The organism is Desulforamulus ruminis DSM 2154, assembly GCF_000215085.1.
Taxonomy (GTDB): domain Bacteria; phylum Bacillota; class Desulfotomaculia; order Desulfotomaculales; family Desulfotomaculaceae; genus Desulfotomaculum; species Desulfotomaculum ruminis.
The window spans coordinates 2,710,352-2,768,022 of sequence record NC_015589.1 but is presented as its reverse complement, the minus strand read 5'-3'; the positions used below and the strand labels follow the sequence as shown (position 1 = coordinate 2,768,022).

The window sequence follows — 57,671 nt, the reverse complement described above, 5'->3', positions numbered from 1 at the left end:
TCTTATGGCGCCAGAACCATGAATGAAATCACCAATGTGGCTGAAGTGCTTGATGTGCTTTGTCAGGGCTGCGGCGCCTGTGTGGCGGCCTGCCCCAGCGGCGCCTGCCAGCAAAAAGGCTTTGAAAAACAACAAATTGTTGCCATGCTGGACGCTTGTAACGGCTAGGCTAAAAAGGAGGGGTATTCATGAGTGTTCCTGAAGAAAAAATACAAACGGAATTTGAACCGAAGATCATTGCCATTGTTTGTAACTGGTGTACTTATACCGGTGCAGACCTGGCGGGTACATCCCGTATCCAATATCCCCCGAATGTACGAATTATCCGGGTCATGTGCAGCGGTGCGGTTGACCCGCTGTATATGATTAAACCGATCTTAGACGGCGGGGACGCCGTTCTCGTCGGTGGCTGACACGAGGGCGACTGCCACTATGGTAGTGGCAATTACAAAGCCAGACGTAAGGTGGCCATTGCTAGAAACGTACTGCAGCAGTTGGGTATACCTGAAGAACGTTTATGGCTGCGGTTTATCAGTGCTTCCCAAGGTGCTTACTTTGGTGAAGTGATTACTGAAATGACGCAAAAACTAAAACAATTAGGACCGAACCCCCTGCGCAAGAACTGGGAAATCTAGGTGGGAGGCGTTGTAGCATGAAAACATATACGTTAAAGTCGGATGGCGACACCCTCGGTGCCGTCCAGGGTTTTTTAAAATCCTTGCTTACCTCGGGTAAAGTAGCTGCCCTTTTGGTGCCTCAGGAAGTTGCTGCCAAAACCAATGTGGTGCCCGCCTTGATCCGAGATCCGGAGATGCTTAACAAAGCAAATCCCTTTGCCCCGGTTAACGGGTTGAATGCCGCCCGGTTAGTGGCTAATCTTTCCCGGAGTTTACCCGAAAAGGTGGCGGTGGTGCTTCGCTCCTGTGAAGTTCGTGCTTTAGTGGAATTGGTGAAATTGCAGCAGGCCAAACTGGAAAATCTGCTGATCATTGGGGTGGATTGTTTGGGAACTTTTGCCCCCAAGGATTACGGGCAGATGGTGAAGCAAAAAAAGGTGGATGCCGCCCAATGGGTCAAGGGAGCTGCTGGTGGAGAAAATCCCAGCGGAATGGATTTCCGTCGGGCCTGCACCCTTTGTACTTATCCCGAGGCCAGTCATGCCGACATCATCCTGGGCTGGCTGGGACTGGACGGCAAAGTACTGGTGACTGCCGGAGACGATGAAGACCTGTCTGCTGTGGCTGGTTTGGAACCTGTTTCCGTGCCGGACTCCCGGGTGAAACTTCTGGAAAAACTGGCGGAAGAAAGAGGGCAGGCAAAAGCCAAGGCGGTGGATGAATTTAAGCATTCCGTCAGCAGCATCGATGATCTGGCCGAAATACTGGCCGCCTGCATCAAATGCCAGAATTGCCGTCAGGCTTGTCCCATCTGTTTCTGCAGAGAGTGCGTCTCCGCCGGACCTATTTTTGACCACAACGGGACCAAATACATGGAATATGCCGGCAGGAAAGGGGCCATCGAGCTGCCCACGGATACCGCCCTGTTCCATCTGACCCGGGTCAATCATATGGGGCTGTCCTGTGTGGGCTGCGGCCAGTGTGAAAACGCCTGCCCCATGGATATCCCTGTTGGCTTGATGTTCCAGGCGCTGGCCCTGCCGGTTCAGGAACGTTTTGAATATGAACCCGGGCGCGACCTGGAAGAAACGTTGCCGTTAACTACTTATCAAGAACATGAACTGCCGGAATTAAACACAGGTAAACACTAACCATTTAATCATTCAGTTAAAGGTCACCTCAATAGGTGGCCTTGTTTTTTTGTATAAAAAAGATTTAAAATGCCATGATAAACAAAGGAAGAAAGGAGGGGTTTCTGTGCAAAAAGATATCTATGTGGTGGGTTTGATGGTCGATGAAAGGAGCACCAAAGCGCCGGATGTGCAGCAGGTGATTACCCGGTACGGCAGCAATATTCTGTGCCGAAACGGCATTCCCAGCCCCAGCAGAGAGCGGGGAATTATCACTCTGACCATGGAGGCGGCTCCCAATGAATATGAAAAAATGGAGCAGGAATTAAAAAACTTGCATGGCGTTACCGTGGACTGCATTCATTTCAGTCAACAGGAATCTTTTCAGGTTTGTCAAAAATAAAATCCTATTATTAAGGATAAAAGATTTTGGAACTGCCCAATGGCGGTTCTTTTTCTTATTATTGGCTGGATTAACAAAAATTGTAGGTTTACGCGCATACCTAGGTATGTTAGTCTAATACTCGTGCCCTGCACGTGACTTTTGTGGCAATAAAATCCTGGTATAAACGTGCATCTCCCCACGAAGCAAAAGCATGGAAGTACCGGCTTTTCTAGAGAGGAGTGAATTGCATTGTATAAAAAGCAAATAACCATGTTAAAACAAAAGCTGGAGAACGGTTCCTTAGAAACCGTAATCAAAAAATCCGTTGTGTCAATCTTGATTGTGTCTTTTATGACATTATCCGTCATGCCGGTTTTTAAACCGTTCATGACAACCAATACCAAACCAGAAGTTAAAAAGGCACCAGAATCTCATACCCAACAGGAAGCTAGAAGCATCGAGCAAAGACCGGAAGGTAATCAAAAGTCGAGAACTTCCGGACAAAAGCAGGTTTCCAGGGGCGGTTTGAATCGCAATGAGGTTCGCCTGCTGGCCATGGTCATTGAGGGTGAAGCAGCCGATGAGCCCTATAAAGGGAAAGTGGCTGTGGGAGCGGTTATTCTAAACCGGATGGAAAGCAAACAGTTTCCGAAAACTTTATCCGGTGTAGTTTATGAGGACCTGGCCTTTGAATCGGTTATGAACGACCAGTATAAACGGCCCTTGACCCAAGAGTCCATTCGTGCCGCTCAAGATGCCATCAATGGGCATGATCCTACCGATGGGGCTTTATATTTCTGGAACCCTGTAACCGCTAAAAGTAAATGGGTTTGGTCCAGACCGGTAACCGACCAAATTGGTCGCCATGTTTTTGCCAAGTAGAAATCGGGAGAACCAAAGTCCCCGCTGGTTATGATACCAGCGGGGACTTTTTATTGCTCTTTTTTATTCCTGAAAAACTTACATAGCAAAGGCTACTTCCAGGTGACCGATTTCGTCACCCCGGTGATTGCGCAGGATGGGACGATATAAGTGCTGCATTTGATGAAACTCCTGCTCTGTAAGATAACCCAGCCTTTTTAAAACATGAATCACCACCGGACCAATGGCCCGGGAATGGCCATCCTGAATTTTTAGTGTCAGACCCGTTCCTTCAGCAACCATGCCGATACAATAGACTCCTTCGGCACCCAGTTTCGCCACCAGCCTGCCTTTGGTGGTCTCCATTAAAAGGGTATCCAGACGATCGGTACCTGCCACAAAATAAGGGTGGGAAGTCATGGCCTGACGGATGATCTGCAAGGTCTTCGCCCGGGCCGGGGAAAAACATCCTTCCGGAAGGGAAAAGCGAGCGTAGGCCATGGCCATGCTCCGGATGGGAAGGGCAAAGACCGGTACACCGCAGCCGTCTACTCCCAGGCTGATTTGTTCAGGCGTCAGAGAACAGACTTCACCAATAACCTTCAGCATTTCCTGCTGAACCGGATGGTCTTTTTTGATATAATCCTCCAGGGAAGCATTCAAAAGCAGGGCCAGGGCAAGCATTCCGGCATGTTTTCCCGAGCAGGCATTATGGGCGGGAGCATATTTTTCTCCGGAGGCTATCAGGTTTTGCGCACTGGCAGTATGCATGGGGAATGCCGGGCCGCACTGCAAACAGGATTCCGCAAGCCCCAGTTTGTCTAAAATATTCCGCAGGGTTTTTAGATGCTCCGGTTCTCCATTATGGGAAGAAGTAATCAAGGCTATTTCCGAACCGGTAAAACCATATTTTTCAATACCGGCCCGTTCCACCAGGGGAATGGCTTGAAAAGGCTTGGCGGCGGACCTCCAGAAGGCCACAACATTCGGGTTGCCCAGACTGAAAAGGGTTTTCCCTTCTCGGTTGGTCACCGCCAGATGGCCCCAATGTTGGGATTCAACCAGATTGCCCCGAATAACATTTACCAGTGGTTGTGCCAATGGATTGACCCCCATGTAAAATGACTTGGAAGTAAATTTCTATAATTCTCCTAAAAATCCTTGGAGTTCTGCATTATTTTATGAGATGAACGCGGAATAGGAGTCATTTTGATAGAAAAAATAGACCAAAAAGCATGGAGGCAACAATAAGTATAATGGGATGCATCTTAAACTGGAACAAGGCGACCATGGCCACCAAAGCAATAATCCAGGTTAGCGGTATGGGAAAGGATTTAACGCCCATCTCCCAGACGGTTTGAATAAGTAAAACCACCACCACCGGTCGAACGGCCTTAATGGCCCCAACCATTTGGGGCGCATCTTTATATTTAAAGTACAGACCGGCCAGACCCAGCATAGCGGCGGCGGTGGGAATCACCGTGCCGATCAGAGCGGAACCGGCTCCCCAGAAACCGGCTATTTTATAACCTACATAGGCAGCCATTTTGGTGGCAATGGGACCGGGCAAAGCATTGCCCATGGCCAGGGCATCGGTAAATTCCTCGGTGCTAAGCCACCTATAATTATCCACCACTTCTTGTTGAATTAAAGGGATAACACTGGGACCGCCGCCAAAGCCAAAAATATTGGCCCTGCCAAAAGCTACAAATAGCTGCCAGAGAGCCAGGGTCAAGGGCACCGAAACGGCAGCGGCAAAGGCGGCTGTACGAAGGGGTTCTTTAGGGTTGGTTTCATAACCAACCTCTTTTTGGTTTTGTTCATTCATCGGCACAACTTCCTTTCTCTACGGTATCACTTTATACTATCTATATGTTAATGGTATACCGGTATACCATTAACGGTTTGTTTCTACAAAATTTTATCATATCCTGCTAAGAAAAAAATTAACGGAAAATTAAATAATTTATATTAAAAGGCATAAAAAAACTCCCTGATTACCAGGGAGTATAAAAGCTCATTAAAAGGAAATCCGGAAAATGATAAACAACTGGATAATGCCCATGGCAGGCAACCCCACGGCAAAGAGGGGTTTTTTGGTTTTGTGACGGGCATAGCGCATGCCTAAATAGCCGCCCGGAGCGCCGCCAAGCAAACAAGTCAGCAAAAGGGTTGACTCGGATACGCGCCATCCGCCTGTGCTGGCGTACCATTTATCCAAATTGAACATGATGAAAGCGATTACGTTGACTGCCAAAAGATACCACAGTAAAACTTCCATCAATATCCCTCCTCATATTGCCATTTATTTGTTATTTAATTATAGTATAAGGGAATATGTTTTATTTTGTCTAATAAATTTTAAAAATCGGCTAAATTTTTATTGGCCGAAAGGGGGCAAAAAAGTTTTGAAAAAACGCTTATTTCGGTCCCGCAGTCAGAGAATGCTGGCCGGTGTTTGCGGAGGAATTGCCGAATATTTAGACATGGACCCCACTGTAATTCGAGTTCTTTACATTATTGCTTCCGTGCTTTCTGCTGCCTTCCCAGGCTTGTTGATATACATTATTTTAATCTTTGTAATCCCTGAAGAATAAAAAATATCCGGAAACAATGCGGAAGTCACAAGGATAAATTGTGAACCTACCCCAACAGTAAACCGAATACGGAAAACAGCAGGAGGAATGCCGATGCATTCCTCCTGCTGTTTTATTGCATAAAGAAAATCATCTGCTATATGAAGGGATATACGCATAGGGTAACCTTTCCCTTTATTCCGTTTGCCTCAGGCGTTCAACGATGGAATACTTGGAAACAGCCCGATAGACCGTGAGCGGCAGAGCAATACCGAGTGCAGCAAAAATCGGCGCAACCAAGAGGATGGGCCAAATCGTAAATCGGTAAGTAAAGAACCAGAACATGCTGTCCAGCACATTGGTCAGCAGGGGGCCGGAAACGATGCTGAGCACCAACGAAACCGCCACGGCACCAAGCGTGTAATACAGTCCCTCCCAAATCAGCATGGTTTTAAGCTGATTGCCGGTCATGCCGATGGACTGGAGTATTGCAAACTCACGGCGGCGGGTCAGAATGCCCGTCAGAATGGCGTTGAGAAAATTGAGCACACCCACAAGTCCGATGATAAAGCTTAGCACGCCGCCCAGTATCAGAAACATATTGCGGAAGGAGTCAAACTCCGCAGCGTAGGTCGATTTGCTCTCATAGTCGAACTGCGGCATCTGCTCATTGGTCAAATGGGAAAGAAATGCTTCCATAGCGGCTGTGTCCTGGTCGCCGACATCGCAAGCGTAATACAAGACGGAATGGGTGCCCGTATCACGGATAAATGTCCGGTCGTTCATGACAAACTCATCGGTGCCGTAATAGCGGTAGCTGAGAGAGTGAGGCACACTGATCAGTGCAACCACTTCGTAATCAATGTCCTGATAAATCTTTGCCCGATAGCGGTAGGGTTGACCGTCGGGAATGTTCTCGGGATTAACAATCTTGCCCGTGCCTGGGTCATAGTATTCGTACTCCTCCACATAACGCAGAGTGACAGTGTCGCCAAGCTTCGCCCAATGGGAATCCATGTTGGCATGGCCATAGTCATCCTCGTTGTATACGGCGGCAACATACCGCCCGCCCGGTTCGTAGAGCTTGGACAAATCGCCCTCCAGCACCCGGAGCTTGTCGATGGCGTAGCGCTCCATACCGTAAAGCTGTGCCGGATTGCTAAGCAGACCGGCTGCATTTTTCTCTATAGACGCAATGGCTCGATCTAAAGCTGCCGTATCGTTCCACCTGGCATTTAACCCACGATAATACTCCTCAGTGATAAATTCCTCCACCGGACTGCATTTGCCATATACTCGTCCTTCGGCTTCAACACCGGGTTGGGATTCCAGCAGCGAGATAATGTCCTCGGACAGGGCGGTATTGCTGTCCCAAAGACTTTCCGTCTGAAAGTAACCTGCATCCGCTACAATAAAGTCTGAAACCATATTGGACAGGTATTTATCCATATCAAAGCCGCGCGTAAAGGTGACCGTCATATTAAGCAGCAGCACTGCCAGGGACAGAGAAATCACTGTTACCGTTACCTTGCTGCGGTTGCGCCCCAGATTCGCCCATGCCATTTTGGGCAGCGATGCACCGGATTGTGCCTTGCGTATGGTTTTCTTATTATCCGTTCCCTCGGTGTAGCGGACAGCCTCCACCGGTGACACCCTTGCTGCCATCCGCCCCGGCCTGTGGCAGGAGATCACCACCGTGACCAGAGCAAAGACTGCCGAGCCAATGAAAATCAGCGGACTTGCCGATACGGCGTTCTGTATAACGCCGTTGAGCCGGGACAGGATCACAGGGGTCAGTTTAATGCCGACGCCATAGCCGATCAGCAGTCCAAGGGGAATACCAACCAATGATAACAGCAGCGCCTGCTGTCGGATAATACGCCGCAACTGCCTTCCCGTAGTGCCGATGGTCTTGAGCAGCCCGTAAAAACGAATGTCGTTTGAAACGGAAATTTGGAATACGTTATAGATAATAAGATAGCCTGTAAAGATAATAATTAGCAGCAGACCTGCAATAGCAATAACGGTTATAGGGTCGATGCTATCCGAAAGCTGCGAGCCGGTGTAGCCCCAGTTGACACCAATTGAAATGTAGTTGTTTTCCACGGAACGGCTTTTATTTTGGTAGCCGTGATTTTCCAGAATTTTATTCATATCCCGCTCAATGTGCAGCGAGCTGCCCAACATGACGGACATGTTCCATGAACCGGTCATGCCGTCCTCACCGATACCGCGCCCGATGCCCACTTCATCATAGATGGCCTGGGCGCGGCTGTCGGGAATCAGCACATGGTTGGCAACAATTGCCCCGTCATAGTTCCACCAGCCGCTCAGGGTAAAGGTTTTCGTTATTTCCGTTCCGTCCACGTCAAAGGTCAGGGTAAACCGGTTTCCCAGTACAGGCTCGACGCCCAAGAGCTCCAGTACCCGGGTATCGGTGGCGGCTTCGTTGGTGCCTTCAGCGGGCAGGCGACCTTCAACGGGGTCACAGTACATCCAATGCGCCTCGTTTGGGTCGCTGTAGCCGATCTCCACATGGGATTTTTGAAACGGCGTTCCAACTGCCATGCCTACAAAATGCCGCAAACCGTACTGCTTGATGAGCGGGTCGGCTTTTAATGTGTTAAACTGTTCTTCGGTCAGATATTTAAACGCACCGTGGTTCCAGCCACCGGCCTGCCGGAAGTTGGATTGCTGAATGGAATGGTTGATGGACAGCACCACCGTGAACAAGGAAGTAAACAGCACGGTGGTCAGCGCAATGGCAAGAACGGCGATGAGATTTCTTGTCTTCGCCGCTTTCATGCTTTTCATACTCAGCCGGCGAATGCATTTTTGGTTGGCTACATTCATGCTTTGCACCTCCTTATTGAGTGACGATCAAACCGTCCTCAATACGGACGATACGGTCAGCCAACTGAGCAATTTCCTCATTGTGAGTAATCATCACAATGGTTTGGGCAAATTTCTGACTGGTGATCTTTAACAGCCCCAACACATCCTGACTGGTCTTGGAATCCAGGTTGCCAGTAGGCTCATCTGCCAAAATGATGGCGGGCTTTGCAGCCAAAGCCCGTGCGATGGCAACCCGTTGCTGCTGTCCGCCGGAGAGGTTATTGGGCAGGTTTTGCAGCTTGGACTGCAAGCCCAGTGTTTCGATGATGCTGTCTATATAGGCGGCATCCGGCGCGTTGCCGTCCAACTGGATAGGCAGCACAATATTTTCATAGACGTTAAGTACGGGAACCAGGTTATAATTCTGGAACACAAAGCCGATCTTGCGGCGGCGGAAGATGGTCAACTCTTGGTCCTTCAGGGAGAAGATGTCCTTGCCGTCCACTATGACTGTGCCGCCGGTGGGACGATCCAGCCCGCCCAGCATGTGCAGGAGCGTGCTCTTGCCGCTGCCGGAGGTGCCCACAATAGCGACAAATTCGCCTTTTTTCACCTGCAGGTTGATGCCTGCGAGAGCATGAACGGTGTTTGCCCCAGCGCCGTAAATTTTTTTTAAATCCTGAGTCTGTAAAATTATCATGATAGGTACCTCCAAAGGTAGAGTCTGTACTGCATCACTGCAATACAGACTCTATCATAGGTTTCTTTCCAGAATCTTTCCGGTGGGCAAACAATTCTAACGGTTTTGTAAGAATTTAATTCTTTCGGGGAAGAAACATCGAAAATACCGCCCCATCACCTAAAGAGGTCGCTACTTTGATATAGCCGCTCTGACCGGCTAAAATCTGGCGGGTCAGGTACAGGCCAATCCCTACGCCTTCCTGTTCGCAGACGGACTGGGAACGGTAAAAGCGCGCAAATATTTTTGCCTGTTCGGCTTCTGAAATCCCGATTCCGGTATCCGCCACATCAATGCGGCAAAACAGATCGTAAACCTTTACTTTGATGCGTATGCTACCCCCCGAGGACGTATATTTAATGGCGTTATCCACCAGATTACACAACGCTTCTGTGGTCCATTTGAAGTCAAATACCGCATCAGCATCTGTGGAATCCACTGTCAGCCGAATTTCTTTTTGCGCTGCCTTGGGCATGAACTGTGCGGCTACCTCATCCAGCATAGGCGCAATGGTATTTGAGACCGGATGCAGTGTTAAAACCCCGGTTTCCAGCCGGGATAATTTCACTAACGCGGTAATCAAGAAGCTCAGCTTTTCTGCTTGCCCCCTCAGCGCAGCGATACAATCCCTGCTTTCTTCCGGTATAGCCTGTTCCTCAAGCAGTTGTGCATAGAGCAGAATATTGGCAATGGGAGTTTTGGTCTGATGGGAGATATCGGCCAGCAGTTCTTTAATTTTTTCTTTCTCTGTTGTTAAATTGCGTGCCGATACCGCCGAAGCAGTCAGATATCGGTTCAATCTGCTCTCCACCGAAGAAAGCAGGCTTTCATCAAAGCTATGTTCTGTAAAGCTGCCGTCTATGGCGCTATCCAGCATTTGGTTGAGCGTTTTCATGATTTTTTTAGTATTACGGCGTTGAAAGAGCACGATTATACAGCATAGCAGAATAGCTGCTAAGGCAATGATGGGCAGGCCAAGGTTCCACTCAGTCATCCTGTTTTACCGCCCATACATAGCCCAGCCCGTACACTGTTTTGATATACCGCGCCGCGTCCAGCTTGTCCCTCAGACGCTTAACGGTCACCGAAAGCGCATTTTCATCCACAAAATCGGCGCCATCCGTCCAAATGCGCTCAAGGAGAACCGCTCGGCTTATGGTTACGCCCTGATTTTCCACCAACAATCGAAGGAGCTTTTGTTCCGTTTTGCTTAACTCCACCGCAGTATCCGACTTAAAGAATGTCATCTGCTCAAAATCAAACCGATAGCTGCCAATGACAAACACCTTTGAGGCTTGGGCTATGCCGCGGCGTAGTTGAGCCTTTACTCTCGCCCGAAGAATTGCAAGGCTAAAGGGCTTTGTGATGTAATCATCCGCACCGTGCTCCAACCCCATAACCACATCCATTTCAGTGTCATTGGCAGTTAACAGGATCACTGGAACAGGATTGCTCACGGTTTTAATTTCCCGAAGCAGTTCCAATCCGCTGCCATCGGGAAGATTAATGTCCAGCAAAACCAGCCCCGTCATACCGCAGGCAAGCTGTTCACGAGCGGATTTTAAATCAAAACACGGAACAATTTGAAGCTCTTGATTCTTTAAAGCAAGGCACAAGCCTCGACTAAGATTGCGGTCATCTTCAACGATTAATACTTGTTTCATAACTTATCTTCCTTCGCCTTTAATCAACCCTTACTCTTGCGAGCATTCCTCACCGGAGATTTGCCCTCCACATAATCCCGCAGGACTGACTGGCGGCGGCAGGCAAGGCCTTGAATGCTCCCCAGTCAAGTCCTTGCCGCCAATTTCCTCCCCAAACTTTCCCGTTGCCCGGGAATAGACCTTGTTGTACTCGGTGAAGTACTGCTGCAAAAATGTATTGGCCTCAATCTCTTTTTCAAAGAACACCTTCGCGCCTGCCTGCTTGCAAGTCCGTTTGCTTCCCTGTGGACTTACAGATTCTGTCTGTACGATAATCATACCACAAGAATATATAATTTTAATTTGCGATTAATTATTACGCAGGAGGTGAGCAAGAAGCACGGTATGAAAGCCCTCCCGTTGGGAGAGGCAAGCATAGCCTTCGACTACAGGGTAGCTAGATCAATTGGCCATTTACCAACGGGCGGTTTATAAGCTGTGTAAATCCCCGCCCGGCACAGGGGAAATGACGGTCATAGGTATATCCGGATATATTCCGGGCGTCGCGCTGCAAAGGACGCTTATTAAGAATTTGATGTCAGCATTCCACTTGACATGGAAATTCTCTTGACTGATATCTATAAATCTTTTGCAAGGAATCACAAAATATTGATTAAATATTATTTTTAAGCATTGATTAAAATAAACCATGTAAAATTATTGACATTTGTTCAAAATAGGTTTAAGATGGTTATGAGCAAATGTCCAAAATAAAAAGCAGGAAGTGGATTCATGGCGCGACCTCCTAAACGGCGATTGGTAGAGCGTTTACCTGTAATTACATACTTTAAGCCCCAGGGGATTCCCATGAGCCAGTTGTCCGAGGTGGTTCTTACGGTGGAAGAGCTGGAGTCCATTCGTCTGGTGGATTTGGAGGAATTGGACCAAGAGGTATGTGCCGAAAAGATGAATGTATCCCGACCTACTTTTCACAGGATTTTAAACTCAGCCCGTAAAAAAATTTCCCAGGCACTGATTAACGGCCTGGCCATTCGGGTAGACGGCGGTAATTTTCAAATCGCTCTTTCAAGCTTTCTTTGTGGACAGTGCGGCCATAAATGGCAGGGGACTTTCTGCCACCGGCATACCAAATGTCCCCAATGTCAATCAAAGGACTGGAAAGTGGACCAGTAGAAAAATGGATTTATTTAACCGGCTTTTTAAGTTTATTTAGATTTCCAGACAATCTCGCAAAGGACATGAGAATCTATTGATTATGATTGATTTAAAAATAAGGAGGAGAAGTTTGGATGAAAATCGCGATACCCGCAAGAAACGGCAAGGTCAATGAGCATTTTGGAAGCACCGAGGAGTTCGCTATTTTGGAATTGGAAAACGGCAAGGTTATAAATAAGAAGATGATTTCCAATGAGGGTTTGCAGCATGATCACGGCGGCATTGCCAACATGTTGAAAAATGAAAAAATTGAAGCCATTATTTGCGGCGGTATTGGAGGACACATGATGCAGGCCCTGCAGATGATGGGCCTGAAAGTGGTGAACGGGGCCTCCGGTTCCCTGGAAAGTGTCTCTGAAGCCTATGCCAACAATTGTCTGGTTACCCGTCCTGTTCAATGCGGCTGTGGCGGTGATCATCACCATCACCATCATCATCATGGCGGCGGCTGTAATCACTAAGTGCAAAGGGCTTGTTGCAAATAGGAATAGAACGCGGATTCTACGGATTTCCACGGATTCGCGCGGATTTTTAATTATATTTTAAATCCGCGCAAATCTGTATTATCCGTTCAATCCGCGTTCTATTCTTTGTTTTTAATAAGGGGCTGCGCATTAGGACTCTTTTAAGTTCTTTTTGCAATAGCCCCTGCATGATTTAAAGAAGTCCCATCTTTTTGGCGGATTCTCTTAATTCGTCGCGGTGTTCAGGGTGGGCAACATTGATCAGAGCTTCGGCCCGTTGCTTAAAAGTCTTGCCGGATAAATGAGCGGCCCCGTACTCTGTGACTATGTAATCCACGTCGTTTTTGCTGGTGGTGATAACGGTGCCTTCCCGGAACATGGGAACAATTTTGGATTTTCCTTTTACCGTTGAATGCAGAACAATAAAGGCTTTACCCTCGGGAGACTGTACCGCACCCCGGACAAAGTCAACCTGTCCTCCGGTTCCGCTGTATTGAATAGGACCGATGGTTTCCGAAGCACATTGTCCCAAAAGATCCACTTCCACAGTGGCATTAATGGAAACCATTTTTATATTTTTGCCGATAATGTTTGGATTATTGGTATAGGAAACCGGGTGAAACTCGAACATGGGATTGTCATTGATAAAATCATATAATTTTTTTGTTCCCAGGGCAGCACAGGACAGGGCTTTGCCGCGGTGAATGCTTTTGGCGTTGTTGGTTACCGCCCCGGACTCAATTAAGTCCACCATGCCGTCTGTAAGGATTTCCGAGTGGATTCCCAGATGATTTTTATGAAGGAGTGCCTTGGCCACCGCATTGGGAATTTTCCCGATTCCCAGTTGAATGGTGGAGCCGTCTCCAATATGCTCCGCCACATACTGACCGATGGCAATGTCTTCACGACTGAGTTCCTTGGCAGGGATTTCCGGAAGGGAAGCGTCGTCTTCCACCAGAAAATCGGCCTGGGTTACGTGGATAAAGGTATTGCCATGGGTTCGAGGCATGTTGGGGTTGACCACCAGGATGATTTTCTTGGCCTTTTCCGCCACGGTGGTGGTATAGTCAACGGAAGCGCCAAAGCTGAAGAAGCCGTAGCGATCCATGGGTGAAACGGTGGCCATGAGCACGTCTACTTCAATATAATCGGCAAAAAGGCGGGGGGAAAGGGAAAAATAATTGGGCATAATGTCAAAACGGCCGGATTGAACACCGTGCCGGCTGGCACCGCTGGTAAACCAGGATACATGGGTAAAGTGTTTTTCCATACCGGGTTCCAGGTACTTTGCCGGGCGCATGGGTATCATTTGATGAATACGAACATCCTTTAACTCTTCTTTCCGGTCTACCATGGCATCCAGTAAGATGGGTGTTTCCGAAACACCAAAGCCCACCACCACATCATTCCCACTTTGGATGCATTGGACGGCTTCCTGGGGGGAAACCCGCCTTCGATTGTATTGATCCTTTAGTACATCGGGGCTGCTGCTTACAATTCCTCTATTATGCCAGGCCATCGAGAGCCCTCCCTATCAAATAATTTGAAATGATATTTATTTCAAAATTTATAATATTCCATAAAATTTTGTAAATCCTCTCCTTTACAGTTTCTCTGTATAGCTTTACGCAATATTTGTCATAATACTCTGGATAAGCGAGAGAGGAGGAAGTATCCTTGCCCTGGGTGATCGCCGCTATAGTGTCCTGGATCATATTTTATTTTTTGGTAGATGTATGGCAGTTAAAAAGAACCATTTTTGGAGGATTGTTTACACTGGCCTTGGGCTCAATGGTAGACTGGGGAGGACAGCAGCTTGACTTGTACCGATTCTATGACGTTATCATCCCCTGGGCCGGATGCTCCATGTTTTATAAATTTGGTCCTATATTCACCATGGGTATCCTTTTTACACAATATTTACCCAGAAAACCAATCCTGCAAGTCATTAATATTTTGGTTGTTTCCCTGCTGTATCTAGCCATGGAAGCATTAATTTTGCAGACCGGGGTGGCGGAATACAGGAATTGGCATATTTTGGCCAGCTTGGTTGTGGATATGGGTGCCTTTACCTCTCTGACCTGGTTCGCCCAAACCTTTCAATGGTCCCCCGCAAGCCACAGAGAGAACAGAATTTAACCCCCATTTCTCAAGGGAAGTGGGGGCTTTTTATTTAATTCACCGTGGGCAAGGTAACCAGCCAGCGCAGGTATTGCTGATGAAGGCCAAAAAATTGCGCGCCGCTGGACATTTTTTCAAGGTACTGACGGCTGGGCAAAAAGGAACCTTCCGGAACCGTCCGGTAGCTGTCGCAGCAAAGAATGCCGAAGGAGGTCTTTACAGCCATGCGAATTTTACGGTACTGGATTTCCTGATTTTGCTTTTGGTCTAAAATGGACGGTCCATTTTCAGGCAGACAATAAATGACACCCCAGATGGAATCGCCGGAGGATTTTTCTAAACCGGCAATGCCGCCGCCTTTTCCGGAGGATTTATTAAATACCAGCCTGTAGCCTTCTAATTGGGCCCTGCAGAGAAAGTGACTGCCCGGGCAGCGTTCGTGATACATCTGATCGGGGTTTAGATTGGCTCCGTAAGCAAAATACAACCTGCCCTCACCGGCCAGTTCCGCCAGATAATCGGCAACCCGATTATCAACGGTCTGCTTGGATTCCTTGGGGGTTAAAAATCTCCGCAAATTTAACGGCTGTCCCTCATCCCCATCTAGGGAAAAGACCAGCCCCTGGGCTTTCAGGGAGTCTAGAATGTTCAATAATTCATCTTCCACAAAATTGCCTCGATTAAGAATGGTTGAAAAGGAAGGGGCATTGTCGGCTTCTCGAATAATACTTAACACAATAATGGCTTTATCCAGGTCTGTCAAAGAAATCACCCTCAAAATCAATATTTAATATAAAATTCTACCCCAAAGATGTTTTTCCTTTCCTTAAATCCTATGCCGGGATGATAATTATCTTGGCTGCAAAAAATTGACATCCAAGGATCCGGATTGATAGAATAACTGCAGTGACTTTACAGCCTACGGAGGGATTTTATGAATGATTATCTGATTAGGGCGGTTGCTGCCGACGGCAGCTTTCGGATATTTGCGGCCCGAACCACAAAAACGGTGGAAGAGGCAAGAATAAGACATAACTGCTGGCCGGTGGCGGCCGCCGCCTTGGGGCGGACCATGACCGGAGCCCTTCTGCTGGGGGCCAATTTAAAGGGCGAAGATATTCTCACCCTGCGGGTTTTAGGGGAAGGGCCCCTGGGAGCCATCATTGTAACAGCCAATGCCAGGGGAGAAGTTCGGGGTTATGTTCAGGAACCCCAGGTTCATTTGCCCAGTACACCGGAAGGGAAATTGCCCGTGGGAGCGGCGGTGGGCAAAGGACACCTGCACGTTACCAGGGATCTGGGGCTAAAGGAGCCCTTTACAGGGAATGTAGAATTGGTTTCCGGGGAGATTGCCGATGATTTGGCCCATTACCTGACGGTTTCGGAACAGACCCCTTCGGCGGTATCCCTGGGGGTTTTAGTAGAGACCGATAATTCGGTGGTGGCTGCCGGGGGGATGCTTTTACAGCGGATGCCTCAGGCTTCGGAGGATACACTGGAAAAACTGGAACAAAACCTGGCCCAGCTTCCCCCGGTGAGTTCGCTAATTTTTCAGGGGGAAACTCCGGAGGAAATGATTCAACGGGTAACCAGGGGAATGGATGTAAAAATTTTGGAAAGCAGCCCTGTAAGCTTTTGCTGTCACTGTTCCTGGGAAAGGTTGGAAAACCTTTTGGTGGGACTGGGCAAAGAAGAGATCTCTTCTATCCTGGAAGAACAGGGACAGGCAGAGGTTAACTGTCATTTCTGTTCTGAAAAGTATCATTTTAAACGGGAAGATTTAATGAAGATACTGGACCGAATTGAGGGTGAAAGAACCCCCTAGGGACAATTTAGATCTGCGGAACCGGCTGCTGGCCAGTGGAGAGGCCATGAAAAGCTTATTTCTTGGTCGGAGCGAAAATATTAAATTTATTTTTTGCTACGGGTTAAAACGTAGCATTTTTATTCAGGGTCTATTAATAATGTTTTTTAATATCAGTAACCATTGGAAGTTAAGCCAAGGGGTTGGATGGTGAAAAAGAGAGCATTCACTGCTTGTATTGAATTTTTTCATGAGATCACCACCGACGATTAGCAACGAGGATATGCCAGTTTATTACATATATATAATAAAACAGCGTATTACCGGAACCAAATAAAAGGGGTTATCGTCCAATAATATACACAGGCCTTGCAACACAATACATCTAACTGAAAGGAGTAAACAATGAGAATTTCTCACAAAGTTATTATAGGAATTTTATCCGCTGCAATCTTGTCCCTTTCGCCGGTTGGAGCATTTGCTGCTGATACAGCGGGTGTACAACCCGCCAATGAGGTGAGGGCGATACAGCCTATTAGCAACCAGTTAGATACAGAAAGCCGAATCAATTTCCACTCTTTTTCCGGAACCGTTAAGGAGGTAAAACCTTACACAGGTGCAGATGGCACGGCAGTTGAAGGATGGCAATATGTTCTCACGGAAAATGAGCAAGGAGCTCAGACAAACTTTCTTGTAACCACGGATACCTATTGGGTTACAGACACAAAAGCCTCGGTAGGCGATAAGATTACTGGCTTTTATGACGCCAATAGCCCTGCTTTGATGATTTACCCGCCTCAGTATAAGGCGGAAGTGATGGCTGCAAATTTGCCGGAAGGCCAAAACATCAAAGTAGATTGGTTTGATGAGAATTTGATCAGCGAGGATAATGGACTAAAGTTAAATCTTTCAGACAAGACGGAGCTTGTTTGGCAAAACGGGAATTCATTTGACGGTAAGCTTACAGGAGGAAAGCTGGTGGTTCTTTATGATGTAACCACTAAAAGCATACCTGCACAAACGAATCCCATAAAAGTCATTGTATTGTTGGAAAAAGCTCAAGAGCCGACGGAAAAAGAAAAGACTGCACCGGCTGAAAGTGTTCCTACCATGGATATTGTAGTGAATGATCAGATCATTGACGCGCCGGCGCCCTATGTCAAAGAGGACGGGACCGTAATGGTTCCCATGAGAACTATTGCTGAAGCCCTGGGATTTGAGGTGACCTGGAACAGTGAGAAGCAAGGTGTCCTATTGGATAATCACATCACTTTAACGTTAGGCCAGGACTACTACACTTATCTGGAAACTGCACCCGTTAAACTGGGAGCTGCTCCCGAGGTGATTGGCGGAAAAACCTTTGTACCACTGCAATTCTTTAAGAAAGTAGTTCCCATGAATAACGCTTATGTGTTTGAAGGACAGATTGTAATAAATAACGGAGAAATCATGGAATAAAGCAATTGACAAGACAACATACCTGCCTTTCAACCATTTCTACTTTCAATCTTGCGAAATCATATTGTAAGTATACGTTAAGGAGCTATCCCATCAAGATGGGATAGCTCCTTTTAGCAGAAAATCGTACTATGTAGATTCCATGATAAAGAGAGGACTGGGTGTTTTAGGATTCCTCTGATTCATTTTTCTTTTGATAAGGCAGATGGATTTCCACAGGGTCATCTTGATGATATACCACTTGCCACTTTTCGATTGTTTATCAAAATCAGCAATCCGGTCGATGGGTAATTTTAAGTATTTCCCTGCGGCAGAAACAGCCAGAGAGCCATCCGGCAGGTAAATCTCGCCGGTACCCTCAAAAAAACGCCGGTTATTTCGCGTGATACGTCCAATGGCGGTAAGGGGTTGTTCCAGCGGAACCGGTAAATTATATTTTACAGATAACTCTACAGTGACACCCCAAGTTTCCGGTTCATCAATCATGATCACACGCCGCGATGTTTCATCTAAAATGGCGGATGAAATACCGCCATGCATGCGGCCCGGATAGCTCTGGTGCTGCTCGATTGGAGTGAAGGTGACGGCCAATTCGCCGTTTTCCAAACCGTAGAAGGAAGCTTTTAGACCCAATTGGTTATCCAGATCGCCTACAAGACACATTCTGCTGTTGTTCTGCTTGTTTATAATTTTCATAAGAATAAATCTCCTTTAAAAGCAGAGCGTAAATGGAAACAATAATCCCTCTGCTGCTGTACAAGGAAAACATATACAGGCTGCCTGTGTATATTACCTGTAACCCATTCATGTGGAAGAGCAGCTTAAAGGCCAGCATCATGGAACCCATAACCAGAAAAACGCCGATAAAGTGTAAATCGAAAATATCCGATACCACAACGGCCCAAGGTTGACTGCAATTACAGCCATATAAAAGAACCAGTGTTTCACTTTTAGTGGAAGTAAATCTTTAAAATAAAGAAGAAAAAAGACGTCATAGCCAACAGGGAAACAATTGGAACAAGCAGCACCATCACCTCTTTTTAATCGATGCTGTAGATGTTAGAGCGGGATATATACTTAGAGAAAGCTTCCTTGACCTGTTTCAGATAGGTGATGCCGATGGGAATGACCTTGCCGGTCTTTAAAACCAGGCTTTGCCGCTGGAACTTTGCAATATAGGACAGATTAACCAGGTAAGAACGATGTACCCGGATAAAGTCTTTCTCCAGCATTTGTTTTTCAAGCTGTTCCATTGTCCCGTAATATTCAAATTTTTCTTCCGACTTATAATGCACCATGACCACCCGTTTCCAGATCTCAAAATAGGAAATATCCTTCAGCGGTATAACTTTGCGGGTGCTCCCTGATTCGCACACAAATAGCTCGGTCTTTTTTGCCTCTGCCAGTGAAATAGCCCGTAAAAAAATCTGTTCAAACTTCTCGGAAGAGGTTGAGTCTTTAACCAAATAGTGAACCGGTGTAATATCAAAGGCCTCAAACACATAATCTTCGCTGGTTGTAAGAAAGATGATTTCTGAATTGCAGCCAAGTTTTCTTAGCTTTTTAGCGGTTTCCATACCGTTCAAATGTCCCATTAAAATATCCAGATAGATAATATCCGCCTGATTCGGAGAATCGGACAGATGGAATAGCAGTGCTTCCCCGCTGTTAAAAGCGGAAAGGGTGATGGTTATCCTGTTTTTGTTGGCATACTGGGTTATCAGTCTGCTGTATTTATCAATCATTTGCTGATTGTCATCGCACAAAAAGATTGTCACCATATCCTGTTTCTCCATTACTTACAGATTGCCTTTTATCTTCGGCTTATCTGCAGGATTGCTCTTGAAATATAATTATTATCATATAAACTGCCGGATGACACAAGGGCATGATTGTAAAATAATGGGTTTTGACAAAGCGGAGCATGAAAAGCATAGGCCATGAGGGGGGACATTCCGCACCTCATGGCCTATCATGGACGTTACAGTAAGTGTATCTTGTTATTGAATCATCTTATGATTAAACAACCATGATGGGTTGATCATTTATTGGCTTCCAGCTCAAGCACTTTTTTTAAGCTGGCCTCAGCCTTGTACTCTTGCCCCAATGTTTTGTAGACATTACTCAGGTTAAAGTAATAAAGGGGTTGGTTAGGGTCCAGCTCAATGGCCCGGTTTAAATCCGTCTCGGCCAATTCTGCCTGGCCGCTGTGGTAATAGGTGTAGCCCCTGCTGTTATAAGCGTCGGCATAATCCGCATTTAACTCGATGGACTTGCTGCAATCGGCCAATGCCTGCTGATAATTGCCCAATTTGGCATAAGCATAGCCTTTTTTATTATAGGTGGAGGCCAGGTAAGGGAAGTTTGGATCCATTTCGATAACCTTATTTAAATCCCCAATGGCTTTGTCATATTCCCCAATTTCCACATAAACCTTAGCCCGGTTGTTAAAGGGATAGGGGAAGGTGGGGGCCAGTTCACAGGACTTGGTATAGTTGGCGATGGACTCGGTCTGTTGGCCTAGCTTGTTATAAATATAGCCTTTGCCGTTATAGGGATCCGGAAATTCCGGGTTGATTTCAATGGCTTTATCGTAATCTGCCAGGGCCAGTTCATACCGGCCCAAATTATCATAAGCCATCCCTCGGCTCAAATAGGCTTTTTCATCCAGAGGATTAAGGTCCACGGCATTAAAACCCGCGGCCAGATTGTTATCGTATTGGCCCGGCTTAAATCGCAGGATTTGGGCCAAAGATTCCAGACGCATGCCGCCGTAAATATTCACCCGGGGCAGCGTATAGGCATCATCCAGGGGGGAAGAAATGCCTGTGTTTACCGTAACTGCTTCGGTGAAACCGTTTTTTCTGACCTCTTCGATGACCTGATCGTTATAGGCCCCATAAGGGTAAGAAAAAGAAACCACTTTGATATTTAATTTTTGTTCCAGTTTTTCTTTCGCCCCGGCAATCTCCCGTTGTTGATCTTTTTGTTCCAGATTATATAAATAAGGGTGGGTTTCCGTATGACAGCCAATCTCTATTCCATAGCGCTGGAGCTCCTTTAATTGTTCCCAGGTGACATGGTTGGGCGTATCCACCATCTCCGTAATAATAAAAGCAGTGGCTGTAAAACCGTATTTCTTCAAAATGGGAAAGGCGTTATCATAAAGGGAGACGTAGCCGTCATCCAGGGTCAGGATGACCCATTTATCGCCGGGCTTTCCCTTGGCACCCTTTAAAATTTCAGGAAGTTGGGACAGGGTCGCACTTTTATAGCCCTGTTCAGAAAGTAGTTTAATTTGTTCCTCAAAGTCTGTTTCCGGAACATAGAGGCCGTTGGGTCCTTCGTCAATGACGTGGTACATAAAGATATGGACCATGGGAGGATTACTTTCTTTTCCTGCCGCAGTATTTTTGTTTCCCTCACCGGCCTGAACCGGAACCGGTTGAATAAAAAGTAGGAATAAAAATAACCCCAAAAACCAATTCCTCACGCGATACACATCCTTGCTGACAGATTATAAATTTCAACACATCCTAGTAATATTTTACAAAAAAGTCTAAAACCCTGCTAAATCTTATGAAGAAAAAGGAATAACCTTTTGCATGGAGAAATTTTCAAAGGAATAGAAGTGGCAGGAGGAACACAAACATGTTGAGCGCTTTTCGTTTATGCACCTTTTTAGCAGTTCTGGTACTGGGGATGGGGATCTGTTCATTTCCGGCCCTGGCGTCCGATGAAGTGGTTTTCCCCATAGGGCAAAAAGTTTACTATGCCGATGGCCAGGCCAAAATCATGGACACCCCCGGGTTCGTTAAAGACGGCCTGATTTATTTACCGACTGCCTCCCTGGGGGAGGCCCTGGGAGCCGAGGTGAAGTGGTCCGATCAGCTAGAGTACCAAAGTATCGCCCTAACCAAAGGGAAAGATACGGTGGTGTACCTTTTAAACCATGAGAACTTTTTGGTGCAACACCGGGACTATTATAGTGATCTGGCCCGGATGGAGGCGGTTCCGGTATTAATAAACGGACAATCCTACCTTCCTCTCCGGTATACGGCGGAAAACCTGGGTTATGAGGTAAGCTTTGATGAGGCCAATGGCGCCGTCCGGCTGACAGCGAGGGATTTTTTCACCCGGGAGGGTTATACCATTCCCCTGGCCGCCTCCATTACGGCCATCCGCTTTTATCCGGCGGATATTGAAATGGAACTGCTGGTGGATCTCCAAAAACCCGCACCGGCTCAACCCCTTGAGGAGGCCCGGAATATTCTGGCTTCAAAGTTTGGTGAGACGGCCGCCGAAGAGGTTATTCAATATTTAAAAGCGAATCTTTCTCACGGAGATTCGATTCCCATGAAAGGATTTATGAGAGGTAAAATTTCCGCAGGCTCCTTCCAGGGAGATTCCCTGGCGGTCATCCGGGTTTGGCGGAACAGCGGCAGCTAAAGGCTTGATTATGCAGGAGTTTTAACTGCATAAGAATCCGTTGTATTGAAAAAATAGTGAAAGGTTTTGCGACAGGCAATGACAAGGACCAATACGTTGAAATGGAGTGAGGGTTATGGTTACACACATTGTGTTCTTCAAGTTTAAAGATCGAGAAAATATTGCCAAGGCCAGGGAGATGTTGTTAAATTTAAAGGGGAAGATTCCCCAACTGCTTCACCTGGAAGTAGGTGTAGATGTGCTTCATACGGAGCGCTCCTATGATCTGGCACTGGTGAGCAAATTCAATTCTTTGGAAGACCTTCAGGCTTATCAAATTCACCCGCTGCATGTGGAAGTAGCTGAATATCTTGCCACCGTAAGGGAAGCCGTGGCGGCAGTGGATTATGAAGTAGAAGCATAGGAAGGGCGGGAACCTCTCCGGAGGTTGCCGCCCTAACTTTTTATTCAAAGTTTACAAATGGATTTAGATGGAATCACAAATTCTGATTGGATGAAGGAAAGGATTTATGATATAAACTGCTTGAGGAAAGCAATGCTTCTATTTCTTCCCCGGGGAGGGGTTTACTGAATAAATAGCCCTGTATTTCATCACATCCCTGCTGCCTGAGATAATTCAATTGTTCCTGGGTTTCAACGCCTTCGGCGGTAACCTTCATTTTTAAATTATGGGCCAGAATGATAATGGTTTTCACGATGGAGGCATCGTCCGGATCGGAGATAATGTCCCGGATAAAGGAACGGTCAATTTTTAAAATATCGATGGGCAGGCGTTTAAGGTAACTTAAGGAAGAATAGCCGGTGCCGAAATCGTCAATGGCAATGGTGATGCCCATCTTTTGCAGCTCAAAGAGCATTTTACTGGTGAATTCCACATCCTTCATGGCAATGCTCTCGGTAATCTCCAGTTCCAGCCAGCGGGGATCAAGGCCGGTTTCTTCAAGAATTCGGGCTACTTTTTTAACCAGCTTCTGCTGCTGAAACTGGCGGGCCGATAGATTCACCGCCATCCGCATGGGCGGATAGCCGTTATCCTGCCAGACTTTATTGCGCTTACAAGCGGAGCGAAGGATCCATTCCCCCAGAGGAATGATGAGCCCGGTTTCTTCGGCCACCGGGATAAATTCCGCCGGACTGATAAGCCCCTTGCGGGGATGGTTCCAGCGAATCAGGGCTTCAATCCCGACGATTTTCCCCGTTGAGAGGTCCAACAGGGGCTGATAGTAAATCACGAATTCACCCTGCTCCAGGCCCCGCCGGATACTGTGTTCCAAAGCCAAGCGCTGGGAGATGCGGTCTTTCATGTTGGGTTCGTAGAATTGGTAGTTATTCTTACCCAGGTCTTTGGCCTGGTACATGGCCATATCTGCATTTTTAAGTAAAATTTCAACGGTTTGGCCATCTGCCGGGTAGAGGGCGATGCCAATGCTGGTGGTGATATGGAATTCATGGCTGCCTAGGATCCAGGGAGACTTTAAGGAATCGATAATCTTTTGAGCAACCACGGCAGCGGTTTCTCTGGCTGAAATATTGTTTACAATGATGGCGAATTCATCACCGCCAATGCGGGCAATGATGTCTTCTTTGTACAGAACCGAGGATAGCCGCTGGGCAATCCCTTTCAGCAACTGGTCCCCCATGTCATGGCCCAGGGTATCGTTAACCACTTTGAAATAGTCTAAATCCAGGAAAAAGACCGCCAGCATTTCTTTGTTTTTATCTGCCTGGGAAAGAATATGATTTAATTGTTGATTAAAAAGAATCCGGTTGGGCAGATCCGTCAGATGATCGTGGTGGGCCTGGTGCCTCATCAGTTCTTGAACCTTGGTACGTTCGGACAATTCTTGTTGAGCGGTTTTAAACAACCGGGCATTTTCCAGAGCAATGGAAGCCAACTGGGCAAAACCATTTAAAAGAGTGACATCTTCATCATTTAACTGCCGATTGTTTTGCACAAAACCCAGACCAATAATGCCAATGGTCTCCTGACCGGACTTAAGAGGTACAGCCAGTGTGGAATGGATAGCGGTGGATATAAAATTGATAGAACGCCCCTGCCAGTTGTAATAATCATGAACAATCATGGGCTGGCCCGAGAGCCACACCTTGCCGGCCAGGCCTTCTCCGGGTTTCATGGCGAAGCCGATGGTTTGTTTGCAGGCGCCTACCCCGGCACGCACAACCACCCGGGATTTATCATTGTTAACCAGGTAAATCCAGCCATGTTCCGTACCCAATAAAGCGCCCGCCCGGGAAAGAATGGCCTCCAGCAGATCATCCAGATCCAGTCGATTCATCAAAGCCAGGGCCGTTTCATGCAGGGAGGCCAAGTATTTGTTATGAAAATAAATTTTTTCCTCCGCCAGCTTTCTGTCGGAAATGTCATGGAAGTAAATGGAGACTCCACCGGCCGAAGGGTAGGCATGAATGGCAAACCACTTATTCAAAAGGGGGTAGTAATACTCGAATCTGGCAGGGACCTGTTGTTCCATAACCTCTTCAAGCTGTTGATGCAGGAGAGAGTCGGTAACCTCGGGGAAAACCTCCCAAAAATTCTTATCCAATACTCTTTGGGGATGCAGTAAAAGAAGTTTTTCCGCCTCTCCGTTAACATAGGTAATTTTCCAACGAGGATCTAAGGATAAAAAACCGTCGGTGATACTTTCAAAGATGACGTTCATTTGCTGGTGGGAGTGGTTTAGTTCTTCGTTGGTGGCTCTTAATTCCTCTTCAATGGAAACCAGTTCTTCATTGGTGGCCGTAAGCTCCTCATTGGAAGCCGTGAGTTCCTGCTCCATATATTTGCGCTCGGTGATATCCCGACCCTCAGCCACCAGATAAATGACCTGCTGCTCCCGGTTAAAGACCGGTTTCAGGGAAAAATCAATCATAATGGGTTTGGTTTGGCCCAGGGGAGTTTCGGTTTCATAATGGATGGTCTCCCCGGCTGCGGCTTTCTGAACGGCCTCTTCCAGCCATTGTCTGGCTTTGGAGTTGCTGCACCAGGGTGTTTCCCAAAGTTTCCGGCCCACCAGTTGTTCCGACGGCAAATGCATTAGTTGGGCGGCGGTTTCATTCACCATCAGCAGTGTCCCGTCCGGAGCAATTTTAGCGTTAAGGGTGATGAGTTGATCAATGTATTCTTTAAGCTGGTGTTCTTTGTCTTTTAAGCGGTTCATCAGAGAGTTTAATTTTTTGGCCATGGTGTTAAATTCCTGGGCCAGATCCCCGATCTCATCGTTTTTATCAATCTTAATCAATTGATTTAAATCGCCGTTGCCCAGGCGTCTGGCCATGACTGAAAGGGATTTTAGGGGCATAATGACATCTTGCCGGCCTTTATAAATAATAAATGAAAAAAGAAGGGTTAGGAACAAGGCGCTGAGACCGATGACCGTGTAATATTGATCCCTCAGCAGATCGATGCGCTTTAAGGAAAGACCTACATTGATGGCCCCGGTATGATTTCCGGAAGCGTCAAAATAGGGGATAACGATGTCGATGGTGCGTTCTCCATGATATCTTGAATTGGGATTATTCTCATCCCGGGTGTAAATCTGCTCTACGGTTTTACCGTCCCGGGCGGAAGAAAGTTTTCCTTGATCGGGAAAAACCATGCCAACCCGGTCTGGATCGCTGTGAATCAGGGCTTTGGCGTTTTTATCCATAATTAATAAATAACTGAGATCCGGTTCTTTACCGTTCAGATTGGCGACCAGTTTTTGTTTTTCATCATCTTGCAGCAGAGGCGTGGTTTCCTGGAGAAAATAAGCGATGGCCCTGGCCTTTTCAACAATATGATCCACCTGCCAGGGAATAATGTAATGGTGAAATAAAAACAAAATTTCCCCTACCAGTACCAGCCCGGTGATAAATACAGTCAGGATAAACTTTCTACCGATACTCATAGCATCACCTGCCATATGGAACATTTTAGAATATCTACGACAAAATTCATTAATCTTCCTTCATTTAATTTTCAGAAAGTTGGAAAAAGGGAAAATTTTGTAGTGATTAAATATTTATTCAGTGGATCCAGGCATAAAAAACCCCCGGAGATAATCAACCGGGGGAAGATCAGTGGCTATGTTTCATACACCAGTTTGCGAAGCTCTTGGGAAAGACGTTCAAACTCCTGGGAATTTTTTTCATCCAGTGCCTGATCAATTTTTTTCAGCAACGTTCTGCGGTAAGCTTCCCTTTGATTGACCGTGCGGACCGCTTCCACCAGTAAACGCTGGGCTTGGGAATCCGGGGTAAGGCTTGCCTGCAACTGCTTTCGTTTGGAACGGGGGCAAAATCGGCAATGGGGGGGACTGGCAAAGGACAACCAAATGGCGAGACGTTTGGGGGGATTGGTTTTCAATTGATGAATTACCTGATCCACAGAACCATAGTTCACGTTAGACAAACGAAAATCAAAAGGGAAGGTATTGGTATACACCGCGGAAACAAGAAGGGCATCGGGTTGATTGGACAACTTGTTGGTAAACTGTACCCGGGACAATAGGTTTTTGTTGTCTTTAATAAAATCCAGCACCCTGGATGCTTCGGGTTTTTTCAGACGGTTGGTCCGTATGAACCAAATAATGAATTCCCTTTTTTCGGCCAAAGTGTTGGCTATCACGGTAATCCCCCCTTTAGAGCAAAGTTCTACATTTAAACATTTTAAATTTGACTCCGGTCCAGGGAACTCCTGCAGGGTTCATAAGGTAATAAATTACAATCCTACTTCATGGAGGGGAGGGGCTGATATAATGTTATTGATTCGTGGCATTCTCCGGGATGGAAGAGGAACGTCCCTGTCTTAATGCCAATTTTTCCTTCAAATAAGGGTTTAATAACTTGGGAGGTTTTATGGAAAACCATAGAGAGAATCGCATTAAGATTATCATTGACCAGAAAATGGACGGTTGGCTGGTGGAGAAAGTGCTGCGCCAGGCCTTGGGAGTTTCCCGTACCCTGCTGCGCCGGGCTAAAAGGCAGGAAGGAATTTTACTCAACGGAGAACCGGTGTACAGCAATGTTCGGGTGATGCCGGGTCAACGGCTGGAATTGGTGCTGGCAGCGGAAGAAAGCCGGGTAATGCCCCAGAAGCTGGATTTGGAGATTATTTATGAAGACAGGGATATTCTGGCGGTGAACAAACCCCCCGGTATGCTGGTTCACCCCCTAACCACTCAAGTCGAGGGAACGCTGGCCAACGGCGTTTTGTACCACTGGCGGCAGCAGGGGATTGTAGACCGCTTCAGGCCGGTGCACCGTCTGGACCGGGATACTTCCGGACTGGTGCTGGTGGCGCGGAGTTCTTATGCCCATCAACAGTTGGCCCGGCAAATGGCCCAAGGTTTATTAACCCGCCGCTACCTGGCGGTGGTGCAGGGGAAGCTTGACCGGCAACGAGGAAGCATCTGTCTCCCCATCGCCAGGGAAGAAAGCAGTTTTACCAGGAGGAGGATTTCTCCCGCAGGTAAAACCGCCATAACCCATTTTGAGGTGTTGCACTCTTTTGCCGGCGGCAGCTTGGTCCGCCTGGAACTGGAAACCGGGAGAACCCACCAGATTCGGGTGCATCTGGCTTACCTGGGCCATCCATTATGGGGGGATGGCCTTTATGGAGGAGACACCTCGGTGATCAAGCGTCAGGCCCTTCACTGCACTTATTTGGCCTTCCGGCATCCTGTAACCGGGAAACCGCTGCAATTGAAAAGTTCCCTTCCGGAGGATATGAGAAGCTTGCTTGGCGAAGTCCCGGACCTAGGGCTTTAATGAGCTTTTGCTTTCCGCCGGTTCCCCTACCTTCATCTTCAGGGCGGCGTATAAATTCATTAGGGCGATCACCGCTGCCATCAGAAAAATATATTGATAGCCCATTTTCATCCATAACAGTCCTCCAAAGAAGGGAATGGTCATGGAGACCATGTGGTCGATGGTCAATCCCATGGATAGAGTAGGGGTTAGATCTGCCGGTGAATCCACAATTTTATTTAAATAGGTGGCCCGGGCCATATTGCAGGCAAAGAGTAATTGATCCGCCACATAGCAGGTATAAACCAGCCAAATGGCCAAAGAGCCTATACCTACTTCCCGGGCAAAGCCATAACCGAGACAAATGAACACCAGGGAAATTGATTCCAAAGTAATCACCAAACGTTCGCCGTAGCGGTCAATGGCCCTGCCCAGCAGAGGGCGGAAAACAATGCCTGCAAGGGTTCCCACCAGGCCAAGGATCGCAAAGGTGGAAACGGGTTGATGAAAGATTTTAATTAATACCCAGGGCGCAAAGGTCAAGAACACCTGTTTACGGGCGCCATATAGTACGTTCAGCCAGTAAAAAAGCAGGTATTTTCGTTTAAAAAGAAGTCGCTGCCTTTTCAGCCGACTTTTTTGCGGGGTCATCAGCAAAAGACAGAGGGCTGCGGCCAGGCCGCAGAAACCGGCCAGAGCAAATACCGTACGGTAACTCATATGGAAAAATTCAAAGCCAACCCATACGATTAAAAAACCGATCAGGGATGCGGCCGTTTTAAAAGCTCCCAACTGCCCCAGTCTTTTTCCCACCTCCCCGGGTTTGGCCAGGCTAACCCCGATGCTGGATTCCAAAGGCATATAGAGGTGGGCGCCAACACTCCAGAGGATCATCCACACAACCACCCAGGTAAAATCGGGTGAGAGGAAGCCCTGGCCAAATAAACCCAGGGCCAGAATCAGGTTGGCTATCAGGGCAATGCGCACATCCGGCAGGAAAATTAGCAGCCCGGTGGTAAACACCACCAGGAAACCCGGCAATTCCCTGGGAAACTCCAAGCCACCCCGGGCCACTTCGCTGATATGAAATATGTCATTTAAATAGTTGTTAAAGGAAGGATCATACAATCCACTGTACAACCCTAAAAAGGATCCGGCCAGAATAAAAAGAAAAAAGTCCCGTTTAAACCGGACTTTCTGTTGCTGCTCCATTTTAGCCTCCTGCAATGATTAAAATCTACTATCGTGTTCATAACACTTCTTTATTTTAAACCCAACAAGGTTTTTAGGCAATAAAAAAAGGCCTGTTTTAAGCCCCCTGTTGAAGTGATTCAATTGCTTTGCGGAGATCGGCGTTGAGCTTGTTAAACCAATCCTTAAGCTCCTGCTGTTTTTCCTGCCGGGCCTCATTCTGGCAAATCATTTCAGAGAGAGCCCGAATAGCTTTTTCCTTTTCCGACATAAAGGAACCCTCCTTTCGTTGTTTCTATTTTATCACCCCTACATTAATTTAAAATGAATCTTGGGTTAAGATTAAACATTTTGCTTCATTGTGTCAAGGTTAAAAAAAATAATCCTAACTTGTCTTTAGGGTGCTATAATAAATAATAAGGTTAGTTTTTAAGGAGGTTTCCTGTGTGGATAGAGAACTTGCTTTGGAAATTGTCAGGGTTACGGAGGTAGCGGCACTGGCCTCTTCCCGGTGGATGGGCAGAGGAAAGAAAAACGAGGCGGATCAAGCGGCTACCAGTGCGATGCGGGCAATGTTTGATTCTGTAAATATGAACGGCACAGTGGTCATTGGCGAGGGGGAAATGGACGAGGCGCCCATGCTTTATATTGGTGAGAGGGTAGGATCCGGGCACGGACCGGAAGTGGATGTGGCGGTGGACCCTCTGGAAGGCACCAATATTGTGGCCAAAGGTTTAAACAATGCGCTGGCGGTGGTGGCTGTATCCGATAAGGGAAACCTGCTCCATGCCCCGGACATGTATATGGAGAAAATTGCTGTGGGTCCAAGGGCGGCAGGTCTCATTCACATTGACGATCCGGTGCCCCGGACCCTTGAAATTGTAGCCCGGGCCAACCGGAAAAGAATTCAGGATTGTACGGTGATGATCCTGGAGCGGGAACGTCACCAGGAAATCATTGAGGCTGTTCGCCGTACCGGTGCCCGGGTGCGTCTCTTCAGTGATGGTGATGTGGGCGCAGCTATTGCCACTTGCTTTGAGGAAACCGGTATTGATCTCTACATTGGTACCGGCGGTGCGCCGGAAGGCGTTATCTCCGCCGCAGCCATTAAAGCGCTGGGCGGTGAACAGCAGGGGCGTCTGGTGCCGGCGGATCAGGAGGAATACGACCGCTGTATAAAAATGGGATTAAAGGATCCCAGACAGGTATTAATGATGAATGATATGGTCAGGGGAGACGATGCCATTTTTGCCGCCACCGGAGTAACCGACGGGGAACTTTTAAAAGGAGTTCGCTTTGTGGGGAACGACCGGGCGGAAACCCATTCCATCGTGATGCGGGCTCATACCAAGACCGTTCGCTGGGTTAAGGCACTGCACTGCATCCCCAATAAACCTCATTTGATTATGGAGTAACTAGTAAAGAAAAAAGGTCCGCCGCGAATGCTTTTGTGGCGGATTTTTTTTGTAGAGTCGGCAGTCAGTAAGTTTTTTTACATAAGCGTTACGTTTGTTTTAACCTTCCGTCTTTATGAATGAATCGGTTCGAAGCACAGAATTGAAATGAGGGAATCCTCTATGACCCCAGATAAAAAGCAAAGGCATCCAGATGCCAGTTTGCCCTTTGAAATCTTATATGATCGGTATTTTGAACCGGTAAATCGCTATTTGAGATACCGGGTGGATCATACTTGGGATGCCGACGACTTAACCACAGCCGTTTTTATGAAAGCACTGGAAAAATTTGATAAATACCGGGGAGAGGGTCCCTTTGCCGCTTGGATTTTTCGGATCGCCCATAACGTTTATGTGGATTATTTCCGGGGGCGGAGGGAGTATGCCACCCGGGATATTATGCTGGAATTGGCCGCGGGAACCGATGGAGGGCCCGAGGAAAAGATCCTTCAAGGGGAAGAGCTTAAAAAACTCCGGCAGTTATTAAAAAATCTCTCGCCGGATTACCGGGATGTGGTGGCCCTGCGCTATGCCGGGGATCTCAGGTTCTCTCAGATTGCGGAGGTGCTGGGGAAGACGGAACCGGCGGTGCGCATGCTGCACCATCGGGCCCTTAAACAGCTCCGGCGCAGTTATGTTCGAGATGAAGGGGGGAGTGCCTGATGTCAAAGGATGATTTCAGGGAAACGGAAACTAAGGTACTTCCCATTGAAAATTGGCTCAAAGCAAGGCAGGAGGGGGAAGACGGGTTAAGCCAATTGGTCGGTCACATGCGTCAAGTCCGGGAAGCGGTTCCGGTAAACCGCAGGCTGCAGTCAGAATTGCGTAAAAAGCTGCTGCTGCGGCAGCAGGAACTTCAATTGGCTGGAAGGATTGTGCCTGAATCCGCTGCAGCCTGTCCTGCCGGGGAACCCGGAAAGGGATGGCGGCGTTTTACTCCGGTCCTGGGGGGAGTGGCAGTATTTCTGGCGGTATTGGCTCTGGTTGGCCTTTGGCGTCAAACCGGGGGGCAGGTGATTCTTGAAGCGGCGGATTCTCCCCAGGAGATTACCCGTTTTTGGACCGAATCTCAGCCCCTGCAGCCGGCGGTCAGCCCAGACGGCAGTAAAATACTGGTGGTTCGCGGCGGTGGGATGGTGCTTCTCTCTGAGACGGGTGTTCAACTGGCCTCTCTGGAGCCCCCGGAGGGTGTGTATTTCCACTCTCCAAGCTGGTCCCCGGATGGCCAACGGGTTTCCTTTGTGCAAGGGAATCGGGAGGGAACCGAGGAAATCAGGGATCTGGCTGCCGACCAGCTTATGTCGGAAGCGAAAGCCAGTCGTCTCAATTCGACTATGGACCATGCGTCCGATGCTTTGCAGGATAATCGGATAATGAAAGAAGGCACTCCTCCCACTCATATTAACAATATGGTATTTTCACCGGACGGCAAAAAATTGGCCTACGTCTCCACCGATGCAGGAGGAGTTGCCCGTATTTTTATAAGACTACAGGACGGTACCAGCCGACTGGTTACCGAGGGAGATTACCCCGCCTGGGGCCCGGACGGTCAACACTTGGTGGTGCAGAGGCCCAGCAGCGACCGGGAGGGATATGACCTTTACCTTGTAAATCTGCAAACCGGAGGCGCGGATTTGTTGGGACAGGGAGAAACGCCAACCTGGAGCAACAATGGTTATTTAGCCTTTACCGTTGAGAAAACCCAAGAGCGGGTGCTTACCTTTATGCCCAACGGTGAACCTCAATACAGCGTCCGGCAACAGGCCAGCGAAATCCGGATTTCCTATCTGGGAAAAGACGGTTCTCCAGCCCTGCAGCGATTGTCCCGGGGAGAGGGCTGGCTGGCCGGCAGCAGTCTTTTGGTGGAACCGGAAAATCGTGTTTCGGGAATGGTGATCAATTGGCTGCGGCAGCAGGAAACAACAGGAGATCATGAGCCAAAAACATTGATGTTGAATGAAGTAAATAAATGTGAAGGCCATGTTTTTGGGCCAGAGGGAAAATGGTTATTATATGCTCGCCGTGACGGCGACACGGTGGCCTTAGTAAAGTTAAGGCTGGAAGAACGGTGGGAGAAGCGGAGGGACTAATCAATGGAAATAAAACGGCATAGGGGGCAACCGATCCATACCCCGGGCCTGATTCTTTTAATGATGCTGCTGGTGACCTTCCTGTGGCCCACCGTGTCCGTGGCGGAAGAAAAGGCTGACCGGGTGAAACTTACCGTGCAGCCCGGTTTAAGCGGTCTTTACAAAGTAGGGATGCCGGCAGGGCTGGAAATTACTATTAACAATCAGGGCCAAGGCTTTAAAGGATTACTGGTGATTGAACCTGTTAATAAAAGGGGACAGGGTTCCCGTGCCGGCATGAGGTTTCAGAAATCGGTGGAAATCCCCAGAGGAAGCGAAATAACAACCAACATGACCGTTTCCGGAGACATCCTGAATATGGAGACCATGGTGGTTTTGCTGGTAGACGGAGCTCCGGTTACCGCCAGCCCTATACAGGGGACGGCTGTGAATGGGGGTCTGATTGCCCTGAGCCTGGGGGAAAAGCCTCTGCGAGGCGGCATTGCCGCCTGGCTGGACAATACCTTTGCCGGGCAAACCACGGTAAAATTTTTGGCCCCCGCCCATTTGCCCCAGGACCCTTTGGAACTGGGTCTAGCCGATATTATTATTGTAGATGACCAGGCTCTAGCCGGGTTAACCCAGAGTCAGATCAAGCTACTCAAGGATTGGGTTTACCTGGGCGGCATGATGATTCTTTCCGGAGGGGCGGGATCCCAGGACAACGGTCCTTTCAGTGATATCTCACCGGTAAAAGCGGTAGAACAAAAGGTCGTTTCAGCGGACCTGGGAGGACTTCAGTTGGTCCGGGGAAACTTGGTGGTTACCACCGGGGAACTGATCCGGGGAGATGTGTTAACGAAGGTGAACGGGGATGTGGTGGTGGCTTCCCACAACCTGGGCAAAGGGCGGGTGGTCTACAGCGGTGTTGCGCTGGAGAGCCTTACTTCCGAATCTGCCGCCATTTGGCCCTTAGTTTTTGATACAAACCTGATTAATCTACGAGAGGCCCAGAGCCTAAAACAAATAAACAACGATGTATTGGGCAATGCAGCCAGCTACCTGCCCCAGTTAAAAACTCCGCCGGTACCCCAGGTGATTTTAGCCTGGGCAGTTTATATTGTTGTGGTGGGGCCGGGACTTTACTATGTATTAAAGCGTCACGACCGGCGGGACTGGATGTGGTGGCTTATTCCGGCCTGTGCGGTGGCAACCACTGTGGTGGTTTATCTTCTGTCACCGGCCCAGCGGATTAATGCGCCCATCAGCCAGACTCTGGCTGTGGTGGACATTATGGATCAGGACACCGCTTGGGTAAATGCCACTGCCGCCTTTGTCAGCCCTTACGGCGGCACCCTGAATGTGCAAGGGGCCAAGGGAGCCATGGTCTGGCCCTCCAATAATTATGCGAACAATCAAAAGGCTCCTGTGATTCACTATGATGATAAAAGCGCTCCGAGATTATCTTATCCTGATGTTGAATACTGGTCCATGCGTCTGGCCAGAGCTTCGGCCATCAAAAAGGATCTGGGTTCCATTGGTGGAAAACTGATTTTCGATGATGGTTTCATCAAAGGGAAGTTAGAGAACCGTTCTAAACTGGATTTAAGGGACTGCCGCATTGTGCTTGGGGACAGAACCCTCACTATAGATAAAATTCCAGCCGGCGGCACGGTGGAGATCAACCAGTCTCTGGACCAGTGGCGGGCAAGTTTAGGACCCAATGACTTCAGAAATGAAATGGTGCCGCCCCAAATACCCGGTGAAAGGGACTTGTACCTTCGGGAAAGGCAGATGCTGGATTCGGTACTGCATTCATCCATTTATGGAACGGAACATAGTACGGCGCTTTTCCTAGGCTGGAGTGACAATTCCCTAGGGATGTTTAAGATTCTGTCGGACCGTCAAGATGTCCGGGATTATAACCTGCTGCTGATGAAACAGGAACTGGAAGTAGAACTGCCACCGGGTAAAATCGTTCAACTGCCGCCGGGCATGCTGCAGGCAAAAATGGTTGACTCCAAGGGAGCCTATGAGCAGAACCCGCTGGGATATACCCTTTTTGAAGGCAAGCTAACTTTGGCGGTGAATTTGAACCGGCCCTTTGGCGACAAGTCTTACCGGGTGGTGGATATGGAATTTTCACCCCAGCAAAGCGGTAACCTGACCGTAAAAATTTATGATTGGCAGCAAACAAAATGGGTGGAGATACCGTCTGCCGGGCAAAAAATAGAATCCGATGAACTTCAGCGTTTCCATTCTCCTTTCGGTGAATGCCGTATCCTGGTAGAGAAGAATACCGGAGCAGGCAAAACGGATCGCATTATCCTGCCGGCCATATCCGTGGAAGGGGGGATGAACCCATGAAGGCGGTGACCATTCAAGCTTTAACCAAAATCTATGGACATAACTATGCCTTGCATGATTTTAGCCTGGAGATTGAATCCGGCAAGGTTTACGGGTTGATTGGACCCAATGGAGCAGGAAAAACCACCGTCATGTCCATTATGGCCACCCTGCTGGCCCCGGACCGGGGAACCGCCGTTGTGGGAGGGTATGATGTTATGAAGCAGCCCTCCCAGGTGCGCCGTTTGATTGGTTATATGCCTGACTTCTTTGGTGTGTATGACGGCTTAAAAACCACCGAGTATCTTGAATTTTACGCCGCTGCCTATCGTCTTCCGGCCAAGCAGCGGCCGACTCTCATTAGAGATCTGCTGGAGATCGTGAATCTTAGTGATAAGGCGGATGCCTACGTGGATTTACTCTCCAGAGGTATGAAGCAGCGGCTGGCCCTGGCCCGCTGCCTGGTTCACGATCCGGTTGTGCTCATTTTGGACGAACCCGCCTCGGGGCTGGACCCCAGGGCCAGGGCCGAGATGAAGGAAGTCATCCGCCAACTGAAAAGGATGAACAAAACCATTCTCATTAGTTCCCATATTCTGCCTGAACTGGCGGAGATGTGTGATAACATTGCCATTCTTGAACAGGGCCGCCTGGTGGCCAACGGAACCGTTGAAGAAGTGACGGCAGCCCGCCAGGGAGCAAGAATTTTGAAGGTGGAGGTGTCCGACCGGCTGCCTCAACTGGTGGACTTCCTCACGGACCGGCCGGAAGTAACCCATGTGGACAGCGATGCGGGCTGGGCCAGGGTTTCCTTTACCGGGGATAAAACCGCCCAGGGCAGACTGCTGCGTGGAATAATGGATCAGGGCTGGGTTGTGCTGGAGTTTGCCGAAGTAAGGGGTAATTTAGAGGATGCCTTTATGGCCATGACCGGGGAGGTGGGATAATATGAGAGAATTAAACCCGGTATTGTTAAAGGAGTTGCGGCAGCAGTTTCGCTCCTACCGTTCAGTGCTGGTGATATTCCTGTACCTGATGGTATTGGGCGGGTTTGCCCTGGGCTTTATCTACCTGCGCTGGCGCAGTGCCCCGGCCTTTTTTCAGCCGGGCAGCAGTAAAGAAATCTTTGCAGTTTTAAGTGTGGCTCAACTGGGACTGCTGGCCTTTGTGGTTCCAGGCCTTACCGCCGGAGTCATCAGTGGGGAGAGAGAACGGCAAACACTAAATGTTCTATTAACCACCGAGCTTAGCCCCCTAAGCATCGTAATCAGTAAAATGATTTCCTCCTGCGCCTTTACGGCATTATTACTTTTTACCACCCTGCCTTTATACAGCCTGGTATTCATGTACGGCGGTATGGCGCCTTCGCAAATTATGGGGGTGCTGGCTTTCTTTCTGATCTCCATGTTTTTATTTGCTGCCGTGGGTGTAGGGTGCTCCACCTATTTCAAGCGAACCGGGATAAGCACGGTGACCGCTTACGGCATTGTCTTTTCGCTGGTGGCCGGAACCGCTTTCCTGGCAGCCTTTATTTATGAACTTTACCGTTCTCAATTGAACCTGGCTCAGATTCCTCTACGGGAAACGCCCTTGGTAGTTCAATTGTTGCAGGATATTAACCCATTTATGGTGATGATGAGAATTCTAGGTGAAAATGCTACCATTGGACCGGGGAGGGAAATGGCACTACCTTATTGGGGAGTCTACGCCATCCTTTGTGTGGGGGTAGGAGTTTTAATCCTTTTGTGGAGTGGTTGGAAGCTAAATCCTTTAAATCATAACCGGAAGCTCTTTCGGTAAAATTTGATGTGGAGAGGACAACAGGATTTTTCCTATTGTCCTTTTTTATTTATCCTGGACGGCTTTACTATAAAAATTGATTTTTATAAAAATTAAATTTACCAAATTTTTTACATTTATTTCGATACAAAATCTTTTTATATGCGTCTCTAATAATAGGTAGTTAACTGTAAAAATAAGCGCAACAGGGGGGAGAAATTTGAAAAAAAAGTTTCTTTTATTACTTTTTACTATGACCATTTCTTTGGTGTCGACCGTACTTTGGACGACACCTGCCATAGCCGCATTTCAGGATATCTCCGGCCAGTGGTGGGAGCAGCCCATTGTGGAGTGTAATGCGGCGGATATTGTGAGCGGACGCAGTACTACTATCTTTGCTCCGAAGGATTCGGTGAACCGGCTGGAGGCCGTAGTGATGCTGAACCGGGCCTTGGGCCACAGGAGTGAAGCAGACACCTACAACATGGCTGAGGGGGGATACAATTTCCCCTCCAATTTCCCGGAATGGGGCAAGAAAAATATTGCCTTTGCGGCGGATAAGGGCTATATTTCCAAAAGCGGCATCCCCACCATGGACCCCAAGCACCCGGCCAGCCGGGCGGAAATCGCCGTGTTATTTGCCAATGCTTTAAAGCTGTCGGCGGATGGCTATGAGTTAAACTTTACCGATAATGCAGCCATTGCCGATAGTTTAAAGCCCTTTGTGGCCGCCGCGGTTAAACACGGCATCATGGTGGGAAAAACCGGCAATAAATTTGATCCCAACGCCAATGTAACCCGGGGGGAAATGGCGGTGATTATTGCCCGCTTGTTTGAAAACGGTAAAATAAGCCCTCAGCCGGACAAATATTTTATTGCCAAGTTAAGTTCAATTAATACGACCAATAAAAGCTTTACGGCTGTAAAGGGCGGACAAACCGTAACCTATAGTCTGGCCGGTGATGCTGTTTACTATCGTGACGGCAAAAAAAGCAGTTTAAGTTCCTTTAAGGCCAATGAAAATGTAAAAGTGGCCCTGGGTTCGGACAATAAAGTAAAGTTTTTGGCTTATACCACAGCGGCAGTTTCCGGTAATACAAATACCGTTACCCCTGATCCGGTTCCGGTTACTCCACCCACCACGGTGACCGGCAGTCAAATAAAAGGGTATGTCGTCAATGTGTATTTGGATTATGTTACGATTCACTATGACGACGATACCTCCCAGCAGATTGACACCACCCGTTTTAGTTCCAGCCTTATGGGATTTGCAAGGGGTCAAAGGGTGGCTCTTACCAAGTCCGGTGGAGTTGTAACCGAGATTACCCCCCTTAATGAAACCCGTAAAGTTTTTGGGGATGTTGTCAGTATTGATTCCTCGAGTATCACCTATAAGGATGATGACCGCTACGAGCGTACCCTGGACTTTGCTTCCAACTGCAAGATAAAGGACCGGGATGGGGATACCATCAGTTATAAAGATGTGGAAGAAGACGATACCGTGGAAATGGAATTAACCGACCAGGGCAAAGTGCAGTCCGTTCGGCTGAAGAAGGCGACTTCAGCCAGCGTTTCGAACCGTGAGGGAGAAGTTACCTATATTAAAACCTCCGGCAGCTACCGGATTAGTATCAAGCTGTCCGACGGAGATGAAAAGACCTATGATGTGGACGAGGATGTTGAGGTCTATAAAGGCAGCAGCAGTAAAAATAGAGACTTTAAAGACCTTAGTAAGGAGGACTATGTCAAATTAAAATTGAATTCCCGGGACGAGGTAACAAGAATCGATATCCTGAATGTTGAAGTGGTGGAAGGCGAGGTTACCGCCCTGGATACCTATGATCTAACCATTAGAGTTAAGGACTCCAGGGACAAAAGCAAAACCTATGATGTTATCAGCAAAGTGTCCGTTCTGGAAGACTCTAAAAGCCGCAGTTTCCGGTACATCAGCAAGGGAGACGACGTGAGGCTGCTCTTGAATGAAGACGGTGAAGTCTTTTTAATTAATATTCTAACCGGTTCTTCTTCCAATAAAGATGGGACCTACTCTGGAGTCATTACTGATCTGGATATTGATGATGAGAAAATCACCCTGGAGAAAAGCGGTAAAAAGACCAGTTATAATTTAGAAGAGGATGTAACGGTAAGAGGGAACAATAATGGCAATAGTTTGGAAAAAATCATTATTGGCTCCGAAGCGGATCTCCGGATAGAGGACAGCCTAGTTACCCGTATCACTATCACAGAACAAGAGGATATCACCATTGAGGGAAAATTGGATAAAATAAATGCTTCACGTATTTACCTCATCCAGGACAACGGCACCAGAAACGGAGTAAGACATTTATTTATTTTAGATAAGAATGTTACTGTGAAGGACGCCAAAGGCAAGAGTATCTCACTGAGCAAGCTGAACGATGATTACAGCGGGGAAACGGTGATCGTTGAATTGGATGGTGGAGAAGCGGATCGAATTACAGTAAAATAATTTAAAGAAATGGATAGCTAAAAAATCGAATCTTTTTTAAGGTTCGATTTTTTTCTTTATCAAGCAGCCCTGAACCGGCAGTGTTTATTCCATGCATTTTCTCTATTGCCTAAGGATATCTTATCCTATTATAAAAATAATCCTAAAAGGCAGGATGACCGTGGAACTAATTCGCTGGTTTGACCAACTAAATCGCAAGGATGTGGAACTGGCCGGGGGTAAAGGAGCGCAATTGGGGGATTTAATCAAGGCGGGACTGCCCGTTCCTCCCGGTTTTGTATTGCTCACACCGGCCTACAGGATGTTTGTTTCAGCCAATGACTTACAAGAAAAAATTGAGCATTGGGCGAAAAGGATAAAACCGGAGAACCCGGCAGCCATTGATGAAGCATCCGAGGCCATCCGCGGTCTTTTTGACCGGGGAATCATACCCCTTGAAATTATCCGGTCTGTCAGTGAAGCTTATGCCCGGCTGGGTGGAGGGAGGGTAGCGGTTCGGTCTTCCGCCACCGCGGAGGATTTACCCGGGGCTTCCTTTGCCGGGCAGCAGGAAACCTATTTAAACATAAAAGGGCTTCAACCGGTATTAGCGGCCATACGGCAGTGCTGGTCTTCTCTTTGGACCTCCCGGGCCATGGCCTACCGGTTCCGTCAGGGCATTGCGCCGCAGGAAGTTTCTCTGGCGGTGGTGATACAGCAGTTGGTGGCAGCCGAGGCGGCCGGCGTGCTCTTTACCGCCAATCCCGTAAACGGGCGGCGGGACCAAATGGTTCTCGACGCGGCCTGGGGTTTGGGAGAGGCTGTGGTCAGTGGACAGGTCTCTCCGGATCAGTGGGTAATCGAAAACAACTCAATTATTTCCTCAACCGTGGCCTGTAAAGAGGTTATGACCGTACAAAAGGAAGCGGGAACCGCGACGCTGCCGGTTCCTGAAGAAAGGCGGGAAAAGTCCGTTTTGGAGGAGGCCCGGGTCTTGCAACTGGTGGAATTGGGACGCCGTAGTGAAGCCCATTTCGGCTTTCCTCAGGATCTGGAGTGGGCCCTGGCGGAGGGGCAATTGTACCTGCTGCAGTCCCGGCCCATCACCTCGCTGTTTCCACTTCCGGAACCGGAACTGGGTACGGAAATGGGAGAACGAATCTACATTTCCTTTAATCTGCTGCAAGGAATATTGGAGCCCTTTACACCCATGGGCATCTCGGTTTTTCGAAACTTTACCCGGGGTGTCGCTCTTTTGTTTGGCGTTAAAGTCCCTCCCCCTCAGGGTGTCTCGGCCTTTAAAGTGGCGGCCGGCCGCGTCTACCTCGATATTACCGGGGTGCTGGTAAAACCCAAGACCAGGGAAAGGTTTTTCCGGATTTTGTCCTTGGTGGACCGCCAGATGGTGAAGGTGCTTAAAAACCTTATTGAGCAGGATCAAAGGAAGCTGCAGGTAAAAGAGGGCGCCAAAATACGGCTACCCTGGAAGTTTATTTTAAATGTCATGGCCCGAATCAAGTTTACCCTGATCGCCCCCCATGCTGCCCGCCGGAGAGGTCTGGCAAAAATGGAACACTGGCTTCAGGGTTTGGAAAGACAAGGGGGGCGTTTGCAGGGATTAAGGCAAAGGAAGCATTTTGTTGAGCAAACCTTAACCCGTATGATCCCTTTCTTATTTGGCCACCTAGGTCCGGTGGTTATTCCGGGGCTGGTTCTTCGCTTTATGGCAGAAAGAAAAGTAAAGGAGTGGACCGGAGACCCTTCGGGGCTGCAGCCGGTATTGCGTTCCTTAGCCCATAACCCCACCACGGAAATGGATCTGGAACTGTGGCGTATTTCCAGAGAAATCAAAGCCCAGGGAACGGAGGTTTCCGCCCGGCACCCGCTGGTGATACAGTTTTTAGAAAAATACGGGCACCGGGCTGTGCGGGAGATTGATGCCGGTGTTCCCCGCTGGAGGGAAGACCCCTCTCACATCCTCAACATCCTTCAAACCTACTTAACCCATTCTGAGGAGGAAGACCCGGAGCGTCAGTTTCGGGAAGGCATCCAGGGGGCCCAAAGGGCGGTGAAAATACTGGTTGAGCAGGTCCGGCAGAGAGAAGGAAAATTTCAGGCTCTGCTGATGGCCATGCTGCTGCGGCGTCTGCGGGCCTTGGGCGGCTTGCGGGAATACCCCAAATTTTACCTGGTGCGGATCATTGCCCTGGTCAGAAAGGTACTGCTGGAGGCCGGTGAAGAGCTGGTTAAGGAAGGACGTTTAGACAAGCCGGAAGAGATCTTCTTTTTAGATTTGGCGAATCTGAAACCGGAGGTTGATCTGCGGGAAGTGGTCCAAGTTAACCGTTCCCTGTACAACAGGGAAATGGAACGTCGTGCGGTTCCCAGGGTCATTACCAGCAACGGGGAAACCTTTTATGCGGCACCCGGTTCAACGGAAGGAGCCCTGGGGGGAACGGCATCCTCTCCCGGGGTTTACGAGGGGAGGGTAAAAATTATTCTGGATCCTAAAGGAGCCTGCTTGTCACCGGGGGAAGTGCTGGTGGCCCCAGGCACGGATCCCGCCTGGACCCCTCTGTTTCTCAGCGCCGGCGCCCTGGTAATGGAAACCGGCGGCATCATGTCTCACGGTTCGGTGGTTGCCCGGGAGTATGGCATCCCTGCGGTGGTGGGAATTTCCGAAGCAACCCGGCGGTTAAAAAATGGTCAGCGGGTCCGGGTGGACGGCGAAGCCGGTGAGGTTATACCACTGGATTAAAGGCATAAACCGCCGTTTAGATAATGAAAGTTTTTGCCCTGCCAGGTGTTTCTTTGCTCCAGCTCGCTTTCAATGGACTGCTTGATCTTCCACCAACTGGTGCTCCAATTGGAAAATAGCTGGTTGTCCTGAGGACCTTTCCCCACCAATCGCTGGATGACAATATCCGGGTTCAGGTATTCCAGAAAGGTAACCACCCGGTGGATGTACTCTTCCAGCGTAATCATGGTAAATTCCTGCCGCTGGTACATCTCCGCCAGTACCGTTCCCTTTACTACATAGAGGGAATGCAGTTTAACATAATCAATACCCAGGGCGGAAAGGATCTTGGCATTTTCAATCACATCCAGACCGTTGTCCCAGGGGAGGTTTAAAATTAGGTGAACGCAGACGGCAAATCCACGGGATTTGATACGGTAGACGGCATCAATGAATTCCGCCAGGGTGTGGCCGCGGTTGACCCGCCGGAGGGTATGGTAATTAACGGTCTGCAGCCCCAGTTCAATGGTAATGTCCAGATCCCTTTCCCTTTGCAGACTTTTTAAGAAATCCAGATAAGTATCGTTAATACAGTCCGGCCGGGTGGAAATGGACAACCCCACAACGTCTTCCTCCTCGGCGGCGGCGCGCATGTTTTCTTGAAACTGGGCAAATTCTACATAGGTATTGGTAAAAGCCTGAAAATAAACAATGAATTTGCCGGCATGAAAGCGTTTTTTAAAAAATTCCTTGTTTTTTTGAATCTGTTGTTTTACCGTTAAAGTATTAGGCAAACATTCAAACCCCGCACCTTCTTCATCGCAGAAGATGCAGCCCCCCCGGCCCACCGCCCCGTCCCTGTTGGGACAGGTGCCGGGAAGATTAACCGGTAGTTTGTAGACCTTTTGACCGAATTTTTCCACCAGATGGTCCGAGTATTGGCGGTAACGGGAAATCTTGTTGGACATTTCGATACCTCTTTATTCCATGGATCTGTCCGTTAGTATAACACAGGCCCATGGTGCGAACAACTTCTCCTGGTTCTTTTTGCAGGAACTGGAGAAAGTAAGGGCTAATTTAACATAAAACATAAATCATTGATTGCTGGGAGTAGGAGGAGTAGCATGAGTAGCAAAGATTATAAAATTGATCTTGAACGTCTGCGCCGCCGCTGTAAACAAGAAGAATTGGATTTTTGCGCAACCTCGGACGAAATGCCCCCATTGAAAAATTTTATAGGACAGGAAAGAGCTGTCCGGGCCATGCAGTTCGGTCTGGACATGAAAGCTTCCGGCTATCATATTTATGTGGCCGGTCCTCCGGGAACCGGCAAAACCACCTATACCCAAACGGTGGTGGCCCAGGTGGCTGCCGGGGAAGAGGGACCTCCGGATTGGTGCCTGTTGCACAACTTCCATAACCCCAATGTTCCCCTGGTAGTATCCCTTCCCCAGGGCCTAGGGCTAAAATTACAGCGGGAGATGGATGCCGTTATTAATGAAATAAAGACCATCCTTCCGAAACTTTTTGAAGGCCAAGACTATACCCAGAGAAAGACAGCCCTGCTGCAGGAAATGCAGCAGGAACTGGACAGCGCCCTGGACCAGCTAAAGGAAGACGCCCGCAAGGCGGAATTTTTGATGAAGACCTCAGGGGAAGGGATTCTCTTTATTCCTGTGAAGGAAGGAAAGCCCCTCTCCCAGGAACAGTACCAGTCACTGCCCCAGGAGGAACGGCAGGTTTTGGAGGCCAGCCTCAAAGGACTTCAAAAACGCACCGAGGAAATTGCCCAAAATGGTAAAGTGCTGGAAAAGAAAGCAGAAAAGCTGATTATTCAGTTGGATAAAGAACTGCTGCTGAAAACCATATCCCCTCTAATGGAGCAGATAAAGACGCAATTTCTCTCTTATCCAAGGGTTGTTGCTCATCTGGAAAATGTAATGGAGGATTTGCAAAAAAACCTGCCCTGTCTGGTGAACCCGGAGGCAACCCTGGAAGAAAATCAACCCCAGGATTTGTTTAAAAACTATGGACTTCATCTCTTTGTCAATAATGGGGATACCGCCGGAGCGCCGGTGGTGGTTGAAACAAATCCGCACTATTATAACCTTTTTGGCAAGGTGGAGTATCGCAGCCAGATGGGCACAGTGAACACGGATTTTACCATGATTCGGGAAGGGGCCATACACCGGGCCAACGGGGGATATTTGATTCTTCAGGCCAAAGATTTATTGGCCGATCCCCATTCCTGGGAAGCTTTGAAAAAGGCTTTAAAGAACCGGCAGGTGATCATTGAAAACATTGGTGAACACTATCGCGCGGTGCCAACCATGAGTTTGAAACCCGAAGGGATTCCCTTGCGGCTCAAGGTGATTCTGATCGGTTCTCAGCAGATGTATCATCTGCTCCAGCGGGCGGATGAAGATTTTGAAAAGATGTTTAAGGTAATGGTTGATTTTGAAGTAGTCATGCCCCGGACAACAGAGAATTTAAAAAATTATGCAGCCTTTGTGGGATCCGTCTGCCGAAGGGAAAAATTGCTTCATTTTGAGCGGTCCGGTCTGGCGGAAATGATTGAATACAGTTCCCGGCTGGCAGGGAGCCAGAACAAGCTTTCCACCCAATTTAATGAAATTGTGGAAGTGATTCTGGAGTCGGCGGCCTGGGCCAGGGAGGCCGGCGCGGACTGGGTTGCCGCAGAGCATGTGCGGCAGGCGATCCGTGAGAAAATCTACCGCTTCAGCCGGGTGGAGGAACGAATTCAGGAAATGATCCTGCAGGGTAAAATACTGGTGGACACCCAAGGAGCGGTGGTGGGCCAGGTTAACGGCTTGGCTGTGCTGGATGCAGGGCATTACGCCTTTGGCAAACCCTCCCGCATAACGGCGAAAACCTACATGGGACAAGATGGGCTGGTTAATATTGAAAGGGAGACCGAGATGAGCGGCAGCATTCATTCAAAGGGCGTTCTTACGCTAACTGGTTATCTAGGGTCCTTGTTTGCTCAAAATAAGCTCCTATGCCTTTCCGCCCGGACCACCTTTGAGCAGCTCTATGAAGGAATTGAGGGAGACAGTGCTTCCAGTGCCGAGCTATACGCCATATTATCCAGTTTATCCGGGGTTCCCATCAAACAATCCCTGGCTGTAACCGGCTCGGTAAATCAAAACGGGGAGATACAGCCCATCGGTGGAGTCACCGAAAAGGTGGAGGGCTTTTTTGAAGTTTGCCAGGCCAGGAAATTGACCGGTGATCAGGGTGTGATCATTCCCTTCCAGAATGTAGACGATCTTATGCTGGGACACGAAGTGATTGAAGCGGTGGAAAAGGGATTATTTCATATCTATGCCGTTTCCCGGGTGGAGGAAGGAATCGAACTTCTGACCGGTATGCCGGCGGGACAGATGACGGAGAAAGGAATCTATCCACCGGACACCATTTTCGGGAAAGTTGATCTAAAATTGACGGACTACGCGGAAAAAATTTATGGTTTTAAAGGAAAAGGGTGTTCATAAAGGGCAGACTGTTTATGAGGAAAACAGGTTATGCCCGCTGCCGCCGGTGACAAAATAAAGGAGTTCGGAGACCTGGAAACCGTTGGTCATTGCGGTTACAAATCAGGAATTGATTTATAATATATGGAGATAAATTTAAAAATGGAGGTCAAACAAATTGTCCCCAATCAAGTGTTCCTCAGTTTTAGAGGCCATTGGTCACACGCCGTTGATTGAATTGGGACGTGTGGGCAGGGATTTACCGGCTCGCATCTGGGCCAAGGCGGAATTTATGAACCCCGGCGGCAGCATGAAGGATCGCATTGCTCTAAAAATGATTGAAGATGCCGAGCAGGCAGGAAAATTAAAACCCGGAGACACCGTGCTGGAGGAGACCAGCGGCAACACTGGGATTGGCCTGGCCATGGTTTGTGCCATTAAAGGGTATCCCTTTATCGCAGTGATGTCGGAAGGCAACAGCCCGGAGAGAAGGCAAATTCTAAAAGCCCTGGGGGCCAAAGTGGAACTGGTCCCTCAGGCCGAGGGGGGAAAACCGGGGCAGGTGACCGGTGACGATCTGGCCCTGGTTGAAAAACGCGCCGGAGAACTGCAGCAGGAATTGGGGGCCTTTTGGGTGAATCAATTTCATAATCCCAGCAATTGTGCTGGCCATTATGAAACCACCGCCCAGGAAATCTGGGAACAGATGGAGGGCAGGATTGACTATTTTGTCGATGTGGTGGGCACCTCCGGAACCTTTACCGGCATTGCCACCGCTTTAAAGGAAAAGGACCCCAAGATTCAATGCTGGGTGGTGGAACCGGCCTCTGCCCCGGTTTTGGCCGGAAAACCCGTGACCAATCCCAAACATGTGCTCCAGGGATCCAGTTACGCCAAAATTCCCGCCCTGTGGAAACCGGAGGTGTGTGACGGTTATATTACCGTGACCGACGGTGAAGCCATACGCACTTCCCGGCGTTTGGCCTCCGAAGAGGGACTGTTGGTGGGTTACACCGCCGGCGGAAATGTGGCGGCAGCCTTACGGATGGCGGGATGGTGCGATCCAGGAGCAAACATTGTCACCATTTTGTGCGACAGCGGGATGAAATACCTAAGCACCGACCTGTTTAAATAATTTTAAAAACCCAGCGGGAAATCTGCTGGGTAAAATAAAAATAATTGATGGAGGGAGAACCATGTCTGAAGTAAAATTATCGGTTGAATACTGCACTTCCTGAGGCTATCTGCCTAAAGCGGCCGGTCTGGCCGAAAATTTGCTGCGAGCTTACCGGAATAAGATATCGTCTTTTGAACTGATCCCGTCCAGCGGAGGCGTATTTGAAGTCCGTTGCAACGGACAATTAATTTTCTCCAAGAAGGAGCAGGCCCGTTTCCCTGAACCACAGGAAATTATGTCCCAACTAAACCTATAAAGGGAAGTCCCGGCTTTTTAGCCGGGACTATTTTTTAACCATTCCTTTTCTTCTTTCATGGGATCCCGTGGCGATAATTTCCATTTCCGGTTCCATAATATTTTGTGAGATCAGGCGGCGGCCCACTTCCCGGCCGTTTTCAAAGATAACCTCGTAGGTTTTTAATTCGTAACCATCGCGGCCAGGCTGCCGCACCACGATCTGCCCGGGGGCCAACCCCGGTTCTTCAATATATTGGCGGGTGGGTTTGGTAATGGTGCGTTGGGTCTCAAATTTAATGATTTTTGCGGAAAAGCCTTCCCGATGGCCGTAAACACTGACCAGCAGTTTTGAATGCTGAACCTGGCTGGTCAACAAAATGGGGTAAGGGGTGCTGTTAAGAAATTTAAAATCAATAAAATCACCGGCAATGGTGGCGTCTTTGCCCACAGGAACGTAGGAAACCGGCAGGGAATGGGGACTGCGTTCCACCACCGTCAGACCTGCCAGCAGGACAGCGTTATACAGGGTGGTTGCCACCTGGCAGACTCCGCCGCCGTAATCCAAGGACAATTTGTTATTAATAATGACCGGCGCCGGACGGTAGCCGTTTTCGGGGCTTCTTGGCCCTAGGGCTTTATTTAAAGAAAAGATTTCTCCCGGTTTGATTAGTTTATGATGAATGAGCTTACTGGCTAACAAAATGTTATGAGTCCGACCGGCATCTCCAGGGTCAAAATGAGTAACATAAAGGGCCACCCGGGAATTAATACCGGAAAAGTCGGTGGATTTGACCACCGGATCCACCGTTTTAAAAGCCAGCTCCAGCCGGTGCTGGTTAATGGGTAAATGAATCAGGGCTTGGTGGGTGGCTTGGTTATCCAACCTTTTGCCCTGGATATCCTGTAAAACGGTAACATTGCTGCCGGTAAGGGTCAGTTGAGCATCCTTGGCCGGCAGGTTATAACGACTGCTAAGATCATTGAGGACTTGATCAAAGGCCTCTCGGTTATAGGTTTTCTTTAAGGGCAGGTTATAGCCGGAATAGATGGCGCCGAATATACCGGTAACATTCCTCCAGGCGGAGGCCTGCCGGCTGTATTTTATAGCCTCTTTGACCGAGGCTTCATAATCCGCTTGATAACCAATGTCACCATAACGGATACTGGTTGTCTGTCCCTCCGGGTCCACCAGCACCAACAGACTCTCCGGGCTGGGCCACGGTATTTCTTTATTTAGCTTCTCTATGGCTTTCTCTAATGCAAGACCGCTTATATCCACTCCCTGGACCGAAACGCCGGGCAGTACTGAATTACTGTAATAAAACTTCAATGCAGCACTGGACAGGCTGATACCAACAATCAATTGAATACCCAAAGCAAGGGTAATCATTGCTGTTAGCTTGATTTTACTCACAGGTGTTCAAAGTTAACTCCACAAATTTATCGGCAGCAACAGCTCTATCCAGTATCTCCCGGGTTACCTTATCGCCCTGGCGGGCGATACTCTCCCCGTTCTCTGTTAAGATATCTGCCGTTACGGTTCGTCCCAACAGATATTCTTTTTGTTTCCCTTCAAAAAATTCCATGGGATCTTCGTTAAGGACAGTTTCCTGGACTTGAGTATCGGAAGGACCGGCTGCTTCCTGTATTGTCTGAGGCAGGCTGTCCGACAACTGTGCTTCAAAGTCCTCTTCCACCACCAGCAGTTCCTTACCAAAGGTTATAATGAGAGAGGAGGGAATGTAACCGGAGGTTGAATCGCCGCCGGATTCCCAACGACATGCGGAAATTCTACCGGTTTCATCGTCAATGGCCAGCTCATTAATGGTGCCTTTGATGCGGCCCTTGCGGGTGATAACCCGGGAGCCCACCACCTGGACACCCCGGTTTAATAAATCCAGGGCTGCCGGCACCGAGGTAACCGGGACCACATTGGTCTTGGTCTCGGTGGTTAAAGCGTCCTGACCAATGCCGGTAATGTCTTTGAAGGAGATGAGGCGGCGTTCCATGTACCAGGTTTCGGGTTCGATCATTAAGTAATCCACCGAGCCGGTTTCAGGATGAATAATAAGATCCTCCACTTTCCCCAGTAAAGCTACCTCCGCAATACTTAAAACCGGTAACCCTACAATTTGGTTTTTTAATTTCACCTGAATAACTCCTTCCTAAAGAAAAATTAAACTGTTTATTTTAGAGAGCTTCTAAAGGCCTCTCTGCGTACTTTTTCAGGAACTTCTTGGTAGGGAAGCTGTCCCAGACCCGCATGCTTTAAGACGTTGATCAGGGCTAAAATAAATTTTCTCTTTTGCTTTAAATGGCTCAGCCCGGGATGACCGGACAAATCAGGATGACCCACAAAGGCGGCGATAATATCGGAGGCCATGGGATAAAGCCCTAAATGCTGGTAGATGGAGCTTAGTTCGCTGACGGCCAGATACAATACTTCCGGTTTGGGATTTTTAGCCAAGACCCGGTTTAGCTGACGTACGGCACCGACGTAATCTTTTTGTCGGGCCAGGCGTAAGCCTTCGGCAGCCATGGCTTGAGCAGTAGGAAAGACCGGCTCGGCTGCATTTAACGGATCCGCTTCCGGCAGTGGATGCTCCGGGAAGACAGTTTCTTCGGAATTTGTTGTCCGGAGGTCCTCAACCCTTGGGTCTTCCAGGATGATTTTTTCAGGGGTTTCAGGTTCCGATGCTTCAGGAGCTTGCTCTTGCTTCTGACCTTCTACAGCGTCTCTTTCCACTTCCACGGCAGCAATAACTTCAGGAGCGCTTTCCATTAATTCGGCCGGGGAGAAAAATTCTTGATCCGCAGGCTTGGCGGAGGAAACAGCCGGCTCAAGGTCGGTTTCTTCCGGTTGGCAGGAATCGGCTTCCGATCCTTCTGGCATCACTGGGCTCACAGGCCTATTTTCATCCTTTGCCGGAACAGGTTCCCATAATGAGTCATCCTTTGGCGGATTCTGTTCTTCAGGGGCCTGGGCGGAAAGCTTCGGAGGATCCGGGTCCTTTGACCGGGCTTCCGGAGAACTCAAGGCAATCCACTCGGCAGGGGTGATTCCAGGCAGTTCCGTTGATGCAGTTGTATCATAAACGGCAAGGGCTGGCTCCGGTTCCGGGGAGTCTTGGTCTTGCGGAGCACAGCGGCTTTTCCCCAGGGCAATGCATATTCCCAGAGCCAGCACAAGGATTGCCCCAAGGGCGTAGGTTTGCTCCGCGGGAAAATAAAACCGGAAGAGCGGGAAAAGGGAACCAAGACCCAGGGCGCTCAAAGAAATGGCAGCAGCAGTATCTTTAGAAAAAATCTTTTTAAAGGGAAAATACAGGATCAAGGTAATCAAGATCAAGGCAAACCAATAAACCCACATGGAATCCTCCGCTGAGAAACTTATTATGCCAAAATTTACATACCATTACAAAAGAATAAATTACGGCATGAATTATCGTAAATCCTGCGTATTTTTAGATTTATGGTGAAATAAATTATAATTTGTCATGCAATGCACAAGTTTGTCTGGAAGCGAATATCTTTAGCCCGTTCTTTGGAAAAATAGTAACAGCATTACAAAAAGGCAACAGGCCGTTTGACCCAACAATTTTCCGGAGGAGGAAACCATGTATTTTTTTAAAACCATTACGGTAAACCCGGTATTGCCGGAAAGAATCGGCAGGCTGAAGGAACTGTCCTATAATCTTTGGTTCAGTTGGCATCCTGAAGCACTGGAATTGTTCAAGCAGATTGATGAACAAAAATGGAAAGAGTGCAACCATAACCCGGTCAAATTATTATTGGAAGCTACCGGAGCGGATCTGGAAAGGGTTGCCGGAAATCAGGATTATCTGCAGCTTTACGATAAAGTCATGGCGGATCTGGACCGCTACATGACCGAGGGTTCCTGGTTTTTGAGCAAATATCCCCATTTGTCCAACAAATCCATTGCTTATTTTTCAGCGGAATTTGGCCTTCATGAATCCCTGCCCATTTATTCAGGAGGATTGGGAGTTTTAGCCGGGGATCATTGTAAAGCAGCCAGCGATATCGGACTGCCCCTGGTGGGGATCGGACTGCTGTATAAACAGGGCTACTTTACCCAGCATATTAACCGGGAAGGTTGGCAAGAGGCCCTTTATCCCTACCAGAATTATCATGAGATGCCGGTAAAACCCGCTAAAAGTCTGGACGGCAGGGAAATTATCATTCCCGTAAATCTGCCTGGCAGGCAGATTTATCTCAAGGTTTGGGAAGTGCAGGTTGGGAGGATTAAAATTTATTTGCTGGATGCGGACATTACGCTGAACAGCGATCAGGATCGCAAATTAACCGCACAACTTTACGGCGGCGATAAAGATACCCGCATTTCCCAGGAAATATTGCTGGGGGTTGGAGGGGTCAAAGCCCTGAGAATCATGGGCATTAACCCGGGTGCCTGGCATATTAACGAGGGCCATGCCGCCTTTCTGTGTATTGAACGCCTGCAGGAACTGGTGCAGACCGGAGTTCCTCTGGCCGCGGCCAAAGAGGTTGTACGAGCCAGCACCCTGTTTACCACCCACACGCCGGTATCGGCAGGGCATGATGTTTTTGACGCGGACAAGGTTGATTATTATTTAAACCGCTATTACAGCCTGCTGGGTCTGGACCGGGATGGCTTCATGGAACTGGGTTGGGACCCGGGCAGGCAAATTTTTAATATGACCATTTTAGCCATGAATCTGTCGGCCTACTGTAATGGAGTCAGTAAACTGCATGGGGAAGTGACCCGCAAGATGTTTCATTATTTATATGAACACATCCCCGTGGAAGAAGTACCGGTTTTCTCGGTTACCAATGGTATTCACACCTTGACCTGGATGTCCGAGGAATTAAAAACGCTGTTGGATGCTTACCTGCCATCCGGTTGGCAGAATAACATCAGTGACAGGGAGCAGTGGGAGGCGGTAGAAAATATTCCCGATGAGGAATTATGGACCCTCCATCGCAGGCTGAAGAAGAAGTGCATTCATTTGGTCCGGGGTATTCTTAAAGAGCAAAAGGAACGCCATCAGGAGTCGGTGGAGATGCTGGGAGAGGTGGAACAGCACCTGAACCCCGATGCCTTTACCATTGGCTTTGCCAGGCGGTTTGCCACTTATAAGCGGGCGGCCCTGCTGCTAAGGGACAAGGAGAGGCTGGCCAGACTGCTTACCGACCCGGAACGTCCGGTGCAGATCATTTTTTCCGGTAAAGCACATCCGGCCGATCACCCGGGGCAAGAACTGATCAAGCAGATTCATGACTTATCCCAGCAGGAACCGTTTAAGGGAAAAATCGTTTTTATAGAAAATTACGATATGAACGTGTCCCGGCATTTGACCCAGGGAGTGGACCTTTGGCTCAATACCCCCCGATGGCCCATGGAGGCCAGTGGGACCAGCGGTATGAAGGCCGCAGCCAATGGTGTGGTGAATTGCAGCGTTTTGGACGGGTGGTGGCCGGAAGGCTACGATGAGGAGAACGGGTATGCCATCGGAGAGGAAACCGGCTACCGGAACGAGGAAGAACAGGACCGGGATGACGCTTACCGGTTGTATTCGCTGCTGGAAGAAAAAATTATTCCCACTTATTATCACCAAACAGAGGGCTGTCCCAAAGAGTGGGTTGCCCGTATGAAAAAAAGTATTAAAACCATTACGCCCCTATTTAGCACCGAGCGGATGGTAAAGGAATATGCCGAACGATTCTATACCGAGAGCTCCATCCGGGGTCAAAAATTTACTGCGGAAAATTTTAAGATCGCCAGCCAGGTGCACAACTATAAAAGGTTTATAAAAGAGAACTGGCATTACGTTACTGTAAAAGGCGTAGAGGCACCGGGCGACAGTGAGATGAGGGTGGGGGATACGCTGCAGTTGGCGGTCAAAGTGTACTTGGGCCCCATTCCACCGGAAGATGTCAAGGTGGAAGCGGTCCACGGGTGTGAGGGGGATCATTCCCTAACCAGCATCAAGACCGTTCCCCTGGAAGTGGAGGAGCAGTTTAGCGAAGGACTATACAAATACAAGGGGGCTTTTGCCCTGGAACAAGGGACTTGCGGCTTTACCGTTCGCATCAGGCCGGAGCATCCTTATTTTGCCACCAAGTTTGAACTGCCTTTAGCCAGTTGGGCTCAGAGCTTTTAATAGGAAAATTCCCGGGTTCTGCCGGGAATTTTCTTTTTTAGAAGGGATAGAAGAAAAATTGTCGAAGCAGGTATCCAAATAGAAATGCTGTGAGGTTTGTGTATGCCTAAGAAAGTTTATGATGAAAACAACACCCTGTTTGCTTTGGACATTGGGACCAGAAGTGTAATTGGTTTGGTTGTGGAGGCACAGGACCGGGGTTTTAAACTTTTGGCCCAGTGCATGGTAGAACATCAGCATCGTGCCATGCTGGATGGGCAAATACACGATATTCCCAGGGTGGCGGAGGCCGTCCGGCAGGTGAAAAACGATCTTGAAAAAAAGCTTAAATTCAATCTGAAACGGGTTGCCATTGCCGCTGCCGGCCGATCCCTCCGGACCCGGGTCTGCAGGATTGAGCAGGAACTCATCGAGGATATGGAGATTGACGCCATCCTGGTAAACAGCCTTGAAATGATGGGTGTACAGCAAGCCCAAAGCTTGCTGGAACAGGAAATAAATTCCGGTGATAAGGAAAAGTTTTATTGTGTGGGTCATAGTTTGGTAGGCTATTATTTAAATGATTACCCCATGGCCAATCTGATTGGACACCGAGGCAAAAAGGCGGCAGCCGATGTTCTGGCAACCTTTTTACCGGCTTCGGTGGTGAATGGTTTATACGCCGTGTTAAGCCGGGTGGGTCTGGAGCCTTTCTACATGACCCTTGAGCCTATTGCTGCCTGCGAGGTGGTCATTCCGGAACAACTGCGCCTGCTTAACCTGGCCCTGGTGGATGTGGGGGCCGGCACTTCCGATATTGCCATTGCCAAGGATGGCGCCATCCAAGCCTACGGTATGGTGCCAACCGCAGGAGACGAGATTTCGGAGTTGATTGTAGAGTCCTGCATGGTGGACTTTTTAACGGCGGAACAGATCAAACGCAGTTTAGCCGAGGGCAAAGATATAAAATATAGAGATATACTGGGGACCGAGATGACGGTATCCTGCCAGGAGATGATCACGTTCATTGAACCGGCGGTGGAGAAACTGGCCCGGGAAATTGCCGATCATATTTTACACTTAAACAGCAAAGTCTCTCCCAAGTCGGTTCTGTGTGTAGGGGGCGGTTCCCAGGTACCCCTGCTGACGGAAAAGCTGGCTCAGCATTTGGGCTTGCAACAGCAGCGGGTGGCCATTCGCAACCGGTCCAACATTACGGTTTTGCAAGCCGGGAAGAAAAAAGATATTGCCGGGCCGGAAGGGGTTACGGTGGTGGGCATCATCGCCATGGCAGCCAAAAGGATGAACCAGAATTTTATATCCATCACCGTGAACGGACAGGTTTTCAGCCTGTTTAATACCTGGAATTTAAACGTTTTAAATGCCCTGGCCCTGCTGGAATACAACCCCCGGGATTTAATCGGCTACAATGGCCGGGACATCCGTTTTATCCTGAACGGCAAGTCCAAAACCATTTACGGAGGTCTGGCCCAGCCGGCGGTCATTACCTTAAACGGAAAACCGGCAAATGTAAAAACACCGGTTAAAGACGGGGATATACTCCAGGTGGTAAAAGCGGTCAATGGTTCCGATGCCGTGGCCATTGTGGGTAATTTCCTGGCAGATTACCCGGTTGACAGCCTGATTTGCCTGTTGAATGGCCAACCGGTTACCCCGGAGAAAGCCATTAACTCCGGAGATGTACTGGAAATTAGGCCCGCTGTCCGCGAACCGTTGCCCGACCACCGGGAGAAGAGATCCTTTAAAGAGGCCGGACCCGGGACAAAGCCATTAAACCCCGTCCGGGTAACGGTCAACGACCAAGTTATTAACCTGGAGGGAAAGCAGGAGTACATCTTAATTGATATTTTTAATTATTATACGGTGGATACGTCCAAAGCCAGGGGAGTGGTACAAATTACCCGCAACGGGGAGAGTGCCGAATATACGGACCTGCTTAGGGATGGGGACCAAATTCAAATTCAATGGTGAGTTTCGGGGGAACAAGGATGCGCTCTAGAATTATTATCGATGCCGATGCCTGTCCGAAAAGTGTTTTAATCCTCTGTGAGAAAATCGGCCAAGAGTTTCAGATGGAAGTCTGGACAGTGGCGAGTTTTAATCATGCCATTAACCGGGAAAATCACATTACCGTGGGCAACTCCTCCCAGGAGGCGGATTTACAGGTAACCAATTTAACCCGCAAGGGGGATATTGTTGTTACGCAGGATTGGGGTCTAGCCGCCATGGTCCTAGCCAAGGGGGCCGGTGCCCTATCCCCTTGGGGTAAAATCTTTAGAGAAGAAACTATTGATTTTTTGCTAGAAGAGAGAGAAATGAAGGCCAAATTCAGAAGGGCCGGAGGAAGAACCAAGGGCCCCTCCAAACGAACCCCGGAGGACGACCGGTATTTTTCGGATCAGTTGAGAAAGCTGTTGCCAAGCCCCGGAGTATAAGGGCTCAAAGAACAAAAACCTCTCACCGTAAGGTAAGAGGTTTTATGTTAAAGGATAATGAATAATGTTAAACAGGAGGCTTTTTTCTCCTCGTTTGGAACCAGCCTGTCACCAGGACCGCAAGTAACACCACAAAGGACCATTCTCCGTAAGGATCAATGATAAAAGCCGCGATAGAAATAAGTCCCAGAATACTGAAGATAATAAGCCCCAGTGTAATGGGTGTATTTGGGCGGTTATTTGACATGCTTCCACCTCCAACGAATTTGCTGAAAAATTAGACTTGATCAAAGGAATGGGCCAATGTTCGGATATGGACCTGCTCCTGGAAGATTAAATTCTGTAGGGCTTCTTTCCCCTTGTTACCCACCAGGGACATCAATTCATTAAATACCAAAATAGAATCTCGCTCAAACCGGATAGCCATTTCCAGTGCTTCACGGACTGATTCAATTCTTTCCAGATTGTCCGGATCCTGATTAAAAAAGATGTGGGCCTTAATCACCGCATTCAGATACTCCAGATAATCGGCGCTACAGGAGGATAAACCCTCGTCTTTAAGCACATAGGTGAGATACTGAAAGGACTTCACATGATTTTCTTCCTCATTGGCCAGATGGATAAAAAGATCCCGCACAGGTTCGTTTACTTCTTGAATGGCCAGACTGGAATAAAATTTTTTACCAGCTTGTTCAATTTTCACAGCCACCTCAATAATATCTGAAACACTGAATCCTTGCTTATCCATGCCACATGCAATGGTCATATAAATCCCTCCATATGCTTTTTGAAAAATTATAATAGGGAGGAATTACAGAGAAAGAACATAGATCTTACAAATTATATTAATAATAAGACTTTTATCCCTATTTTACAACTATTTGAGAAATGTTTATAACAGGTTTTTAACAGCAAATTATGCCAAAAACTGACAAAATAAGAAAAATTACAATTTTCTTATTTGCCCGTAATTTGATAAAATGTTTTTAAACAATATCAGAATGAATAAACAAAAATTTAAAGGCAGGAAAGAATGAATCAATGTCGAAATAAATTACAATTTCAATTAAATTTTTAGGTGTATTATATTTTATTAGGTCATACCACCGTACCTTCAGACAACATCCGGAAATAGGCTTTTTGTTTTGCCGCCACTTTGTGGAAGTCAAGTTTTCTTTATTTTTTGTATATTGCTTTTTTGGTCCTAATAAATTACTGAGTGGAGGGATTATTCATGTCTAAGGCCCAAATGATTGAAGAGCTTATGAAAGCACTGGGCAGGGAAAAGGTGATTACCGAGCCGGAAGATTTGATCTGTTATTCCTTTGACGCCACGGCGGATATGCCCAGCAAATTGCCCGATGTGGTGGTGGTTCCCGGAAATACGGAAGAAGTGGTGCGAATTATCAATATTGCCCGGCAATTTAAAACGCCGGTTTACCCCAGAGGTTCCGGAACCAACCTCAGCGGCGGGACCATCCCTATTCAGGGAGGGATTGTACTTTCCTTGCAGGGCATGAACCGAATTGTAGAAATTGACGCGGATAATCTGGTGGCGCTGGTTCAACCCGGTGTGGTTATTCAAGACCTGAATAATGCGGTAGCTTCCTTTGGTTTAATTTATCCTCCGGATCCGGGCACAGTGGCCACCGCAACCATGGGCGGCAGCGTATCCGAATGTTCCGGTGGTTTGCGGGGTCTTAAATACGGTGTAACCAAGCATTATGTCATGGGCATTGAGGTGGTGCTGGCGGATGGCACCACAGCCCGTTTCGGAGGCAAAACCGTAAAGAACGTTACGGCCTATGATATGGTAAAACTGTTTACCGGGGCAGAGGGTACCCTGGGCATTATTACTGAAATTACGGTAAAATTGATTCCTGCTCCGGAAGCCAAGAAGGCCATGCTGGCCACCTTCGACAATCTTTCCGATGCCGGCGATTCCGTTACCGAGATTGTTCGCAGCAAGGTCATTCCCGCTACCATGGAAATTATGGATCAGGTGACCATCCGCACGGTAGAAAACTTTGCCAAAGTGGGTCTGCCCACCGATGTGGA

The 57,671-nt window shown here is 48.3% G+C and carries 53 protein-coding genes (2 of these 53 running past the window's edge); 30 read left to right on the top strand and 23 right to left on the bottom strand.

Annotated features, from left to right (window positions below; translation table 11 throughout):
• From DESRU_RS13655 to DESRU_RS13635, 5 genes are all read left to right on the top strand, one after another.
• On the top strand, window positions 1–168 hold the 3' end of the coding sequence (locus tag DESRU_RS13655) for a CoB--CoM heterodisulfide reductase iron-sulfur subunit A family protein (RefSeq protein WP_013842679.1). Its footprint begins 2,856 nt before the window's first position; the window shows 168 of its 3,024 coding nt (coding positions 2,857–3,024); its start codon lies beyond the left edge, outside the window; the stop codon is at window positions 166–168.
• 20 nt (window positions 169–188) lie between these two features.
• On the top strand, window positions 189–635 hold the full coding sequence (locus DESRU_RS13650; protein ID WP_013842678.1) for a hydrogenase iron-sulfur subunit: 447 nt from the start codon (window positions 189–191) through the stop codon (window positions 633–635).
• 17 nt (window positions 636–652) lie between these two features.
• On the top strand, window positions 653–1,768 hold the full coding sequence (locus tag DESRU_RS13645) for a 4Fe-4S dicluster domain-containing protein (protein WP_013842677.1): 1,116 nt from the start codon (window positions 653–655) through the stop codon (window positions 1,766–1,768).
• A gap of 106 nt (window positions 1,769–1,874) precedes the next feature.
• A complete protein-coding gene (locus DESRU_RS13640; protein WP_013842676.1) occupies window positions 1,875–2,150 on the top strand; it encodes a TM1266 family iron-only hydrogenase system putative regulator in 276 nt (91 codons plus the stop codon).
• Between the two features lie 231 nt (window positions 2,151–2,381).
• Window positions 2,382–3,014: a cell wall hydrolase gene (locus DESRU_RS13635; protein ID WP_013842675.1), complete on the top strand. Its 633-nt coding sequence runs from the start codon at window positions 2,382–2,384 to the stop codon at window positions 3,012–3,014.
• Window positions 3,015–3,092: 78 nt separating this feature from the next.
• On the opposite strand, the gene DESRU_RS13630 is transcribed toward DESRU_RS13635, so the two are convergent.
• From DESRU_RS13630 to DESRU_RS13620, 3 genes are all read right to left on the bottom strand, one after another.
• The gene (locus DESRU_RS13630; RefSeq protein ID WP_013842674.1) at window positions 3,093–4,094 is read right to left on the bottom strand and encodes an asparaginase; all 1,002 of its coding nucleotides are present in this window, start codon (window positions 4,092–4,094) and stop codon (window positions 3,093–3,095) included.
• Window positions 4,095–4,197: 103 nt separating this feature from the next.
• Window positions 4,198–4,821, bottom strand: coding sequence for a chromate transporter (locus DESRU_RS13625; protein ID WP_013842673.1), 624 nt, complete (start codon window positions 4,819–4,821; stop codon window positions 4,198–4,200).
• Between the two features lie 192 nt (window positions 4,822–5,013).
• On the bottom strand, window positions 5,014–5,274 hold the full coding sequence (locus DESRU_RS13620; RefSeq protein ID WP_013842672.1) for a DUF1294 domain-containing protein: 261 nt from the start codon (window positions 5,272–5,274) through the stop codon (window positions 5,014–5,016).
• A gap of 127 nt (window positions 5,275–5,401) precedes the next feature.
• On the opposite strand from DESRU_RS13620, the gene DESRU_RS21340 reads away from it, so the two are divergent.
• Window positions 5,402–5,590 carry a PspC domain-containing protein gene (locus tag DESRU_RS21340; RefSeq protein WP_013842671.1) on the top strand — a complete coding sequence of 63 codons (189 nt, stop codon included), beginning with the start codon at window positions 5,402–5,404 and terminating at the stop codon, window positions 5,588–5,590.
• Window positions 5,591–5,764: 174 nt separating this feature from the next.
• Here the strand turns inward: DESRU_RS21340 and DESRU_RS13610 are convergent, their stop codons facing one another.
• Entirely contained in the window at window positions 5,765–8,065 is a 2,301-nt protein-coding gene (locus DESRU_RS13610; RefSeq protein ID WP_238446301.1) for an ABC transporter permease, read from the bottom strand.
• Between the two features lie 162 nt (window positions 8,066–8,227).
• On the opposite strand from DESRU_RS13610, the gene DESRU_RS21335 reads away from it, so the two are divergent.
• Window positions 8,228–8,446 (top strand): hypothetical protein, encoded by a 219-nt coding sequence (locus tag DESRU_RS21335; RefSeq protein WP_238446300.1) that lies wholly within the window; start codon window positions 8,228–8,230, stop codon window positions 8,444–8,446.
• On the opposite strand, the gene DESRU_RS13605 is transcribed toward DESRU_RS21335, so the two are convergent.
• The 4 genes from DESRU_RS13605 to DESRU_RS13590 form a co-directional block, all read right to left on the bottom strand.
• Window positions 8,436–9,104, bottom strand: coding sequence for an ABC transporter ATP-binding protein (locus DESRU_RS13605; RefSeq protein ID WP_013842669.1), 669 nt, complete (start codon window positions 9,102–9,104; stop codon window positions 8,436–8,438). The genes DESRU_RS21335 and DESRU_RS13605 overlap by 11 nt on opposite strands.
• Before the next feature lie 115 nt (window positions 9,105–9,219).
• Window positions 9,220–10,137, bottom strand: a complete 918-nt coding sequence (locus tag DESRU_RS13600) for a sensor histidine kinase (RefSeq protein WP_013842668.1) — start codon at window positions 10,135–10,137, stop codon at window positions 9,220–9,222.
• Window positions 10,130–10,807 (bottom strand): response regulator transcription factor, encoded by a 678-nt coding sequence (locus DESRU_RS13595; RefSeq protein ID WP_013842667.1) that lies wholly within the window; start codon window positions 10,805–10,807, stop codon window positions 10,130–10,132. The genes DESRU_RS13600 and DESRU_RS13595 overlap by 8 nt, the downstream gene beginning before the upstream one ends.
• Before the next feature lie 30 nt (window positions 10,808–10,837).
• The gene (locus DESRU_RS13590) at window positions 10,838–11,053 is read right to left on the bottom strand and encodes a hypothetical protein (protein ID WP_049786756.1); all 216 of its coding nucleotides are present in this window, start codon (window positions 11,051–11,053) and stop codon (window positions 10,838–10,840) included.
• Between the two features lie 525 nt (window positions 11,054–11,578).
• Here DESRU_RS13590 and DESRU_RS13585 point away from each other — a divergent pair.
• Window positions 11,579–11,980 (top strand): DUF134 domain-containing protein, encoded by a 402-nt coding sequence (locus tag DESRU_RS13585; protein WP_013842666.1) that lies wholly within the window; start codon window positions 11,579–11,581, stop codon window positions 11,978–11,980.
• Between the two features lie 116 nt (window positions 11,981–12,096).
• Entirely contained in the window at window positions 12,097–12,483 is a 387-nt protein-coding gene (locus tag DESRU_RS13580) for a NifB/NifX family molybdenum-iron cluster-binding protein (RefSeq protein ID WP_013842665.1), read from the top strand.
• Between the two features lie 196 nt (window positions 12,484–12,679).
• Here DESRU_RS13580 and DESRU_RS13575 read toward each other — a convergent pair whose 3' ends face one another.
• Window positions 12,680–14,005 carry an acetyl-CoA hydrolase/transferase family protein gene (locus tag DESRU_RS13575; protein ID WP_013842664.1) on the bottom strand — a complete coding sequence of 442 codons (1,326 nt, stop codon included), beginning with the start codon at window positions 14,003–14,005 and terminating at the stop codon, window positions 12,680–12,682.
• Window positions 14,006–14,172: 167 nt separating this feature from the next.
• Between DESRU_RS13575 and DESRU_RS13570 the strand changes: the two genes are divergently transcribed.
• On the top strand, window positions 14,173–14,625 hold the full coding sequence (locus tag DESRU_RS13570; protein ID WP_238446442.1) for a CBO0543 family protein: 453 nt from the start codon (window positions 14,173–14,175) through the stop codon (window positions 14,623–14,625).
• A gap of 34 nt (window positions 14,626–14,659) precedes the next feature.
• Here the strand turns inward: DESRU_RS13570 and DESRU_RS19940 are convergent, their stop codons facing one another.
• Window positions 14,660–15,370 carry a gamma-glutamylcyclotransferase family protein gene (locus tag DESRU_RS19940; RefSeq protein WP_013842662.1) on the bottom strand — a complete coding sequence of 237 codons (711 nt, stop codon included), beginning with the start codon at window positions 15,368–15,370 and terminating at the stop codon, window positions 14,660–14,662.
• A 171-nt stretch (window positions 15,371–15,541) separates the two neighbouring features.
• Between DESRU_RS19940 and hslO the strand changes: the two genes are divergently transcribed.
• Together hslO and DESRU_RS13550 are read left to right on the top strand one after the other, a co-directional pair.
• A complete protein-coding gene (hslO, locus tag DESRU_RS13560) occupies window positions 15,542–16,432 on the top strand; it encodes an Hsp33 family molecular chaperone HslO (RefSeq protein ID WP_013842661.1) in 891 nt (296 codons plus the stop codon).
• 384 nt (window positions 16,433–16,816) lie between these two features.
• Entirely contained in the window at window positions 16,817–17,869 is a 1,053-nt protein-coding gene (locus DESRU_RS13550) for a copper amine oxidase N-terminal domain-containing protein (RefSeq protein ID WP_013842659.1), read from the top strand.
• Between the two features lie 129 nt (window positions 17,870–17,998).
• On the opposite strand, the gene DESRU_RS13545 is transcribed toward DESRU_RS13550, so the two are convergent.
• From DESRU_RS13545 to DESRU_RS19935, 3 genes are all read right to left on the bottom strand, one after another.
• The gene (locus tag DESRU_RS13545; protein WP_013842658.1) at window positions 17,999–18,565 is read right to left on the bottom strand and encodes a PaaI family thioesterase; all 567 of its coding nucleotides are present in this window, start codon (window positions 18,563–18,565) and stop codon (window positions 17,999–18,001) included.
• Between the two features lie 344 nt (window positions 18,566–18,909).
• The gene (locus DESRU_RS13540) at window positions 18,910–19,650 is read right to left on the bottom strand and encodes a LytR/AlgR family response regulator transcription factor (RefSeq protein ID WP_013842657.1); all 741 of its coding nucleotides are present in this window, start codon (window positions 19,648–19,650) and stop codon (window positions 18,910–18,912) included.
• Between the two features lie 260 nt (window positions 19,651–19,910).
• Entirely contained in the window at window positions 19,911–21,362 is a 1,452-nt protein-coding gene (locus DESRU_RS19935; RefSeq protein ID WP_049786755.1) for a tetratricopeptide repeat protein, read from the bottom strand.
• A 158-nt stretch (window positions 21,363–21,520) separates the two neighbouring features.
• Here DESRU_RS19935 and DESRU_RS13530 point away from each other — a divergent pair, with 158 nt between their 5' ends.
• Both DESRU_RS13530 and DESRU_RS13525 read left to right on the top strand, forming a co-directional pair.
• Window positions 21,521–22,318, top strand: coding sequence for a copper amine oxidase N-terminal domain-containing protein (locus DESRU_RS13530; protein WP_013842655.1), 798 nt, complete (start codon window positions 21,521–21,523; stop codon window positions 22,316–22,318).
• A 115-nt stretch (window positions 22,319–22,433) separates the two neighbouring features.
• Window positions 22,434–22,721 (top strand): Dabb family protein, encoded by a 288-nt coding sequence (locus tag DESRU_RS13525; RefSeq protein ID WP_013842654.1) that lies wholly within the window; start codon window positions 22,434–22,436, stop codon window positions 22,719–22,721.
• 73 nt (window positions 22,722–22,794) lie between these two features.
• Here the strand turns inward: DESRU_RS13525 and DESRU_RS19930 are convergent, their stop codons facing one another.
• A complete protein-coding gene (locus DESRU_RS19930) occupies window positions 22,795–26,226 on the bottom strand; it encodes an EAL domain-containing protein (RefSeq protein ID WP_013842653.1) in 3,432 nt (1,143 codons plus the stop codon).
• 176 nt (window positions 26,227–26,402) lie between these two features.
• Complete coding sequence (locus tag DESRU_RS13515; RefSeq protein WP_013842652.1) at window positions 26,403–26,945, bottom strand: YpiB family protein; 543 nt, start codon at window positions 26,943–26,945, stop codon at window positions 26,403–26,405.
• Between the two features lie 230 nt (window positions 26,946–27,175).
• Here DESRU_RS13515 and DESRU_RS13510 point away from each other — a divergent pair, with 230 nt between their 5' ends.
• Entirely contained in the window at window positions 27,176–28,087 is a 912-nt protein-coding gene (locus DESRU_RS13510) for an RluA family pseudouridine synthase (protein WP_013842651.1), read from the top strand.
• On the opposite strand, the gene DESRU_RS13505 is transcribed toward DESRU_RS13510, so the two are convergent.
• Both DESRU_RS13505 and DESRU_RS13500 read right to left on the bottom strand, forming a co-directional pair.
• Window positions 28,076–29,278, bottom strand: a complete 1,203-nt coding sequence (locus tag DESRU_RS13505) for an MFS transporter (protein WP_013842650.1) — start codon at window positions 29,276–29,278, stop codon at window positions 28,076–28,078. The genes DESRU_RS13510 and DESRU_RS13505 overlap by 12 nt on opposite strands.
• Window positions 29,279–29,375: 97 nt before the next feature.
• The gene (locus tag DESRU_RS13500; RefSeq protein WP_013842649.1) at window positions 29,376–29,528 is read right to left on the bottom strand and encodes a cyclin family protein; all 153 of its coding nucleotides are present in this window, start codon (window positions 29,526–29,528) and stop codon (window positions 29,376–29,378) included.
• Between the two features lie 175 nt (window positions 29,529–29,703).
• Between DESRU_RS13500 and glpX the strand changes: the two genes are divergently transcribed.
• The 8 genes from glpX to DESRU_RS13460 all read left to right on the top strand — a co-directional run bounded on the left by glpX (window position 29,704) and on the right by DESRU_RS13460 (window position 42,130).
• Window positions 29,704–30,672, top strand: a complete 969-nt coding sequence (gene glpX, locus DESRU_RS13495; RefSeq protein ID WP_013842648.1) for a class II fructose-bisphosphatase — start codon at window positions 29,704–29,706, stop codon at window positions 30,670–30,672.
• Window positions 30,673–30,834: 162 nt separating this feature from the next.
• A complete protein-coding gene (locus DESRU_RS13490) occupies window positions 30,835–31,374 on the top strand; it encodes an RNA polymerase sigma factor (protein WP_013842647.1) in 540 nt (179 codons plus the stop codon).
• Window positions 31,374–32,801, top strand: coding sequence for a PD40 domain-containing protein (locus tag DESRU_RS13485; protein ID WP_013842646.1), 1,428 nt, complete (start codon window positions 31,374–31,376; stop codon window positions 32,799–32,801). Before DESRU_RS13490 ends, DESRU_RS13485 begins: the two co-directional genes overlap by 1 nt.
• A gap of 3 nt (window positions 32,802–32,804) precedes the next feature.
• Entirely contained in the window at window positions 32,805–35,147 is a 2,343-nt protein-coding gene (locus DESRU_RS13480; protein WP_013842645.1) for a hypothetical protein, read from the top strand.
• Entirely contained in the window at window positions 35,144–36,073 is a 930-nt protein-coding gene (locus DESRU_RS13475; RefSeq protein ID WP_013842644.1) for an ABC transporter ATP-binding protein, read from the top strand. The genes DESRU_RS13480 and DESRU_RS13475 overlap by 4 nt, the downstream gene beginning before the upstream one ends.
• Before the next feature lies 1 nt (window position 36,074).
• A complete protein-coding gene (locus DESRU_RS13470; RefSeq protein ID WP_013842643.1) occupies window positions 36,075–36,926 on the top strand; it encodes an ABC transporter permease in 852 nt (283 codons plus the stop codon).
• A gap of 199 nt (window positions 36,927–37,125) precedes the next feature.
• Entirely contained in the window at window positions 37,126–39,393 is a 2,268-nt protein-coding gene (locus tag DESRU_RS13465) for an S-layer homology domain-containing protein (RefSeq protein ID WP_013842642.1), read from the top strand.
• 154 nt (window positions 39,394–39,547) lie between these two features.
• Window positions 39,548–42,130, top strand: coding sequence for a PEP/pyruvate-binding domain-containing protein (locus DESRU_RS13460; RefSeq protein WP_041275423.1), 2,583 nt, complete (start codon window positions 39,548–39,550; stop codon window positions 42,128–42,130).
• Here the strand turns inward: DESRU_RS13460 and mnmL are convergent.
• Complete coding sequence (gene mnmL, locus DESRU_RS13455; RefSeq protein ID WP_013842640.1) at window positions 42,127–43,077, bottom strand: tRNA modification radical SAM protein MnmL/YtqA; 951 nt, start codon at window positions 43,075–43,077, stop codon at window positions 42,127–42,129. The two genes, DESRU_RS13460 and mnmL, sit on opposite strands and share 4 nt — an antisense overlap.
• A 156-nt stretch (window positions 43,078–43,233) precedes the next feature.
• Between mnmL and DESRU_RS13450 the strand changes: the two genes are divergently transcribed.
• From DESRU_RS13450 to DESRU_RS20320, 3 genes are all read left to right on the top strand, one after another.
• Window positions 43,234–45,624, top strand: coding sequence for a Lon protease family protein (locus DESRU_RS13450; RefSeq protein ID WP_013842639.1), 2,391 nt, complete (start codon window positions 43,234–43,236; stop codon window positions 45,622–45,624).
• A 157-nt stretch (window positions 45,625–45,781) separates the two neighbouring features.
• Window positions 45,782–46,738 (top strand): PLP-dependent cysteine synthase family protein, encoded by a 957-nt coding sequence (locus DESRU_RS13445; RefSeq protein WP_013842638.1) that lies wholly within the window; start codon window positions 45,782–45,784, stop codon window positions 46,736–46,738.
• 61 nt (window positions 46,739–46,799) lie between these two features.
• The gene (locus DESRU_RS20320; RefSeq protein ID WP_013842637.1) at window positions 46,800–47,036 is read left to right on the top strand and encodes a SelT/SelW/SelH family (seleno)protein; all 237 of its coding nucleotides are present in this window, start codon (window positions 46,800–46,802) and stop codon (window positions 47,034–47,036) included.
• Window positions 47,037–47,063: 27 nt separating this feature from the next.
• On the opposite strand, the gene DESRU_RS13440 is transcribed toward DESRU_RS20320, so the two are convergent.
• From DESRU_RS13440 to DESRU_RS13430, 3 genes are read right to left on the bottom strand one after another with little or no spacing between them, the layout of a single operon-like run.
• Window positions 47,064–48,431: a VanW family protein gene (locus DESRU_RS13440; RefSeq protein WP_238446299.1), complete on the bottom strand. Its 1,368-nt coding sequence runs from the start codon at window positions 48,429–48,431 to the stop codon at window positions 47,064–47,066.
• Window positions 48,424–49,167: a PRC-barrel domain-containing protein gene (locus DESRU_RS13435; protein ID WP_013842635.1), complete on the bottom strand. Its 744-nt coding sequence runs from the start codon at window positions 49,165–49,167 to the stop codon at window positions 48,424–48,426. Before DESRU_RS13435 ends, DESRU_RS13440 begins: the two co-directional genes overlap by 8 nt.
• 35 nt (window positions 49,168–49,202) lie before the next feature.
• Window positions 49,203–50,387, bottom strand: a complete 1,185-nt coding sequence (locus DESRU_RS13430; protein WP_013842634.1) for a hypothetical protein — start codon at window positions 50,385–50,387, stop codon at window positions 49,203–49,205.
• A 247-nt stretch (window positions 50,388–50,634) separates the two neighbouring features.
• Here DESRU_RS13430 and glgP point away from each other — a divergent pair, with 247 nt between their 5' ends.
• The 3 genes from glgP (at window position 50,635) to DESRU_RS13415 (ending at window position 55,613) form a co-directional block, all read left to right on the top strand.
• Entirely contained in the window at window positions 50,635–53,178 is a 2,544-nt protein-coding gene (gene glgP / locus DESRU_RS13425; RefSeq protein WP_013842633.1) for an alpha-glucan family phosphorylase, read from the top strand.
• A gap of 102 nt (window positions 53,179–53,280) precedes the next feature.
• Window positions 53,281–55,149 (top strand): cell division protein FtsA, encoded by a 1,869-nt coding sequence (locus tag DESRU_RS13420; RefSeq protein ID WP_013842632.1) that lies wholly within the window; start codon window positions 53,281–53,283, stop codon window positions 55,147–55,149.
• Window positions 55,150–55,166: 17 nt separating this feature from the next.
• Window positions 55,167–55,613 (top strand): YaiI/YqxD family protein, encoded by a 447-nt coding sequence (locus tag DESRU_RS13415; RefSeq protein WP_013842631.1) that lies wholly within the window; start codon window positions 55,167–55,169, stop codon window positions 55,611–55,613.
• A gap of 67 nt (window positions 55,614–55,680) precedes the next feature.
• Here DESRU_RS13415 and DESRU_RS13410 read toward each other — a convergent pair whose 3' ends face one another.
• Both DESRU_RS13410 and DESRU_RS13405 read right to left on the bottom strand, forming a co-directional pair.
• The gene (locus DESRU_RS13410; protein WP_013842630.1) at window positions 55,681–55,860 is read right to left on the bottom strand and encodes a hypothetical protein; all 180 of its coding nucleotides are present in this window, start codon (window positions 55,858–55,860) and stop codon (window positions 55,681–55,683) included.
• A 30-nt stretch (window positions 55,861–55,890) separates the two neighbouring features.
• Window positions 55,891–56,379, bottom strand: coding sequence for a ferritin family protein (locus tag DESRU_RS13405; RefSeq protein ID WP_013842629.1), 489 nt, complete (start codon window positions 56,377–56,379; stop codon window positions 55,891–55,893).
• 468 nt (window positions 56,380–56,847) lie between these two features.
• Between DESRU_RS13405 and DESRU_RS13400 the strand changes: the two genes are divergently transcribed.
• Window positions 56,848–57,671 carry the 5' portion of an FAD-binding oxidoreductase gene (locus DESRU_RS13400; protein WP_013842628.1) on the top strand. The gene runs 556 nt beyond the window's last position, so only the first 824 of its 1,380 coding nucleotides appear in the window; it begins with the start codon at window positions 56,848–56,850; its stop codon lies beyond the right edge, outside the window.

Bases quoted from the DNA above. Each gene is read 5' to 3' on its own strand.
- DESRU_RS13625 (WP_013842673.1), bottom strand. From the start codon at position 4,821: ATGAATGAACAAAACCAAAAAGAGGTTGGTTATGAAACCAACCCTAAA.
- DESRU_RS13490 (WP_013842647.1), top strand. From the start codon at position 30,835: ATGACCCCAGATAAAAAGCAAAGGCATCCAGATGCCAGTTTGCCCTTT.
- DESRU_RS19930 (WP_013842653.1), bottom strand. From the start codon at position 26,226: ATGAGTATCGGTAGAAAGTTTATCCTGACTGTATTTATCACCGGGCTG.
- DESRU_RS13430 (WP_013842634.1), bottom strand. From the start codon at position 50,387: ATGTGGGTTTATTGGTTTGCCTTGATCTTGATTACCTTGATCCTGTAT.
- DESRU_RS13605 (WP_013842669.1), bottom strand. From the start codon at position 9,104: ATGATAATTTTACAGACTCAGGATTTAAAAAAAATTTACGGCGCTGGG.
- DESRU_RS13545 (WP_013842658.1), bottom strand. From the start codon at position 18,565: ATGAAAATTATAAACAAGCAGAACAACAGCAGAATGTGTCTTGTAGGC.
- DESRU_RS13575 (WP_013842664.1), bottom strand. From the start codon at position 14,005: ATGGCCTGGCATAATAGAGGAATTGTAAGCAGCAGCCCCGATGTACTA.
- DESRU_RS13540 (WP_013842657.1), bottom strand. From the start codon at position 19,650: ATGGTGACAATCTTTTTGTGCGATGACAATCAGCAAATGATTGATAAA.
- DESRU_RS13410 (WP_013842630.1), bottom strand. From the start codon at position 55,860: ATGTCAAATAACCGCCCAAATACACCCATTACACTGGGGCTTATTATC.
- DESRU_RS13485 (WP_013842646.1), top strand. From the start codon at position 31,374: ATGTCAAAGGATGATTTCAGGGAAACGGAAACTAAGGTACTTCCCATT.
- DESRU_RS13460 (WP_041275423.1), top strand. From the start codon at position 39,548: ATGACCGTGGAACTAATTCGCTGGTTTGACCAACTAAATCGCAAGGAT.
- DESRU_RS13450 (WP_013842639.1), top strand. From the start codon at position 43,234: ATGAGTAGCAAAGATTATAAAATTGATCTTGAACGTCTGCGCCGCCGC.
- glgP (WP_013842633.1), top strand. From the start codon at position 50,635: ATGTATTTTTTTAAAACCATTACGGTAAACCCGGTATTGCCGGAAAGA.
- DESRU_RS13475 (WP_013842644.1), top strand. From the start codon at position 35,144: ATGAAGGCGGTGACCATTCAAGCTTTAACCAAAATCTATGGACATAAC.
- DESRU_RS13550 (WP_013842659.1), top strand. From the start codon at position 16,817: ATGAGAATTTCTCACAAAGTTATTATAGGAATTTTATCCGCTGCAATC.
- DESRU_RS13500 (WP_013842649.1), bottom strand. From the start codon at position 29,528: ATGTCGGAAAAGGAAAAAGCTATTCGGGCTCTCTCTGAAATGATTTGC.
- DESRU_RS13480 (WP_013842645.1), top strand. From the start codon at position 32,805: ATGGAAATAAAACGGCATAGGGGGCAACCGATCCATACCCCGGGCCTG.
- DESRU_RS13470 (WP_013842643.1), top strand. From the start codon at position 36,075: ATGAGAGAATTAAACCCGGTATTGTTAAAGGAGTTGCGGCAGCAGTTT.
- DESRU_RS13530 (WP_013842655.1), top strand. From the start codon at position 21,521: ATGTTGAGCGCTTTTCGTTTATGCACCTTTTTAGCAGTTCTGGTACTG.
- DESRU_RS13645 (WP_013842677.1), top strand. From the start codon at position 653: ATGAAAACATATACGTTAAAGTCGGATGGCGACACCCTCGGTGCCGTC.
- DESRU_RS13510 (WP_013842651.1), top strand. From the start codon at position 27,176: ATGGAAAACCATAGAGAGAATCGCATTAAGATTATCATTGACCAGAAA.
- DESRU_RS13600 (WP_013842668.1), bottom strand. From the start codon at position 10,137: ATGACTGAGTGGAACCTTGGCCTGCCCATCATTGCCTTAGCAGCTATT.
- DESRU_RS13595 (WP_013842667.1), bottom strand. From the start codon at position 10,807: ATGAAACAAGTATTAATCGTTGAAGATGACCGCAATCTTAGTCGAGGC.
- DESRU_RS13585 (WP_013842666.1), top strand. From the start codon at position 11,579: ATGGCGCGACCTCCTAAACGGCGATTGGTAGAGCGTTTACCTGTAATT.
- DESRU_RS13610 (WP_238446301.1), bottom strand. From the start codon at position 8,065: ATGTACTGTGACCCCGTTGAAGGTCGCCTGCCCGCTGAAGGCACCAAC.
- DESRU_RS13420 (WP_013842632.1), top strand. From the start codon at position 53,281: ATGCCTAAGAAAGTTTATGATGAAAACAACACCCTGTTTGCTTTGGAC.
- hslO (WP_013842661.1), top strand. From the start codon at position 15,542: ATGAATGATTATCTGATTAGGGCGGTTGCTGCCGACGGCAGCTTTCGG.
- DESRU_RS13405 (WP_013842629.1), bottom strand. From the start codon at position 56,379: ATGACCATTGCATGTGGCATGGATAAGCAAGGATTCAGTGTTTCAGAT.
- DESRU_RS13525 (WP_013842654.1), top strand. From the start codon at position 22,434: ATGGTTACACACATTGTGTTCTTCAAGTTTAAAGATCGAGAAAATATT.
- DESRU_RS13415 (WP_013842631.1), top strand. From the start codon at position 55,167: ATGCGCTCTAGAATTATTATCGATGCCGATGCCTGTCCGAAAAGTGTT.
- mnmL (WP_013842640.1), bottom strand. From the start codon at position 43,077: ATGTCCAACAAGATTTCCCGTTACCGCCAATACTCGGACCATCTGGTG.
- DESRU_RS13580 (WP_013842665.1), top strand. From the start codon at position 12,097: ATGAAAATCGCGATACCCGCAAGAAACGGCAAGGTCAATGAGCATTTT.
- DESRU_RS13505 (WP_013842650.1), bottom strand. From the start codon at position 29,278: ATGGAGCAGCAACAGAAAGTCCGGTTTAAACGGGACTTTTTTCTTTTT.
- DESRU_RS13620 (WP_013842672.1), bottom strand. From the start codon at position 5,274: ATGGAAGTTTTACTGTGGTATCTTTTGGCAGTCAACGTAATCGCTTTC.